This is a genomic window from Bacillus cereus group sp. N24 (assembly GCF_016483345.1).
GTDB lineage: Bacteria > Bacillota > Bacilli > Bacillales > Bacillaceae_G > Bacillus_A > Bacillus_A toyonensis.
The window spans coordinates 1-57,671 of the sequence record NZ_JAEHCA010000002.1; the positions used below are offsets into that span (position 1 = coordinate 1).

Below are 57,671 nucleotides of genomic sequence, written 5' to 3' on the forward strand. Positions count from 1 at the left end.
GGCCCCCCCGGTCCTCCCGGTGCGACGGGCACGCCCGGCGCTACCGGTGCTCCAGGTAATCCAGGTCACACGGGGGCTACCGGACCTCAAGGTGCTCAAGGTAATACAGGCGCTACCGGGCCTCAAGGTATTCAAGGTAACACGGGGGCTACTGGTGCCACTGGACCTCAAGGCGCTCAAGGTAACACAGGCGCTACTGGCGCTACCGGACCTCAAGGCGTTCAAGGTAACACGGGGGCTACTGGTGCTACCGGACCTCAAGGCGTTCAAGGTAACACAGGTGCTACTGGTGCTACCGGTGCCACGGGACCTCAAGGTGTTCAAGGTATCCAAGGACCAACGGGTGCCACTGGCGCTACTGGTATAGGAGTTACTGGACCAACCGGACCTTCTGGCGGACCTACTGGACCTACTGGACCTACTGGACCTAGCTTCCCTGTAGCAACAATTGTTGTAACAAATAACATTCAACAAACAGTACTGCAATTTAATAACTTTATTTTTAGTACTGCAATTAACGTAAACAATATGATCTTTAACGGCACAAATACAGTTACTGTTATTAACGCTGGCATTTATGTAATTAGCGTATCCATCGCTACAACTGCGCCAGGATGTGCTCCACTTGGAGTAGGAATTTCAATTAATGGAGCAGTCGCAACTGACAACTTCTCTTCAAATTTAATAGGCGACTCACTTTCATTTACTACAATTGAAACGTTAGCCGCTGGTGCAAACATCTCTGTCCAATCTACTCTTAACGAGATTACGATCCCCACAACAGGAAATACTAACATTCGCCTTACTGTATTTAGAATCGCTTAAATATCACTATGTATTTGTTTAGGACAAATAAAAAAAGAGCGAGAAACTCGCTCTTTTTTTGTTATGTACAATAATTCATTACTACTCTAATTCAATCGAAACATTTTTTTGTGGTACGAATGTAGAAATTGCATGTTTATAAATAAGCTGTTGCTTACCTTCTGTTTCCAGTAGGACTGTAAAATTATCAAATCCTTTAATTAATCCACGAAGCTGGAAACCATTTAATAAGTACAGCGTAACAAACGTATTTTCTTTACGGAGTTGATTTAAAAACTGATCTTGAATATTGATTGATTGCTTCATGTCGAATCCTCCTCTTTTTCTCTACTTACTATTATTCGACTTTAGTTGTAACTTTCCTTCTATGTATCGTAAAATTTCTGACGTTTTTTCACCATCTGTAACATCAAACCATGTGACATCCATTTTATTACGGAACCACGTTAATTGACGTTTTGCATAACGACGTGAATTCGTCTTTAATTGTGATACCGCTTCTTCTAAAGAGACACGATTCTCAAAATAATCATATACCTCTTTATACCCAATCGCTTGAATAGATTGACAATCTCTTATCCCACGATTATACAGCCCTTCTACTTCCTCTAATAAACCTTGTTCCATCATTAAATCCACTCGTAAGTTAATGCGATCGTATAGCATTTCTCGATCCATTGTCAAGCCAATTAATGAAACATCATATAATAACTCGTTTTCTTGTTTTTCGAGTTGATCACTCATTTTTTCGCCCGTCGTGTGGAAAATTTCTAACGCCCGAATGACACGACGCACATTATTAGCATGAATACGCTCCGCGCTTTCTGGATCTACTTCTTGCAATTTTTCATGTACATATTCCACACCACGTTCTTGAGCTAGCTTTTCCATTTGCTCTCGGTATATAGCATCACCAGCATCATCTGTAAACTGATAATCGAATAAAACAGATTGTATATAAAGACCGGTTCCACCAACAATAATCGGTAATTTACCCCGCTCTGTAATTTCTCGAATATGTTTACGAACACGTTCTTGAAATTCTGCGACGGAAAATGAATCTTCCGGATCTTTTATATCGACCATATAATGTGGAATTCCGTCCATCTCTTCTTTTGTCACCTTTGCGGTTCCAATATCCATCGTGCGATAAATCTGCATGGAATCTCCACTTATAATTTCGCCATTCAACGCTTTGGCAAGGTCAATACTTAACTTCGTCTTTCCAACAGCAGTTGGTCCAATGATGACAGCAACCTTTTCGCGTTGCATTTCTCCCATATCATTCAACTCTCTTTATGTAATATACTCCATCTATTGATTATATCCAATCTTAACAATTTTAACGGTACGATTGCAAGTTCTTTCATCATGGTACATGAAATTTCACATAAAAAAAGAACATAGTTTGTCCAATTCTGCATACACATGATAAAAAATAGCTTTGAGAGGATGAGTTGACTATGAAACAATCCACCATCAATTTTTCATCTTTAACAAAAGACCTCATTTTAGCCACTGCTACAAAAGAACAAAACTGTTCACAAGAAGAATTATACTTCGCTCTAAATTGTTTGCTACGTTCTTTTCATTCTACGCTCCAAGAAACAACATTACATCCAGAAAATAAAAATACAGAGTATATGCAGACTCAATTTTGCAGTGCATATAAAATTCTTACAGGTAAAACTATTTATCCCTTTCAATAATCCATAAAAAGCGGTTGCTTACATATTTTCAAGCAACCGCTTTTTAAATTAATACATATACACTATTGTATAATTTTCACTTTTACAGACTTACGGCCCCAGCTATTAGCACTACCATCTGAGCCCACTAATACATCAATACGATTTCCTTTAATCGCACCACCAGTATCTCCAGCAATCGCTTCTCCATATCCTTCTACCCATACTTTCGATCCAAGTGGAATTACCTTTGGATCAACAGCAATTACTTTCATATTTGGATTCGCTGTTAAATCATGCCCCATTGCAGTTAATACACGACCACCATACGTACCATTCTCACTCGGATTTGCTGTATACGCCGTCGCTTCTACTGTTATTTCACGACCGCCAGCAGGTGCATTGGTTTCAGCAGATTTCTTAACTGGTTTCGCAGCTGGCTTTTCTTTTGCTACAGGCTTACTTGATTCTACATTTTTAACAGACTCTTTGCTCTTAACTGCCGTATTATTTTTAACCGACGGATTTACTCTAGCCGGTTCTTCTTGAGTTACGACTTCTTTCTTTTCAATCACAGGTGCTTCTCCTGTTAAAAATGGTACGTGAACATATGCAACTTTTCCATTGTAGTCGAATTGTAACCATTCATTTTGAACTTGATTTGTCGTTTCAATCAAATCATTTTTATTAAATTTACCAAGAATTTCAGAATCAGTATTCGCTCCAGCACGAACATTTAATACGTTCGCCGTTACATAATACGTACTTTTAGTAAATTCAGCACTTACAAATGCTTCTTTACCGTCTAATTTAATTTTCGACCATCCGTTTTCTGTATTTATAACATCTAATTTATTTCCACTTAACATTTTACCTACAAGCTTTGACTCTACATTTGGGTTTTCTCTCACATTTAATACGTCTGTTGTTACAATCGTTTCTGCGTTCGCAGAACCTGCAAAAATCCCAAGACCAAAAACTGCCGCTGTTGCTATACCTAATAATTTTTTCATGAATAGCCTCCATTTGCTTTGTTTTCGTATTTTCATTATAGCAACAGATTTTTTAGTTTTTTAGAAATCACACAATTACAAAGCATTCGTAATATACGATTAACGAGTTGTAACATAAATTTCCATATTAATAAAATGCATTTTCAATAGAAACTCCAATATTTTTCATATATTTTCCACATACAAGCATGAAAATTTTTTTCCAAAAAAAATTACAGTATTACTTTTTTGTTACAAAAAAATCATATTCCATTACATCTTTTACCATAAAACATCATTCTCCAATTATTAATCTCTTTTTTTGTAATAAAAAGGAGTAGCTTATAGCAGCTACTCCTTTTTCATTTGTTATTTAACTTTCTTTTTCCAAATTCCCATCATAAGAGCAGAAATAACTGTCCCTACTAATATAGAGAAAATATATAGCAATGGTTTATTTACTAATGCTATAACAAATAACCCACCATGTGGTGCCGGTAATGTAATTTGGAATAACATAGATAACGCACCTGCAATACTTGAACCAACAACACAACTTACAATTACTCGAATCGGATCTGCAGCTGCAAATGGAATTGCACCTTCTGTAATAAACGATGCTCCCATAATATAATTTGTTAAACCAGATTTACGTTCCGCTTCTGTAAACTTCGTTTTAAAGAATGTAGTTGCAAATGCAATTGCAAGTGGCGGTACCATACCACCAGCCATAACAGCAGAGTGAACTCCAAAGTTCTGCGCTTCTATTGCAGCAATACCAAATGTAAATGCCGCTTTATTAATTGGACCACCCATATCAATTGCCATCATACCACCTAAAATAAGACCTAGTAATATAGCATTTGTACCGTTCAAACCATTTAACCATCCTGTTAACATTTCATTTAATGCTACTACAGGTGGATTTACTACTTTTTGCATTACAACTCCTGTAATTAACAACCCAAAGACTGGATATAACAAAACAGGTTTAATTCCTTCTAACTGCGCTGGTAATCCTGAAAATAATTTTTTCAATCCTAAAACAACATATCCAGCTAAGAAACCAGCAATTAATCCACCTAAAAATCCAGCATTCGCATGTGCCGCTAAAAATCCTCCGACAACACCAGGCATAAAACCAGGACGATCAGCAATAGAACTCGCAATAAATCCAGCTAAAATTGGTACAAGGAATAAAAACGCCCCTGTTTTTCCTCCACCAATAGACATGAACAATTCAGCTAATGGACCTTCCGCCTTTATACCACCAAACGAAAACGCTAGCGCTATTAAAATTCCACCACCAACAACGAACGGAAGCATATTACTTACACCGTTCATTAAATGTTTATAAATCCCAAACCCTTTTTCTTTCTCAACACTTTCTACCTTCTCGTTCTCTTTGACACCTTTAAAGATTGGTGCATCTTGTTTGACAGCTCGATTAAGAAGCTTTTCCGTTTTTCTAATCCCATCAGCTACTGGCACTTGAATGACATGTTTTCCAGCAAAACGATTCATTTCTACTTGTTTATCTGCCGCAACGATAATGGCCGTTGCACGTTCAATATCCTCTTTCGTTAAACCGTTTTTTATACCTGTTGATCCGTTCGTTTCAACTTTAATCGCAATCCCTAACTCTGCCGCTTTCGCTTTCAAACTATCAGCAGCCATATATGTGTGAGCGATTCCAGTCGGACAGGCTGTAACAGCTAATACGTATGGTTCATCCCCTTCTGGTTTCGCTACTTCAACTTCTTCTTCTTTTTCATTCTCTTTTTCATCAAATAAGCGAAGAAGTTCCTCTTCATCCTTTGCTTCTAATAATTGCTTGCGAAAGCCTTCATCCATTAATAATGTAGAAAGACGGGACAACGTTTCTAAATGTGTATTATTTGCTCCTTCACTTGCAGCAATCATAAAGAATAAATGTGCAGGCTGTCCGTCAAGCGATTCATAATTGATACCGCTTACACTTCTACCGAAACAAATCGCCGGTTGCTTAACAGCCTTCGTCTTCGCATGAGGTATGGCAATGCCTTCCCCAATTCCAGTCGTACTTTGGGACTCCCGCTTTAAAATAGCTTCTTTAAATTCCGTTTTACTATTTAAACGATTTGCCACACTTAATTTCTCAACTAATTCATCTATGACAGCTTCTTTATTTGAAGCTGTCAAATTCATAATGACTGTATCCCTTTTTAATAGTTCTGTAATTTTCATATGTTACTTCCCCCTATCGCTTAACTACAATTACTTGCGACAATAATTCTTCTACTCTTTCCTTTTTACATAAATCTGCCGAAAATGCTGTTGCACTCCCTGTTGCAACGCCATATTGGAATGCCTTTTCAATATCTTTTGTCTGTTCGTATTTACCTACAAATCCAGCAACGAGAGAATCTCCTGCCCCAACTGAATTAATAACAACACCTTTTGGAACAGTTGCTTCATATATACCTTCTGCCGTAAATAATAAAGCTCCATCTCCGGCCATTGATACAATAACGTTCTCTACACCTTGTTCGACTAATTTTCTTCCATACGGTAAAATCTCTTCTACTGTTGAAAGCTCCACTCCAAATAACTCACCAAGTTCATGATGATTTGGCTTTATTAAAAATGGCTTATTTTTAATTACATGTTGCAGTGCACTTCCACTTGCATCTACTACTACACGAATACTTTTTTCAGCTCCAAACGCAGCAATTGATTCATAAAAAGTATTTGGAATAGAAGCCGGTACACTTCCAGCAAGTACAACACAATCTCCACGTTGCATACTTTCAATTTTGTTCATTAACTGTCTGAACTGCTCTTTTGTCACAATAGGACCTTGTCCATTTAATTCTGTTTCTTCTTCCCCTTTTATCTTTACATTAATTCTAGTATCTTCATCTACTTGGACGAAATTTGTTGTTACACCTTCATCATGTAATACCTCTTGAATAAACTGACCAGTAAATCCACCAGTAAATCCAAGTGCAACATTTCCAACACCTAAACGATGAAGAACGCGAGAAACATTAATCCCTTTTCCACCAGGAAACTTCATATCTTTCTCTGCTCGATTTACTGTTCCTAAATCGAAAGAATTAACTTGTACTACATAATCAATAGATGGGTTTAAAGTAACTGTATAGATCATTGTTTATCAGCCTCAATTACATTGGTTTGTCTTTTATATTTTTCTAAATCAATTTCTAAATGGTTTGTAATAATATTTGTATCTTCAACATTAGCAATTTTCGCAAACGCAACTTCTGAAAACTTACTTTCATCAATTAAGAAATACCCTTCGTTCGCTAATGTTAATGCCATTTGTTTTAAAAGCGCTTCTTCTGGATCTGGTGTTGTAAAACCAAACTGTTCATGTACGCCATTCGCTCCTAAAAAACATTTATCAAAGCGATACTTCTGCATACTTTCCTGTGCCATCGCACCAATTAAAGCCTTCGTCCTACTCTTCATCATTCCGCCTAGTAAATACGCACGAATATTATTTTCAACTAAAGCTTCAATATGCATAAGTCCATTCGTCACGACAGTAACATCTTTATTTATTAGAAATGGAATCATTTCAAATGTTGTACTTCCTGCATCTAAATAAATACAATCACCTTGTTCCACAATAGTAGCTGCATACTTAGCAATTTGATGTTTTATTTGAATGTTTTTGGATGATTTTTCAACCATCGTTGGCTCCTGTCCTTTTCCTGTTAAAACAGAGGCACCACCATGAACTCTTTTTAATAACCTTTGTTTTTCCAATTGCGCTAAATCACGACGAATTGTTGATTCAGAGCTTTCTGTTCTTTCAACTAATTGCTGTAATTTAACTACTTTCTGTTCTTTTACAAGTTGCAATATCATTTGATGACGTTCAGGAGTTAACATTTTACTCACCTCTTCTTTGATTACAGTATAATGAAAACGATCGCAAAAATCAACCACAAACACTCAAAAATAATCATCAACAACCAAAAACGATTATAAATAACAAAAAGAAACCTATTTGATACAATAATCAAATAGGTTTCTTCTCTCGATTCACTTATAAAGAAGCTTTATATATGCTTAAAACATCATCTTTATTTAATTTTTTAAAGTTGCCAAATTCACCATAAGCCATCGCTTTATCCGCCATTAAATCAATTTCATTTTCTCCAATAGTATAATCAGATAATGTTACTGGTGCCTCAATTGAAGTCCAAAATTGACGCAGTGCCTCAATTCCTTCTAACGCCACTTCTTTATCTGTTTTGCCATCTGTTTCTATATCAAATACACGAATAGCGAACTGCTTAAAACGACTTACATTTTCATCTATAACATGCTTCATCCAATTTGGGAATAGAATTGCAAGGCCGCCGCCGTGCGGTATGTCATGAACAGCAGAAACTGCATGCTCAATATTATGAGTTGCCCAGTCTCCTTTTACTCCCATTGCTAAAATGCCGTTTAACGCCATAGTACCGCAATATAAAATTGTTTCCCTATGCTCATAATTTTCTAGATCACTTAAAAGCTTAGGAGCTGTTTCAATTACTGTTCTTAAAACAGATTCACAATAACGATCTTGTAGTTCTGTATTTGTTCCATGATGGAAATATTGCTCTAATACGTGTGACATAATATCTACCATACCGTAAATTGTTTGATCTTTCGGTACAGACGCAGTATGAACTGGATCTAAGATTGAAAACTGCGGGAAAGTAACCGGACTACCCCAGCCGTATTTTTCATTCGTTTCCCAGTTTGTAATTACAGATCCTGCATTCATTTCAGATCCTGTTGCTGCAAGAGTAAGTACAGTACCAAATGGTAATGCCTCGCTAGCAAATGCTTTTTTCGTTACAATATCCCATACATCTCCATCGTACTTACTACCAGCGGCAATCGCTTTCGTACAGTCGATTACACTTCCTCCACCAACTGCTAAAATAAATTCGACACCATTTTCTTTACAAATTTGAATCCCTTTTTTTACTGTTGATACACGAGGATTCGGTTCAACACCAGTCAATTCAAATACTTCCGCATTTATATCTTTTAAAATAGAAATTACATTATCATATATACCGTTTCTTTTAATGCTACCTCCTCCATATACGAGAAGAACTTTTTTACCGAACTGTGGAATTTCAGTTTTTAACTGCTCTAATTGTCCTTTACCGAAAATAAGTTTTGTCGGATTACGAAATACAAAATTTTGCATATCTTTTTACCATCCCTTCTATTTAAAAAGCAACTATACTTTTGTATACCATATTTTTTTCATTTCACAAAAATATTTGCTTAATAAAAAATCCCAGCCTTTAGGGCTGAGATTTTTTATTGATAATAAGGTGAGATCATTAAGTAAACAATAACACCAGATAGACTTACATATAGCCAAATTGGCATCGTCCATCGTACAATTTTACGGTGACGTGTTAATTGATTCGTAAAACCAAATACAAGTGCGAACAATGCAAGTGGTACAATAATTGCCGCAAGGATAATATGTGTAATTAAAATGATGAAGTACACATATTTAATAAATCCTTCCCCGCCAAAATGTGTTGCTGGCGCCAAGTAATGATACGATAAATACGAAACACAGAATAGCAAAGTCGTCGTGAATGCCGCAAGAATGAAACCACGGTGCATTTTCACATTCTTTTTAATAATAGAGTATAAAGCTGCTAATAAGAATACGAACGTAAAGCTATTAAAAATTGCATTTAACATTGGTAAAATCGTTACATCAAAATGTACTTCTCCTTCATAGCCAACAGGTCCAAAGAACAAAAATAAAATAATCGCATTTACAATTACAGAAAGCGTTATCACAATAGGAGCATAGCTTTTCTGATTTGTTGATTGATCCACCAAAATGGTCACTCCCTCTTCCTTCAAATATGTATACGTAACCTCACTATTTTAACATATTATTCACAGTGTAAATGTGACAATAGTTTGACACAGTAAGACAAGACAAAGAAAAAAATCCTTCTTAATAAAACTTCTTAAGAAGGATTTTATCGCTTTATTATTCAAATAGCAATGCAATTAGTTTTTGTTAAAAAACGTATTGCTATATGCTTGAAAAATTTCAGATACTTGATATCCCATTAATGAAATTGCTGTTAATGAAAAGAAACCAATCATAAGAAATCGAAACCACATATAAATCTCCTCCTTGTATTTAGCTTAAAAAACGTTAGCTATATTACAAGTTACGTGGCACTCTTCATCATCACTTTCTTTCTTCTTTACAATTGCTGTTATAAATCGAATCATAAAGAATAGAACAAAAGGAATTTGTTCGTAATTCACCTTGGCATAGTTCAGCAACGGCTCGCGCTGCACATCGAACGGGGATGAGAAGGAATAGAACATACCTTGCTCTTCCATATATACAATTACAATTTTCATGCAAAATACTATTCCTAGAAACGAAACAATATCTTGCCATTCTGTCGTATATAACAGGTTATACAGCTCTAATACGTACTCTTCCATCATCATCCCCCCTTCCTTTTTTACCATTTTGCTCGCCTTCGTATAAAAAGTCAAGAAAAAAGTTTATATTCACTATGACAATAGTAATTACTCGTTTCTATGTTTATATATGATTCTTTTATAGCAATGATTGGGTGTAACTCTCTTCAAAAACAATAAATTAGAATCGAACGGATTCTTCATTTTTACTCTTAGGATTCAACACTGTACTATTTTTGTTTCTATTGAAAATAAAATAAGAAATTATTATAAGAACAGTAACTAGCATCGTTAATAGTGCCTGTGAACGTAAAGATTCAATTGCAAGCATTGCAACTAAAACTGCTATAATAGCAGCAATTGTAACATACGTTACATATGGGAAAAGCCACATTTTCACTTTCAAATTTCTTTGCTCTACTTTTCCCATTTTTTTACGCATCTTTAAATGCGAAACTGCAATAACGAGATAAACGAGTAACGCGATCCCACCAGATGCATTCACTAAAAATAAAAATACTTTATCTGGAGATATGTAACTAAAAACAACTCCAATATAAGCGAAGAAAGTTCCAAATAAAACTGCTCGAACTGGAACACCACTACTGTTCAATTTTAAAAATACCTTTGGAGCATCTCCTCTTTCTGCCATCGAAAAAAGCATTCTTGAGTTTGTATATAAGCCCGAATTTAAACAAGAGAGTACAGCTGTTAAAACGATAAAATTCATAATTTGTGCTGCCGCTGGTATTCCTATATGTTCAAGTACTGCTACAAATGGACTTTTTAGTATGTTTGCTGAATTCCATGGAAGGAGTGTAACGACTATAGCAATAGATCCAATGAAAAATACGAGAATACGCCAAATTACACTATTTGTTGCTGTTTTTACTGCTTTTACAGGTTCAGCAGACTCACCAGCCGCTACCGCTACAATCTCTGACCCCATAAATGAAAATATAACGACGGTAATTCCAAGCAGCACCGAACTTATCCCATTTGGCATAAATCCCCCTTGTCCTACTAAATTTGAAGTGCCAGGTGCTTCCGTTCCTGGTACAAATCCTAAAATAACAGCAAGTCCAAGACAAAGGAATAAGACGATACTTATTACTTTAATAAAAGAAAACCAATATTCAAACTCTCCAAATGATTTCACTGAAAAAACATTCGTCAACGTTAATAAAATCGTTAATATTAGGCTTAATAACCAGAGTGGGATGTCTGGAATCCAGTATTGAATAATGCCAGCACCTGCTGTGGCTTCTATTGCAATAACAATTACCCAGAAAAACCAATATAGCCACCCAATTGTATACCCCGCCCATGGGCCAATAGCTTCTCGTGCATATGTTGCAAATGAACCACTTGTCGGGTTAATAGCTGCCATTTCGCCCAACATTCTCATGACGAAAATGACTAGAAGTCCTGCTAATGCATATGAAACGATAGAACCTGGCCCGGCCGAATGTACAACTGCACCACTTCCAACAAACAAACCAGCCCCTATTACGCCACCAATTGAGATCATCGTAATGTGGCGTATTTTTAGGTCTTTCTTAAGATTTTTATCCACCTCTTGTACATCCCCTTCCAAACTTGATTTTGAAATTTATGTAAGAGTATTATGCAAAAAACCTTGTCTTACACTTCTAAAAATATCAAAATATTCTGAATTTTAAAAATGCACATCCACCTCCTTCATAAATTATTACATTAGGTTTAATAATTTTCCATACACAATTGTTGAGAAAATTATTAAACCTAACAAAAGATAGAATTTTCAGATATTATCAAAGAAACAAGATTATACATCTAGACAACTTTTTGTATAGGAGTGTTGATATGTTAAACAAGTTCAAATTTATTTGTTGTATGTTAGTAATTTTCTTACTGCTACCGCTAGCTCCCTTCCAAACAAAAGCAGCAAACAATTTAGGATCAAAATTACTCGTTGGATATTGGCATAACTTTGATAACGGTACTGGCATTATTAAATTAAAAGATGTTTCACCAAAATGGGATGTAATAAATGTATCTTTCGGTGAAACTGGTGGTGATCGTTCCACTGTTGAAATTTCCCCTGTGTATGGTACAGATGCAGAGTTCAAATCTGATATTTCCTATTTAAAAAGTAAAGGAAAAAAAGTAGTTCTTTCAATAGGTGGACAAAATGGAGTCGTTTTACTTCCTGACAATGCTGCTAAACAACGTTTTATTAATTCCATTCAATCTCTAATCGATAAATACGGTTTTGATGGAATAGATATTGACCTTGAATCAGGTATTTACTTAAACGGCAATGACACTAATTTTAAAAACCCAACAACTCCTCAAATCGTGAATCTTATCTCAGCAATTCGAACGATTTCAGACCATTACGGCCCAGATTTCCTACTAAGCATGGCCCCTGAAACAGCTTATGTTCAAGGCGGGTATAGCGCATATGGAAGCATATGGGGTGCATATTTACCAATTATTTACGGAGTGAAAGACAAACTAACTTATATTCACGTTCAACACTATAATGCTGGTAGCGGCATTGGGATGGACGGTAATAATTATAATCAAGGAACCGCAGACTACGAGGTCGCGATGGCAGATATGCTCTTACATGGCTTTCCTGTAGGCGGTAATCCAAATAATATTTTCCCAGCTCTTCGTTCAGATCAAGTAATGATTGGACTTCCGGCGGCACCAGCAGCAGCTCCAAGTGGCGGGTATATTTCTCCAACTGAAATGAAAAAAGCTTTAGATTATATCATTAAAGGCGTTCCTTTCGGAGGAAAGTATAAGCTTTCTAACCAGAATAGCTACCCTGCATTTCGTGGTCTAATGTCTTGGTCCATTAATTGGGATGCAAAAACAACTTTGAATTTTCCGATAACTACAGGACATATTTTGATGCTATTCCTTTGCAAAAATAATAAAAAACAGCAATAGGTTATATAACCTATTGCTGTTTTTTATTTATGTAAATTACTTTTTCACATCCATATCTACAGTACGAAGAGATTCATCTCCATTTCGTAAATAGCTATTTACGAGACTTAAAAGTAACTTCCCACCAACTAACATTGCACGTTCATCAAAATCAAATTGAGGATGATGATGCGGATATGTTGCTCCTATTTCTTCATTACCCGCACCTGTGAAGAAAAATGCTCCTGGAACATGCTCTAAGTAGTATGCAAAATCTTCACCACCCATAATCGGCGGCACTTCAATGACCCTTTCTCTTCCAAGATCACGTTCTGCAATCTCTATAAAATGACTCGTTTCCTCTACATGATTTATTAATATTGGATAGCCACGTTTATATTGAATATTAACTTCAGCCTGAAGAGACTGACAAATCCCCTCAACAACTCGTCTAAATTCCTTCTCCATATATTCTCTTACTTCAGGATCTAACGTTCGAATGGTTCCTGTAAACGTAGCAGTATCCGCAATAATATTATCCGCCTGACCAGCATGGAATGTACCAACTGTTAAAACTACGGATTGCAGTGGATCGACTTTTCTACTAACTAACAGTTGCAACTGGTTAATAATTTGTGTTGCAACAATAATAGCATCTACAGTATGATGCGGCATACCTCCGTGACCACCTCGCCCTTGAACCTTCACCTCAAAAGAATCAGCTGCCGCCATCATTGCTCCTGCTTTCGCACCAACAATTCCTACAGGCATTTGAGAAGATAAATGCGTACCAAAAACAACATCTACTCCTTCTAAACAACCATCCTCAATCATAGCGATAGCCCCGCCAGGCTCTTTCTCTTCTGCATGTTGGTGTATAAGAACTATTTTTCCAGAAATCTGGTCTCTATGATCACTTAATATTTTTGCAACTCCTAAAAGTGTTGCTGTATGTCCATCATGGCCACAAGCGTGCATTACGCCCGGAACCTTTGATTTATATAAAACTTTCTTTTCATCTTGAATAGGTAGTGCATCAAAATCAGCACGCAACGCGATTGTCTTCCCAGATTTCCCACCTTCAATTACGCCGATGATTCCTCTTCCCCCGACATCTGTTTTCACATCAATATGAAAACTTTTTAAGATTGCAGCTATTTTTTTTGGTGTTTCTATTTCTTGAAACGATAGCTCTGGGTAGTGATGAAAATCTCTTCGCCACGAAACCATTTGGTTATACAAACTTTCCAACTCTTTATGCCATGTTTCTATCATAGAAATTCCCCTTTCTTTTTTAACACTTTAAATTTAATTTACATAACATTCTGTATTTAATCAATAAAAAGGAGAACTTTCTCTGAAAGTCCTCCTACTATTCTAGAATCGTCTAATTACTATTTTGCTTCAACACAAATACTGACAGTTCAGGTACACTCCAAAATCTAACTGGCATTCGAGTTGTCCCAATACCTCGATTTACGTATAAATGTAACGGCTTATTCTTCCCTTCTAATTCATACATACCTTCAACATAGCTCTCAGCTAATTTTGTAGTAATTAATGGACCTATAAAAGGAATTTGAACTTGTCCTCCGTGACTATGCCCTGACAGTTGAAAATCAACTGGGTAACGAGCTACTTTGTCTACAACATCCGGCTCATGTACTAATAGCATATTGAAATCTTGTTGCCTTACATGTTTTAAAGTCGCGTCTATTTGCGGCTTCCCTAATAAGAAATCATCCAAACCTGATATTGTAATATATTTGCCGTTTCCCACTTTAATTTTCTGCACTTCATTTACTAATACAGAAAAACCAGCTTCCTCCATATACTTTTTATAAAACACACTACCACCCCCGCCCCTATCATGATTCCCAAACACAGCATATTTCCCTAAGGGAGCATTAATTTTCTGCAAAATAACCTTCGCTTCATCTTTTTCCGCACTATAAGATCCAAACTTATCTATTAAATCTCCTGTGAAAACTACTATATCTGGATGTAATTCATTCATCTTCTCCACCAAATTTTCTAGTTGTTTCAATGTAAACTCTGGTCCTAAATGTACATCTGAGAATTGCAATATTTTTTTATTATTAAACTCTTTAGGAATCGTCGGGGCTTCTATTTCATTCCACGTAACTGTTATTAGTTTTCGTTCTATTTCTGTCGCATAGAAATACAAGCTTACTGGAATCATTACTATACTTATGAAACTTATAATAAGTTTCTTTAAGATTGATTTTTTTTGTTCTTTTTTTACATGATGCGTATTCATGTTTTCACCTCTAGATGTAGTTTAGAATCCTTTTGTTACATTGATGTGACAACATGAAAAAAATTGGGGTTTCAACACGTTGTAGCAAATATGTTTGTTATCCCAGCTGCAATTTTTACCGGTCATTTAACTTGGATTGAATATTTCCCAAACTTCTTGTTTTCTTTGGGAATTTAGTAGGCGGTATGTATTTTGTAGAACTACCTTATTTCATATCTTATAATAAGAAACTACCTACAAATAAAGAGAAGACTGAAATACAGAACAAATCTATATCCGCTTAAATGGAATGGTTATAAAGTAGGCCTAAAAAATATTACAAATTTCATTTTTTTCGTGAATATATCTACGTACACTTGTTCTCGAATGTTTTATACGTTATAATAACAACTTAAATAGCATTATTTACATATGAGGTGAAAAACATGAATAAAACAGAATTAATTAAAAACGTAGCACAAAATGCTGAGATTTCTCAAAAAGAAGCTACTGTAGTTGTACAAACTGTAGTAGAATCAATCACTAACGCTTTAGCTGCTGGTGAAAAAGTACAACTTATCGGATTCGGTACATTCGAAGTTCGTGAAAGAGCTGCTCGTACAGGCCGTAACCCACAAACTGGTGAAGAAATGCAAATCGCAGCTTCTAAAGTACCTGCTTTCAAAGCTGGTAAAGAACTAAAAGAAGCTGTAAAATAATGAAAAAATAGCCTTCTCGTTTATGAGAAGGCTATTTTTTCATAACATAATTAATAAAAATCTGACCATTGTGCTGTTTTTTTTGTTCCTTTATGCAAATAAAACCTTTCCTTTCAAAGAAAGATTTTGCTGTAATACTCGCCTCTGTATATATATCCCCGTGCCCTAAGTTCACTGCTTCTTTTTCTAACTTCTGTAATATGTATGAAGCTACCCCTTTTCCTTGATAATCTTTATGCGTAAATAAGCGATCTATGTAATGCTCATCATTATAATCCCCAAACCCCACTATCACACCTCTATACTCAGCAACGTAACAAATATTCTTTTCTAAAGACTGTAGCCATCTTTCTCTATCTAGTCGCTTTGGCGCCCATGCCTGTAGCTGTAACTCGTTATAATCTCTTGCATTCACCGTATGAACTGTTTCATAGAACAATTGTAATACTGGTTCTAAATCCTCTTTCTGGAATGTCCTAATTATAATATCCGTTAACATATATGAGTCTCCTTACTAAACTAACACTCGGCTTTCTACTATAATAAGATTCAATATTGCTGCTTCATTATACCTTTTTTCTTTTTATACAAACAAAAAAACAACACTTATTCAAAGTATTGTTTTTTTGTATAAAAGCATTTTCAATTACTCTATAAATTAAAATTTTTATTATTTTAATTTCACTCTTTGCAATCTTAATGCATTTAATACGACTGATACCGAGCTAAATGCCATCGCCGCTCCTGCAACCCAAGGTGCTAAGAAACCTAATGCTGCAATTGGGATCCCTAAGCCATTATAAGCTAACGCCCAGAATAGATTTTGCTTAATATTTCTAATCGTCATTTTACTCATAAAAATTGCATCGGCAATACTATTTAAATCACCACGGATTAACGTAATATCCGCCGCTTCCATCGCTACATCCGTTCCTGTTCCAATTGCCATACCAATGTCTGCTGTAGCAAGAGCAGGAGCATCATTTATTCCATCTCCAACCATCGCTACTTTCTTACCTTGCGCTTGCAGTTTTTTCACTTCTTCTGCTTTTCCTTCTGGCAATACTTCTGCAATTACGTGATCAATACCAACTTGCCCTGCAATTGCCTGAGCAGTTTGTGTATTATCCCCTGTAATCATAACAACGTCTAGACCCATTTTCTTAAGTCGTGCGATAGCTGCTTTTGAAGTATCTTTTACAGTATCCGCAACAGCAACTATTCCAGCATACTCCTTATCTATCGCTATTAACATTGCTGTTTTTCCTTCTCGCTCTAGCTCTTCCATCGATTTAGAAACTTCTTCAATATCAATATTAAACTTCGTCATTAATCGACGTGTACCAATTAATAATTGTTTCCCTTCAACAATCGATTCAATACCGAACCCAGGAATTGCTTCAAATGTTTCCGAACTTGGTATATCAATTTTCTTTTCTTTAATTCCTTCTACTATCGCTTCTGCAAGTGGGTGTTCAGAATTTTTTTCTGCCGCTCCTACTAAACGTAGTATTTCTTCTTCATGGAATCCATCTGCTACAATTATATCTGTTAATACTGGCTTCCCATTTGTCACAGTACCCGTTTTGTCTAAAATAACCGTATCTAATCGGTGCGTTGCTTCTAAATGCTCTCCACCTTTAAATAAAATACCATACTCAGCTGATCTTCCTGATCCAGCCATAATAGATGTAGGTGTCGCAAGACCTAACGCACATGGGCAGGCGATAACAAGTACTGCTATCATTTTCTCAAGCGCTCCGCCAAAATCACCAGGTGTAACAAATATCATCCACACTGCAAATGTAATAATAGCAATCACAACTACAACCGGTACGAAAATACCAGAAATTTGATCAGCTACCCGTTGAATAGGCGCTTTCGATCCTTGCGCTTCTTCTACTACTTTAATAATTTGAGCTAATGCCGTATCTCTACCTACCTTAGTTGCTTTAACTTTTAAAAATCCATTTTTATTTATTGTAGAACCAATTACTACATCTCCAATTGTTTTATCAACTGGAATACTTTCACCCGTTAACATCGATTCATCAATCGCAGATTTTCCTTCTACAATTTCTCCATCAACTGGTATTTTTTCACCAGGTTTTACATAAACGATATCACCAGCTACCACTTCTTCGATTAAAATCTTCATTTCTGTTCCATCTCGCACAACTGTAGCTGTTTTCGCTTGTAATCCCATTAACTTTTTAATTGCTTCTGATGAACGTCCCTTTGCCTTTGCTTCAAATAATTTACCTAAAATAATTAATGTAATAAGTACCGCACTCGTTTCAAAATATAAATCTGTCATATGTTCCGAAGAACCAATAGATTGAATACTTAAATATACACTATAGAAATAAGCGGCCGACGTTCCAAGTGCCACGAGAACATCCATATTCGCACTTTTATTACGTAATGCTTTATAAGCTCCAATATAAAACTGTCCACCAATGATAAATTGAACAGGAGTTGCAAGAGCTAGCTGTACCCAAGGGTTCATTAGCATATCAGGTAAATAAATAAACGATGTAAATGAGAAATGACTCACCATTGCCCACAATAACGGGAATGATAAAATAAACGAAATAATAAATTTTTTCTTTTGTCGTTCAATTTCTTGTAAGCGATGATCTGTTGATCCATCTCGCTCATCTGATTTCACTTCTAATTTATATCCTAACTTTGTAATCGTACTCTTCATTTCATTTACACTGACTTCATCAGGATTAAAGTCTACCGTTGCCGACTCTAAAGCGAAATTAACCGTCGCTTTGTTCACACCATCTAACTTATTTAAACGCTTTTCAACTCTATTCGCACATGCTGCACATGTCATTCCTGAAACAGTAAATTCAGCTTTATCACTTACAATTCCATATCCTAACGATTCAACTTTTTCTTTAAAGTGTTGCGGAGTTGTTTTAGTTGGATCGTACATTATTTTTGTTTTTTCAAGTGCAAAATTTACATTTGCATCATGAACACCTTCTACTTTTTTCAAACCTTTTTCAATTCTATTGGCACATGCTGCACATGTCATTCCTGATATTTGAAGATTGGCCTCTTTTTGTTCATTCATGTCTCTCACCTCTATATACCCTTGTGAGGTATAATTATTAGCAAAATAAATCGTACTTCGTTTAAAGTACGATTTATTTCCATATCTAAAAATAATTATTGAACATCGTATCCTTGATCTTCAATTACAGCAACGATATCTTTTAATGTTATAGCAGACGAGTCGATAGTAACTTCAACAGTTCCTTCTGCTAATTGAACCTTCACTTTTTCAACACCGTTTAGCTCTTTCACACTGCTTTCGATAGAGTTTACACAATGTCCACAAGACATACCTTCAACTTTTAATGTTAACTGTTCCATTTAAAATCCTCCTCTTGTTTCTTCATTGTTTGTTAATCACAACTACATCTTACCATACCCCCCTAAGGTAATCAATGGTTTTGTATCATGATTTTTCAATTATTTTCTAAACGTTTATTTTACACACACTTTTTCACTACAATACACCTAAATCCAATATACGGGTAAACAAAAAAACAAGCCAGTTACATACTAGCTTGTTTTTACGCTTTTGAAAAACGTTCAAATACTGTCATTAATTCTTCAATTGCTTCGTCACCATTTCCATTTTTAATAGCTCCTGAAACACAATGACTCGTATGATTTTTTAAGACACCCATTCCTACTTTTTTCATCGCTGCATTAATCGCTGAAATTTGCACTAAAATATCAACGCAATAACGATCATTTTCAATCATATTTTGAATACCACGAACTTGTCCTTCGATTCTCTTCAATCTATTTATAATTTGCTCTTTTTCTTTTTCTGATCTATGTGTTACTGATTCATGCTCTTTATGATCCATATTATCACCTTCTTAAAATTTCTCTTCATCCAATAAAACAATTGCTTTTATGAGTATACCAATTATAGCATTAAATATCTATGTATGATACCCCATATGAGTATATTTCCACTTTATGATTATTCTTAACACATTATTAGCTTCTCAGTCTCAATTTTTATTATACCCTTTCCTTTTTGTAAAAAAATCATTATATCTCCAATCAAAATCCAATAAAGTGAAATTTTAATTAGCCCTCACCAATCGAGCTTTTATGGGCAGCCCGACCTCCACCTACCTTCTTTGCTTTCGCTGAATTTTGAGGTGGGGGTCTTACTGCCTGGCAAATAGTGGGATAAATTGAAACAATAATAAGCGGGGATTGTCCATCCCCGCTTATTATTCGCCTACAAATATAAAAGCCTCAATCTTCACACGTTTAAATTGAGACTTTTTTCTTCCTATATATAGTTATTGCTGATCACATACTTTTGTATCATTCACTACTGAAGTTCCTTCAACGGTCACCGTATGAAAACAATCATTCACTCGAACTGTCACAACATTATCTTGCCGATCAATGATATGATATTCATTAAAATTTTTATTCAGAGCACTGCGAATTTGTTCTCCTTCATAAATTGGGATGCCATGTGATAGAACCCAAATCAGTCCAGCGATAGCAAGAATAGTTTTCATACGATCTACCTCCTTGAGAATATAGTGAACTTTTAATCCGCGCTTTTTCAGCTCTATTCCTCTTGATTTGAATGAATCAAGCCTTTTTGGAAATAAGTTCATTTCGTCTATTTTATGTTTATGCTAATTGTGACGGAAATGTGACAACTTTTTGTCTCTTTAGACGAAAAGTTGAAACAAAACTTTCAAAAAGGACAATTCTACTTATGAAAAAAGGTTATGGAATGTTTCATCCATAACCTTTTTTCAGCCCTATTTTACAACTCATCCACCGTACTTCATGTGGTTTTAGTAGACTTGTTTTATTTTTATTTATCAACATCAAAGCAAAATTTCGAAAAAACCTCCCACACAAGTTCATTTCTACTACTTACCCCAGTCTTTTCAAAAATGGATTTTAAATGATCTTGTACTGTGTATATAGATATACACAGTTCTTGGGCTAATTCCTTTGTCGACATACCTGTAAGAATTTTACGTACTACTTGCTTCTCACGTGTTGTAAAACTATAAACTTCCATAATAAGCGGAAAGATTTCTTCTGGTCTTGCTCTTTCGAAAAGAACAACATAACCAGCCTGAAAACTACTTGTACATTCTAACTTACTGGCCCGAATGATTAGAAAATGTCCATAGGCTAAAGGTATACAAATTTTTTCTTCTCTCCGTATGCAATCTACATTATATTCGTTAGCCTTTACTTTCGAACAAACTGCTCGTATTGGTCTTGGTATTTCTTTTATATTTAACTGTTCATACTTTCTAAGATTTGAGAGCCAATCGCTGCCATCTTGATTCCAATATAATAAATTAAAATCCTCACTTAATATAATCGTGCCTGTCCCTATCACCTTCTCTTCTGAAAAAGGTATAGGAAATGCCTTTTTTAAAGCCTCTCCAGCAATTGGGACTATCGTTGCTAAGTACTTACAATCATCGATATGAAAAACGGGACTGGTACTCCCTCGAAATAAACTAAGATGCCCAAAACATTTCCCCTTACTTATACAAACGCCCCTTAATTCATCTCCAAAACTTGCTGGTTTTAAAATATTTCGGTATCTAGAACTTTTCTTTTGCTCACCATTTGTCGCCATACTAAGAGCAGCAACATGAGGTGAGTGTTCTGATAAATATTTAAATTTATTAAAATCATCTTCTAGAAATTCATTCATAAACAATTGTGGATGAATCTTTTCAACACTTGCATCCGTAAATGCCCCAGTAGATAAAAAAGAAATTGGGTCTATAATTGTAAAACAAGCGGCTTCAAAATCAATAACTTTACGAATCAAGTGGAGAAATGACTCTTGAAATGTCCTTATAGAACTTATACGATTCGCTAGCATTGTAATTTCTTTCGTTGTTTTTTCATACATCCTCTTCCCCCCAGATTTATGGGATTGTTCACCTTCATACATTTATTTCATAATAGAGCTATAGTACATATACTTAGGAGGTCAAAAATGACTTGGAATGATAATACCGTAAGTTCATATGAACAAAGAATTCCATTAAAAATCCCAAGCTATTACACCCTATACGACATGATAAATCATTTCTTGTTTACTACACTCCCTAAAGAACATATCAATCCGAATTTACTAGTTATAGGTGCTGGAGGTGGACAAGAGATCCTCTCAATAGGTAAAGAAAATAGCAATTTATCTTTTACAGGTGTTGATCCATCTGAAAGCATGCTACAGTTAGCTAAAAAAAGAATTGAAAACGAAGGCGTACAGAACCAAATTCACTTCGTACATGGAACTGTCCATTCATTATTACCAAATTCGTTATTTGACACCGCTACCTGTATGCTTGTTCTTCATTTCATCCCAACTATTGAGGAGAAAAAAGAGCTTCTTCATGAAATTAGTAGGCGCTTAAAACCTGACGCTCCATTCTTTCTCTCTACAATAAATGGTGTACCCCATACAAGTATGTTTTCTGCGCAATTGAATGCTTGGCAAAACTACATGATACAAAATCAAATTCCATTAGAAGATTGGGACCGGTTTGAAAATTCTTTTGAAACAGACATATTTCCTATTTCCGAAAATAATCTACTTGCTATTATGGAGGAATGTGGATTTACTCAAATCAATCGCTTTTTCACTAGCTTTTTAATTGATGGATACGTAGCAATAAAACAATAATGAAAAAAGGTAAGCAATCGCTTACCTTTTTTCATATACGTCTTCTATACTTGACTAATAAATCGCAATCCTTTACTTAAAGACGTTGGGACAACAGATGCGTGATTCTCCCCTTCCGCTTCATAAAACTTAAAATTAAGTTTATCATGTGTTACTTGGAGAAGTCGCTCTGATAATTCATTTGCACCTACAACCATATGCTCTCGTTCTAGTGACCCAACTGTAAGGAATACCCCTGTTTCAAACTTAGCATTGTTTAATTCATTTATAAGGTTCTCTTCTTTTTCAAGTACAGATCGGTTATTCCACCAAATAGATGGACTACTAATAAAATAATTTTGAAAGGCATTTACGTTTGTAAATAGTATGTGTAAAGCAAATAGGCCACCTAGCGAATGCCCAAATAACGTTTGTTTTCCTTTATCAATCGCAAAGCTTTTTTCAATTTGCGGTTTAACTTCTTCTTCAATAAAAGTAAAGAAGTTATGTGCTCCTCCTGTTTTAGGCCACGGTTTACCGTCTGGTTTTAAAGGAGCATCTTTTGAAATTACGCTAGGTGTAAAATCATAGCATCTTTCTTCTCCTGAAAATGCTCCCTCAATTGGATAACCGATACCTACTATAACGGCTGGTGAAACACCTGTTTTTTCAGCCCTTACTGATTGTATTTTAACCGCTTCATGAAATGTTTGAAAAAAGGCATTGCCATCTAATACGTATATGACAGGGTATCCTGAATCCGGTGCTGGTTGCCTCGGCTTTGAAATATGAATTTGATATTCCTTCCCCTCTACTTTTGAATACATTTTCCACTGTTCTGTATTAGATGTAATAATCTGCTGTCTTTCAATAGTAGTATTCACCCTATCTCCCCCTTTTAGCTCGTTACATATATTTCTACTTTTTCTTCTTGAGATACAACACTATCATAACCGAAACAAACAGGAGCCCCATTATACGGGTCAATCATGACACGCGCATCAATATGAAATACTTCTTTTAATACCTCATTTGTAATAATTTCTTCTGGACTACCAGTTGTAACAATTTCCCCCTCTTTCATTGCAATAATTTCATCGGAAAACCTTGCTGCGTGGTTAATATCATGCAATACCATTACAATCGTACAATTATGTTCTCTATTTAACTTTTCTACAATTTGCAATACATCTAATTGGTGAGACATATCAAGATATGTAGTCGGTTCATCTAATAGCAACACTTCTGTCTCTTGTGCTAAAGCCATCGCTAGCCATACCTTTTGTCGTTGACCACCTGATAAATTTGCAATTTGTCTCGTTCGAAATGCAGATGTTTTCGTTATCTCTAATGCCCAATCAATCATTTCTTTATCTTTTGAGGTTAACTTGTTTACGTTATTTCGATGTGGATAGCGTCCATAAGAAATTAATTCTTCTACTTTAAGCTCTCCTGGTGCAATCGGCGTTTGCGGAAGTAAAGCTAACAGCTTGGCAATTTCTTTCGTTGGAATTGTATTTAAATCCTGTCCTTGCAAATACACTTTACCGCTTTTTTGCTTTAAAATTCGTCCCATCGTTTTTAATAGTGTTGATTTACCGCACCCGTTTGGCCCTATAATTGTCGTTACTTTTCCTTCTTGTATTTCCACATTTAAACCGCGAAACACTGTAAGTTTTTCATAACTTGTTTCTAAATTTTTTGCACTTAAAATACTCACTTTTATTCCTCCTCTTACGCTTTCGCCTTATAAAGTAAATATAAGAAATACGGTACACCGACAATAGAAATAACGATTCCAACTGGTAACTCTACAGGTGTGAAAACTGTTTTTGCAATAAAGTCTGAAGCAATTACAAGAAACATTCCGATTACTCCGCACGTAGGAATGATATGCTTATGCTGAATACCAACAAGTCTTTTCGCTATATGCGGTGCCATTAGTCCGATGAAACCAATACTTCCTGAAACAGCAACACATGCGCTCACAAGTCCGATACTACTTAATAGTAAAATTGATTTCTCTCTTTCTACTGAAACACCTAAACTCGTAATACTCGTTTCTTCCAATTGAAATAAATCTAATAAATAAGCTTTCTTCTGTATAAGTGGAATTAAAATGATAAGCCACGGTAACATAGCAACAATATACTTCCAGTTTGCACTATATATGCTTCCAGACACCCAAACTGCAGCCATCTCAAAATCAGTCGATTTCATTTTGAGTGATAAATACATAGAGAATGCGCCAAACCCTGAACCGATTGCAATCCCTGTTAACAAAAGTCGCTGCGAATCTAACTTACCGTTTTTCCAAGAAAACAGATAGATTATAATGGCTGCACCTAATCCACCAACTAGGCCAAACATCGGCATCATCATTATAGAAATCCAGTCTGTGCTCTTTAATGGTCCTTGAAAGAAAAACATAAAAATGACGATAGCTGTACCTGCTCCGGCATTTACTCCTAAAATACCTGGGTCCGCCAAACCATTTCTCGTAATCCCTTGAATTACAGCACCCGCAACGCCTAATCCTAATCCTACTAATCCAGCAATTACAATGCGCGGAAGACGAAACTCAAAAATAACTAAATCATGCTCTGGTAACGGATCTATTCTAAAAAGTGTTTTAAATACATCTGTAATCGTAATATCAAACGTTCCATTCGTTAAACTAATATAAATGGCACATAGTATTAAAAATATAATAATCCCCATCGTCATTCCAAAACGTTGACTTGAACTTTTAAGCATGTCTCTCTCCTCCTCTTGTACGGATTAAATAAAGGAAGAAAGGAATCCCAATTAAAGATGTAACGACTCCAATTGGCGTTTCAAATGGATAGTTTACAAATCTACTTAATACATCACATAATGCTAAGAAAACTCCACCAATAACACCCGCACATGGTAAAATCCACTTATAATCTACCCCAATAATAAAGCGAGTAATGTGTGGAATAATTAAGCCTACAAAACCAACTTTTCCTACTAAAGCAACTGCTGTTCCTGTTAAAAAAATTACTGATAAAATTGCCATCGCTTTAACTAGTTTTGTACGCTGCCCTAGATTAATAGAAACTTCTTCTCCTAAAGAAAGAATGGTAATAGATTTCGCTATTAACAGCGCTAAAACTATCCCAATTATCCCAAAAGGTATCGTGATTTTAATTATATTAGGATCCACTTGGTCTAACTTTGCATTAAACCAAAAACTAACATTTTGAGAGATTTGGAAATATGAAGCCATCGCAGCTGATACGCTGCTTAAAAATGTTCCAATAACTGTCCCTATAATTGCTAACCTAACAGGAGATAAGCCATTTTGAAGAAGTGAGCCAAAACCAAACACGATACCGGCCCCTAGTGCAGAACCAATCATTGAACATAAAACCATACCGATCGATGACATTCCTGGAAGAAAAATCATACATAGTGTAATAACAAAGGCTGCACCATCCGTCACACCCATAATAGAAGGGGATGCAAGATAGTTTCTTGTCATCCCCTGCATAAGTGCTCCTGATATGGCTAGAAATGCTCCGACTAAAAGAGCTGCAACTACCCTTGGTAAACGTGAAGTAATAATAATATTATGATTTACATCGCTTGAATCAAAATGAAATAATGCGTTCCACACTGTTTCAGCATCAATACTTTTCGCACCATACAAAATAGAAAGTATAACTGTAGTTAAGATGAGTATGGGTGCTATACATAATATGGTTACTGGTACTGCATTTGTTTTCTGCATATCATTCAACGCACCTTACTTATTGTATTATTTAGATAAATTTTTCACTGCTTCTTTTAAGAATGCTGTTTTACTCCAAGCTGTACCACCTTGTGCCATTGGATCCACAACGTTTACAAATACTTTCTTTTCTTTCGCAGCATTCATACTTTGCCAAATTGGATTGCTTTCAATTTCTTCTAGCACTTTCGGGTTTTTATTTTCACTTGCCTCGTATTGTAAGAAAATATAATCCGGGTTAAGTTCAGCAAGTTTTTCAAATGAAATTTTCTCTTGTGCTTTTACAGTTTTCAATTGCTCTGGAGCAGTTAGTCCAAGATCTTTATAAATAACAGGGTTAAAGTATACGCCTTCAGGATATAGGAATAATTCGTTTGCTCTTAGTCTAACGACAAGTACTTTTTTGTCTTTTAACTTATCTCCTAGTTTTGCTTTTGCTTTTTCAGCGTCCGCATTGTAATCTTTAATAATCTTTTCTGCCTTATCTTTTTTACCAGTTAATTCTCCCATTAACTTTAAGTTATCTTCCCAATTTGTTGAAACGTGTGATACTGGGAACGTCGGAGCTACTTTCGTAAACTTTTCAGCTGTTTCTGCTGGGAATTTCGTACTTGATGTAATAACATCTGGTTTTAATTGAAGTAATGTTTCAAAATTCGGTTGCATTTTCTCACCAACAGATTTTGCACCCTCTAAATCTTTTTCAAGATACTTTGGTAATTTACCACCTACAGTAATCGCACCAACTGGTTTAATTCCAAGTACGGCCGCATCTTCCATTGACTCTAAACTAGCTGTCGCAATTTTATCTACTTTTGCTGGCACTGTATATTCTTTACCTAAATATGTGATTTTTCGCTTTTCGTCTTTTTTCGTTTCCGTAGCTTTTGTCTGTTGCTTTTGCTCCCCTGAAGTTTTATCCGCACTATTACATGCCGCTAACCCTACACTTAAAACTGTAACCATCCCTAATGTAAATAACTTCTTGTTCATCTTTATATATCTCCTCTCGAAACCTGTAAATAGATTATTTTTATATAAAAACTTAACTACATGAAACTTGTTCCATGCATATAATTCATTAAATTAATAATTTTATCCGGAACTCATTCTCGTTCACTTCCCCTAAACTATAATTCTTTCACACTTCATCCATTGATAACCCTTTTCACTGATAATGATTATCGTTACTAAGTATATATTTAATATGCAATTATTTCAAGAATGATTTGAAAAATTTTAACAAACTGAATTAAAAAGAAGTATCCGCCTATTATTAGCGAGATACTTCTTTTTTTAGAAATTTATATGTAATTCAACTGGGCAATGGTCTGATCCCATTATTTCACTGTTAATTTTGGCATCTGTTATTTGCCCTTTTATTCTTTCAGAGACAACAAAATAATCTAAACGCCATCCGATATTTTTCGCTCTTGCTCCCATACGATAGGACCACCAAGAGTATGCGCCTTCCTGATTAGGATAAAGGTGACGATACGTATCAACAAATCCTTCTTCTAAAATACGTGTAAACTTCTCCCTTTCCTCATCAGAAAATCCAGGGTTTTTACGGTTACTTTTTGGATTTTTTAAATCTATTTCTTTATGAGCAACATTTAAATCTCCACAGAAAACAACTGGTTTCTTTTCATCTAATTGCTTTATATAAGTCCTGAAATCATCTTCCCATTCCATTCTGTAATCTAAACGCTCTAATCCTCGTTTTGAGTTTGGCGTGTATAACGTTATCATGTAAAAATCTTCGAATTCTAAAGTAATGACTCTTCCTTCTTGATCATGCTCTTCAATGCCTAAACCGTACGTAACAGAAAGCGGTTCTTTTTTCGTAAAAATTGCCGTTCCTGAATAGCCTTTTTTCACAGCATAATTCCAATATGTATAATATCCCTCTGGATTTAAATCAATTTGTCCACTCTGTAATTTAATTTCTTGTAGACAAAATATATCTGCATTAGATTCCTCAAGGTATTCTAAAAACCCACCTTTTGCGATAACTGCACGTAAACCATTTACATTCCATGAAATTAACTTCACTTATAATCCTCCTCTTGCTGTTCACTTTCAAAGTTCATGCTATCACAAAATAGAAAAACAATCATATTTTCATCTTTGTAATCTTGCTCTTACATTTTTGAATACGTACATACGCACTATATTCAGGTTATACTAATTTCAGAGGTGATGTTCTTTGCACAATGGAGGATTTATGTTAACAAGTGTGTATTGGCAAGCAATTATTCATAATGATTCTTCCTATGACAACAAATTCTTTTATGCTGTGAAATCAACTGGTATCTTTTGCCGACCATCGTGTAAATCAAGAATACCAAATCAAAACAATGTACGAATTTTTCTTCATGCAGAGCAGGCATTGCAGGAAAACTTTCGTCCATGCAAACGTTGTAAACCAAATGGGATCACTTTACCAAATGAAGAGTGGGTAGAACAAATTAAAGAGTATATTGAAAAGCATTTTGACGAAGCATTAACTCTCGACATACTGGCGGAAATGTGCCACGGTAGCCCCTTTCATTTACAACGCACTTTCAAAAGAATAACAGGAATTAGCCCGATGGAATATATACAGCAATTCAGGATTGTAAAAGCGACAGAATATCTTTCACATACAAAGCAATCCGTTAAGGAAATTAGTACTGCTGTCGGGATAGAAAACCAAGAGTATTTCGCAACTTTATTTAAAAAGAAAACTGGATTTACTCCTACTGAATATCGAAAAAAGAACGTAATGAAAGAGAGAGACAATAATGAATTCCTACAAAAATAAATTTATATATTGGACGCTACTTACACATAAAAATTGGTGCTTTCATATTGCTGCAACTGAAAATGGAATTTGTTTTATTGGATCACAAGACGCAAACTTTGAAGAACTAAATATATGGGCTAGAAAAAAACAGCCCCAACATATATTGACTTGCAATCCAGATTACATGCAAACATATACGAAAGAAATTATCGAGTATTTAGAAAACAAGCGTGAAACTTTTACTTTCCCTATCGATACTTATGGAACTGCTTTTCAATTATCCGTTTGGAATACGGTACGTGAAATTCCTTACGGGAAGACCTATTCTTATTCAGAAATTGCTGAAAGAATTCAAAAACCTACAGCTGTGCGTGCCGTTGCTTCTGCTATTGCCGCCAACCCTCTTCTCATTACGATTCCTTGCCATCGCGTTATAGGAAAAGATGGAAAACTAACTGGTTTTAGAGGCGGATTAGAAATGAAAAAAGAATTGCTCACATTAGAAAAATTACAGGTGGAATTCATATGACAGCAGAATATAATAACGCATTGACTTTAGCAGCTCCAAAAGAATTTAATTTCCAAGAAAACTTACGCTATCTATCACGTTCTAACAATGAATGTATGTTTCACATTGAAGATAACAAAATTTATAAAGTCATTCCTGTTGAACATGTAAATCCTTTAGTTGAAATTAGTATAAATACTGACGGAAATATTCAAATACGTTTTTTAGGAGAATCCTATAACTCTGAAAAATGGGTATGTGATGCTGTAGCTAACTATGTAATAGAGTGGTTTGATTTCACTACCGATTTAGCTCCTTTTTATACATTAGCTAAACATGATCCACTCCTTCAAGGCCCTATTCAAGATTATTATGGGCTTCGCACATTAGGTATTCCAGATTTATTTGAAGCACTTTCCTGGGGAATTATCGGTCAACAAATTAACCTCGCATATGCTTATACGCTAAAAAGAAGATTAGTTGAACAATTTGGAAGTTACGTAGAATGGCACGATAGAAAACATAGGATATTCCCATCACCTGAAACAATTGCAAATTTACATGTAGAGGATCTTAAAAAATTAAAAATGACGACTAGAAAATGTGAATATTTAATCGGTATTGCGAAGCTTATTACAGAAGGGAAACTATCAAAAGAATCGTTACTACAAACACAAGATGTAAAAATTGCTGAAAAACAATTAACCGCTATCCATGGTATAGGACCGTGGACTGCCCACTATGTTTTAATGCGCTGTTTACGCTTCCCTTCAGCCTTTCCAATTGATGATGTTGGTCTGCATAATGCAATTAAATTTATTACAGGTTCCCAAAATAAACCGACTAAAAATGAAATAAAAGACTTTGCGGCAAACTGGACAAATTGGGAATCTTATGCAACTTTTTATTTGTGGCGAGTGCTATATTAAAAAGAACCAAGTAGCACATTCGTACTACTTGGTTCTTTTCTAAGCTTGTTCTTCAAATCGTCTTGCGATTTCTACAATAACTTGAACAGCTTTTTCCATAGTATCTACCGAAACATACTCAAATTTACCATGGTAGTTTTCACCACCAGTGAAAATATTTGGCGTCGGTAATCCCATATATGATAATTGTGATCCATCTGTTCCACCGCGAATCGGGTGAATGTTCGGTTCGATATTTAAACTTTTCATCGCTTCATATGCAATATCAACAATTTCTCTTACCGGTTCAATTTTTTCAAGCATGTTATAATATTGATCATTCATTTCTAAAACGACCGCATCTTGCCCATACTTCTCTTGCATTTGCTTCACAATATTTTCAACGTTATTTTTACGTGTCTCAAAATTTTCACGATCAAAATCTCGAATAATGTAATACGCCTTACTTTGCTCAACATCACCATTTAAAGAAAGTAAATGATAGAACCCTTCATAACCTTCCGTATATTCTGGTGCATCTTCTACCGGTAGATGCCCATTAAACTCCATAGCAAGTTTAGTTGCGTTACGCATTTTATTTTTCGCTGTTCCAGGATGTGTATTCGTTCCGTTAAACGTTAACTTAGCACCTGCAGCATTAAAACTTTCATACTCTAAACCACCTAATGGACCTCCATCCATCGTGTAAGCAAATGATGCACCAAACGCTTCTACATCAAAATGCGCTGGCCCACGACCAATTTCTTCATCCGGTGTAAATGCTACTCTTATTTTCCCGTTCTTAATTTGCGGATTATGTATTAAATAGTTCATTGCAACCATAATTTCTGTAAGACCAGCTTTATCATCTGCTCCTAGAAGTGTTGTACCATCAGTTGTAATAATCGTATGACCTTTATATGATGGTAATTCCGGGAACTGCTCTGGTGTTAATACAACATTTAACTCTTCATTTAACGTAATTGCATTACCATCAAAATTTTCATGAATTTGTGGTTTTACGTTTTTCCCTGTAAAGTCTGTTGCCGTATCTAAATGGGCTAAAAATCCGATTACAGGCACATCCTTGTCCGTATTAGCGGGAAGTGTTGCCATCACATAACCATTGTCATCCATCGTTACTTCTGTTAACCCAATTTCTTTTAACTCTTCAACTAATAACTTACCAAATTCAATTTGTCCGGGTGTTGTTGGTACTGTATGGCTTTCTTCATTTGATTGGGTATCAATTTTTACATATCTCGTAAATCTTTCAATAAGTTCTTGTTTCAAGTTCGTTCACTCCCTTTTCTGTTTCTTTCTCCATTATAATCCTTAAAACGAAATATTTTAACTTTTTTGACTGTGAAGATGTATATTTCATTTACATTGTTAACAATTTTAAACGAATGATAAAAAGACATAATATTTGTACATTAAAACCGTAACAGGTAACATACATAATTATAAAATATGGGAGGTTTTAAAGATGAGGCTAACTCTCTTTCGCTATTTTCTTTTTTTCTTAGGATTAATTTTCTTTGGCCTTGGAAACGCTCTTGCAGTCAAAGTTAAATTTCTCGGTTTGCATCCGTGGGAAGTTTTAAATATGGCCCTCTACCAAAGATTTGGATGGACCATTGGTACGTGGAGTGTCATATGTGGATTATGTCTCGTTCTCATTTCTTTACTAGTAGATCGAAAATATATAAACGTGGGCACATTTTTAAATGCACTACTTATCGGTCCTATTATGGACTTTTTCTTACAATCAAATATCCTTCCAAACGCTACTCATTATTTATGGATAAACTTACTCATCTTATTTTCCGGTATTGCAATCACAGGTATTGGGGGAGGTATGTATGTTGCGGCTGGAATTGGCGCTGGACCTCGCGATGGATTCATGCTTACTATTTCCGACAAAACGGGACTGTCTATTAGTCGTGCTAGGATCATAGTAGAATGCGTTGTATTAGTTATTGGATATATGCTAGGAGGTCCTGTTTTCATCGTAACGTTTCTATACACTTTTATTCAAAGTCCAATCTTTCAGCAATCATTTACAGTATTTCAAACACTTTTACATACTTTACATAACAAAAATAAAGAGCAAATTAATGAAAATATATAAAATACAACTGAATACCTATTGCTCTTTTCATTAACTTTCTAACAAATAATTCACCCTATTTACGATTCCCACCGCAAATAGGGTGTTTCTTTTTTTATCTCACAATATAAAAATATATACTACTCACTCACAGTAAAAGTATAGATATCGTCATAAACACAACCATTTACCCTAATCACATACTCGCCAGGTTTACTAAAACTAATTGTATATTTATTTAGCTGAATTGCTTCTTTATCTCCCGAAAGAACATCAATACTTCTACCACTCAATAAATAATGCTCACTTTGATTCATCTTTACATGAATCGCATTAACATTCTCCTCTTGCACTTGCGATGTTTCTGCAGCACTTATACTCGGTTCTAAAAAAAGTAGTCCGCTTAATCCAATTGTCCCCGCTAAAGCTACTCCCGCAAATTTTTTCATCTTTTTCATCACAATGACCTCCTTCTAAATTTAGCGTAAAGGCGATGTCTCCCCCTTACACCACAAAGCCTATATGTAACGGAATAAAAAGTAAACACGTACAACAAGACAAAATTCTACATCTTTTTCTCCTAATGCATATAAATCCAACGTTTGGAGTTTTGACACATTTAAAATTGTTTCCCTAAACCAATTCCCCCATAATTTATTCAAACACTGAATAATTACTTATTGATGTAACATTCTAAAAATAGTTGATAAAGATGCTTTCTATTCAAATAAAAAAGATTTTGCTATAAAAGTAACTTTTACAGCAAAATCCATGCAACCAATTTTATTCAGCTTTCCATAATCTCTCTACATTCATTAATTGTTCTTCTTTAAATTCCATCTTATATATATCCGGTTTTGCTGTATTCATTAAAAATTCAAGCCCATATTGCTTATCAAAATAGTTCATCATCAATGTCATGACAAGCCCATGTGTACCAATTACAATTTTGCGCCCTTGAAAACCCATTAAGATTTCTTTTAATACTTTCACTACTCTTCTCTGGCAATCCGCATATGACTCTCCTTCCGTTCGTGCAAAGTCCGGATTAGAGAACATCTTCTTTACAAGTGGATACACCTCTTTGTCTAATATAATCTGATCCTCACTTGCAAATCGACACTCTTTAAGATTTTCATATACTACTATTTCTTTTTCATAGAAATTAGCTGCCTCTTCTATCGTTAACATAGCTCTCTTATACGGACTTGAAATGAAAGTATCAATTCCCTCTGTTTTTAATATCTCAGTTACTCTATGAGTATCTAAATTTCCTTTCTCAGTTAATCCACGTGTTCTTTCATTCCCCTCTATTTTAAGTGATTCACCATGTCTAACCATGTAAATAAATGTACTCATAATTCCTCCTTAAGATTGTTTATACATCACGTTAATCTGTCCCATCCAAAAACTTAGGCGTAATCGCAATATTAATTTATTCTCCTTTAATATACTTTATATACTTTGCTAAGTTGTTCTTCTAATCCACTCTCCTACTAAACTCTCAAATAGTTCAGGCTGTTCAATTTGCAAATTATGTCCTGCCGTGTCTAACACAGCTAATGTCGCTCTTGGATAATTTTCAATCATTCCTATAATATCTTGATACCCTACTGTTATATCTTGTCTTCCAGCTAATAAAAGAACGGGTTTCTCATATTTCTTACGGTGAAAATCTATAGTAAGAGGGTAATTCTTTTGCAACCTTTCAATAAATTCATAATTAGCAACATCTAATCCTGGCTTAATTTCTTCTTTGAATCGTGTATATGTATATTCATTTGCTACCACTGCCAAATCGCAAAATTCTTCTCTTTCGATAGAAGTGAGCGTATTTAAAAACTCCTCGTCTCGTACAAGTACCTGTTTATCCGGTAAAAGTCTTTCTTTTGGTTGTGCTACAACAACAGGACATACTAACAATAATCCATTCACCTTCTCAGACATCTTTGAGAGTATCCCTCTAGCCAAATATCCTCCGTACGATTCTCCTACCAATAAGAATTTTTCAGTAGAAATAATCTCCTCAATAAATGCAATAAGTACTTCTAATATATGGTCTGAACTATTTATCCAATCTGGAGCGTTCGATTTTCCCATGCCAGGTAAATCAATATAAATTTTTTGATATCCTTCATATTTCTGAAATACTGATTCCATACATCTTTGCATTAACCTATGATCAGGGGCACACCCATGTATAATAAGGACTGGTTTCCCCTCTCCAACAATTTCGTAGTATATTTCTGCATCTTTAATTCGACATAACATTAAAAGTTCACCCTCTTTTTATAGTTTTAATGGCAACACTATCAAACCCACAAAATCATACTTTCTTATCATATTACTTCCCGGAACTTATTTTCAATTATAAATTTTCAGATTTCAAAACAGGAAGTCTTCCCTTTCGTTTTATAACTTAGAAGGAAGTCCCTTGTCATTTTATATGTAATGTTGCATCTCTGCTTGCAAATCACTAAAAAACCTTTAAAATCTAAAGGATGACTAAATATACAAATTCTATCTATATTCCTTATAAACTAAAAATTATTGAACGCAATACTTTTTCAATTTTAAGAAGTATTACACTCTTCAATTCTTTTCTTATTAGCATGCTTTTTATATGGAAATCTGATACAATCCTTAAGTAATATTATTATGTATAGATATTACAAATATGGTGCGTAATTAAAGAAGGTGATTTTATTGAAATTAAATAAAAATTTACAACTATGCATATTAATTACAACATTAGTATGCTATTCAATCTATTTTATGTTTTTCTTTCTGTTCCCTACTCATTTTTCAAATTTCAATGTACGCTTCGCTTCACTCATCATTGAAGCCATTACATTTGTATCACTAATTTACTCTATATATTCTAAAAAAGTTAGTTCAAATCCTTTTTGGATATGTATCACAATAGCAATTGGTAGTTTTTTATTAGGAAAAATAGTATATACGTATCAAGATAAGTTTTTTGAGATTCCAATACATCGTTTTACTGTTTCTGATGTATTTTACATGTTTTTTCTAGTCTTCTGCCTTATCGCTTTCTGCTATAAAATCTTAAAAGAATGCAACAAATGGGAAAAGGCATTCTTTATTTGTGATCTATGCATAGTACTCATTTCCGTATTCACATTAGAATGGTATTTATTTAATCAGCCAGATTTAAATATATTTTCCCTTTCACTGGGAGATATTTTTCTTTCCTTTCTATATCCAATTGCAGACCTATTATTTCTTCTACTAAGTGTTAGTCTCTTTTTCCGCCCAACTGTTTTTAATTCCAAACGGAAAATTTATATTTTTATTTTTGTATTAATAAGTTCTGCAACTTTTAACTATATTTACTTCTACCTATATAGCCATTTAGCAAATGATACTATAACGCTATTACGTCTTTTATATAGAGTACCTATATTACTTATCGCAATAGCTGGTTCCATTTCAGACGATTATAATAGCAATAAAAATTATTTTACTGTACACCCTAAATTAGGGAAAAAAGTTTTAGTCGTATTCCCCTACCTTGCCGTCGCAATACTAATCGGGTTTACGTTAAAAGAACAAACATCATCTTCCACTCTCATTACAGGAAATTGTATCGCTTTTGTTTTTGTACTTATTCGACATTCTATTGTGGGTATGCAAAATGCTACTCTAACAAAACGTCTACAAGCATTTAATGCTCAACTTGAAGATAAAGTTACTTTAAGGACTTCTGATTTAGTCCATAAGTCAGAGGCTCTATCTGAGAAACAGCAAAAATTCGAATCATTATATGAATATCACCCTGACCCTATTTTTACAATTGATTTAAATGGAGTATTCTTAAATGTAAATAAGGCAGGAAGCGTCCTACTCGGAGCACCAACAAACGAGTTACTCGGTGAGACATGTTTCTCGATCATTTTAGATGAAGATAAACACAAACTGTTAACTGCATTAGAAAAAGTTAAACAACAAAAATCGGCATGCTTACAACTTAGTTCTCAATATAAAGATGGTTTTATTTATTTTTTATACGTTACCATCGTCCCTATTATGATAGATGGACAAATTTCAGGAAGCTATATTATGGTAAAGGATATTACCGCACAAAAAAAACAACAAGAAGAAATAAAATATTTAGCATTCCACGATGCTGTAACGAAAATTGGGAATCGAGCCTATTTCCATAAGAAATTAAGAAAAGTTATAAAGAATGCTCAAACAATAAATAGTGAGTTCGCATTATTATATTTAGATTTAGACCGCTTTAAAGCAATTAACGATACACTTGGGCATTCGTCAGGTGATCACATATTAGAAGAAGTGGCACAGCGATTCCAATCATGTCTTCCATCACATACTTATGTATCAAGAATCGGTGGCGATGAATTCACAATCTTAATTGAAAACTATACTGACCATGATTCCTTATTCCAGTTATGTAACGAATTATTTGAAAGTATGAAAAAACCATTTGTCATACATGAACAAAAATTAAATGTATCACTTAGTATTGGTATCGCTATTTATCCACATTCTGGAATCGATGCCTCTACACTTTTGAAAAATGCTAATGTCGCAATGTATGATGCGAAAGAAAAAGAGCTTAATTCAGTCTCTATTTATGACGATGTAATCGCTAAAAAAATTGAAAGACGATTACGATTAGAGAAAGATTTACCAAATGCACTTCAAAATGAAGAATTATTCCTTTTATATCAACCTCAAGTTGACAGTGAATCTAACAAAATTATCGGTGCTGAAGCTTTGATCAGATGGAACCATCCCGAATTAGGTGTTATTTCTCCATACGAATTTATTCCTATTGCTGAAGAAACACTACAAATTATTCCAATAGGAAAATGGACATTACAACAAGCTTGTGAGCAAATGAAACGTTGGCATGTACTCGGGTATTCTCATTTAAAAATAGGAGTAAATTTATCTGCTAAAGAATTTGAACAAGAAGATTTTGTAAAGTCTATTTCATTTACTTTAGCAACTACAGGCTTACCAGCAAGTTCTCTCGATCTTGAATTAACAGAACGAATTGCAATGATGGATGAAAGAGAAACATTAATAAAACTGCGTACACTAAAAAATTTAGGAATTCACATTTCAATCGACGACTTTGGTACAGGCTATTCTTCGCTTGCTTACTTACCTTTATATCCAATCGATACTTTAAAAATCCCGAGGGAATTTATGACAATGTCTGAAACGTGTGAAGATGGAATGGAAATCATTAAAACAATCATCACATTAGCACATACATTAGAGATGTCGGTTATCGCTGAAGGTGTAGAAACGAAAGAACACGTGAATTTCCTTCAAAAAAATAAATGTCAGTTTATTCAAGGTTACTATTACAGTAAACCTATTTATTCTAATGCATTTACTAAGCTGTTAAAAAACGGTATTCGTCTATAGTATATAGCTCTATACAGAATATAATAGGCTACATAATAATGAATTTGAAAAACAAAAGGAAAGAAGATACCTTCTTTCCTTTTGTTTTTCTATTTAACTTTCTATTATTTCACCACTTCATTTATTAAATCTATTAATTGATGAATCCCCTCATCATTTGTTTTCTTATATCCATTCATGTTTTGAACATATCTCTCCTTATTTGCATATAGCCGGTTTACTGCATGTGTAAATGCACTATTACTTGCTCTGTCTTGAAGTAAAACTTCCGCATACCCTTGCCTAGAAAAATAGTCAGCATTTAAAACTTGATCCCCTCTACTGGAACCGTTAGTTAACGGGATAAGCAACATCGGTTTCTTCAAAAATAACAATTCAGAAATAGCAGTAGAACCCGCTCTGGAAACGACAACACTTGCCATATTCAATATATGCGGCAATTCTTCCCCTATATATTCAAATTGCATATAACCTTCCATGCCAATAGATGAATCTACCTTTCCTTTACCGCACATATGAACAATATTAAAACTTAATAATAATGTATCTAAACTTTTCCTTACCATATCATTTATCCACTTAGCCCCTTGACTCCCACCCATAATTAACAATACTGGCTTATCTTGCTGAAATTCACAATAACTTCTTCCTCGTAATACGCTACCTCTCTCAATTTCTTCCCTTACAATTGGTCCTACATAAACTTTTTTCTCGTTACTTACATTCTCCCCTGTATGAGGAAATGTTGTGCATAGTTTTGTAGCAAAAGGCAATGCTATTTTATTTGCTAACCCTAACGTACTGTCTGGCTCACGTATTACGATTGGTACATGATTTAACCATGCCCCTATAACTACAGGAACTGAAACAAATCCTCCTGCCGAAAAGATAACGTCTGGCTTCACTTTCTTAATTAATTTATAACTTTGTAAGCAGCCTTTTATAATTTTAAAAGGATCTTTAAAGTTCTCCCAATCCCAATATCTCCGAAGCTTCCCCGTTGAAATACTATTGTACTTAACATTTTGAACTAATAACTTTTCAATTCCATTTTGAGATCCAATATACTCAACTCCCCATCCTTTTTCCATAAATTTAGGAATCAATACCATATTAATCATAACGTGTCCTGCTGTACCGCCCCCAGTAAAGAGAATCTTTTTATTCATAACTTATATCCACCTTTATCATTAAAAATCTTGCTTTATATCAATCTATTACATGTAAGTAAACTTACTATTATTTATATAAATATTTAACTCAAATCCTATATCTTGCAAAAGATCTTTGATGAGTTCATAAAAATCATTTCCATACTCACTACATTCACACTGAGTAAAGACTTGGATTACAGGCCTAATTCCCGTCTCTACTGCTGGATTTTTCCGATTAACCTTTTCCACGTATGCTCGACATTTATTTATCGCCTCATAGATGTGCAAAACATGCGCTTCTTCATCTTTCCAATCCAGCGTATCGACAATCGAAAGAAATAGTGTATTTTGATTATTTATTGCTTCATAACCATTCACATTCATATACTTCTTACACCCTTTTTTATTTTTCATTGCATGCAGATGTCACTGCACTTCGCATATTCAAGTACATCTTTTAATGATTGATGAAATTGAATTTCTGGGATCCAACCTAACTTTTTTATATCCTCTATTACTAAGCTCTCATTTGAGCTGCTTCCACTATTCTCTGTTTCTTTTATAGTAAAATGGAGCTGTGTTAATCTTTTATATTGTTCTAGTACATCTAATAAAGATCGTCTCACTCCTGATCCAATATTATATTGTTTCCCATTTATACCATTACGTAATAACACATGATACGCTTTAACCGCATCACGTACATCTAGAAAATCCCTACTATCTTTCAAACTGCTTACTTCAATAATCGCTTTACTCCTATCCGATTCTATATCTATCATTTTTTTTGCGAGAATCGAACAAATGCCATTCGATTCTCCTGGACCAATTAAGTTTGAGGGCTTTGCAATGATAATATTTGAATCCATTAATCCGCCCCAAGCCTCTGCAATAATGACTTGCATCGTTTTACTTAAACTATATGGATTTGAAACTTTTATGTTATTCATACTATCTGCTTGCAATGCAGATCCTATAACTAATGTTTTACAATGCGAAGCTTCTTGCTTAATCGCTTCTAATAAATACAAAGTCCCTATTACATTAACCTCCATGTATTCAAGAGAAGCTGTCCAAGACTCTATAACTGAATTTCTTCCTGCTAAATGCAATACATAGTCTGGTTTTATTTGTTTCATTACCTTCATTACTTCGCTCTTATTAGTTAAATCACAAGTAATACTATTTCCGATGTTTTCTCTATGTGGACGGTTTTGAAACATAGGAATTACATGAAAGCCCTGCTCTAAAAAATATTGGCAAGCATGTCGACCTGTGAAACCATTTGCACCAGTTATTAAAAGGCTTGCATTTTTTTTCATCGTAGAAATCCTCCTTTTAATAGCATTTGTTTCACCTCATCTTTTGCAAGTAAGTCTTGTTGAGAACTAAAACTCTTCACATCCACAAGCGGATAACTAGCATAATATTCTTGAAGTCCCTCTATAGGAATAGTCGGTAGTACCACAAAATAATTTTGATCAAAACTTATACTTGTTTTACTCTCTACTTCAGATAAAAGCATTTCACTTAATTTTTCACCAGGCCTTATCCCTACTTCTTTTATCTTCACATTTTCTTTTTTCGAATCTTCGATTAACACCTTTGCTAAATCTGTGATTTTACATGCCGGCATTTTCATGACAAAGATCTCCCCTCCTCTTCCGTCAAATGCTGCTTTAAATAACAACCGAACAGCATCTTCAATCGTTAAGAAAAATCTAGTCATATTTACATCTGTAATTCCTATTTGTGAAGACTTCTTAATTTGCTTTTTAAAAAGCGGCACTACACTTCCGCTCGTCCCTAAAACATTTCCTCCACGAACACAAATGAATTTTGTTTTCTTCGTTTGCACATTCGCATTAACCATTAATTTTTCACCAATTGCTTTTGTCATCCCATACGTATTTGATGGATCCGCTGCTTTATCTGTTGAAACATATATAACTTTCTCAACTTGCATCTGGATAGATGCTTCAATTACATTTTGCGTACCATGTATATTTGTTTTTATAGCTTCATAAGGATAATACTCACATACTGGAACATGTTTTAATGCTGCAAGATGGAATACATAATGTACATCTTGGCAAGCATAAACGAGTTGGTCTTTATCACGAATATCTCCAATGATAAATTTTAATCTAGTTTCATTTATAAACTGTTGCTGCATTTCAAACTGAACCGTTTCATTCCTTGAAAAAATTCTAATTTCTTTCGGTGATTTTTCTAATAATTGTTTTATAAGTTCATGTCCCCACGAACCTGTACCACCAGTAATTAAAATTATTTTATTAAGCATTTCTTTTCCTCCTGCTGTACATTTCATAAAAATTGTATTTATTAAAAGCTATTGAATTATTTTCAATTGATTCAAATCATAATTGTCATTTGTTACATTAAATTGACAAAATAAAAAAACAGAAACTATTAAGCATAGTTTCTGTTTTTCTTTTCGCTTCATAACGGTAAGATTTTTTATACTATTTGCATGATAAATAAATTCCTTGTAAAAAAACACCGCTCATTTATTTCTTATACTTGTAATAAAATAAAGTGAAACTTTATTTAGTGGGGGGGGGTTCATCCCCCACTGATTATCAGCCCTCACCAATCGGGCTTTTACGGGCAGCCCGACCTCCACTGAATTTTGAGGTGGGGATCTTACTGCCCCGGGATAAATAGAATGATTCATAGCCAATAATCACGTTTAAACTTATGAAAAAGGGAGGTAACGGAATGGACCGAAGCAATTCAAATCATACATATAACGGACCTTCCAAAGCACTGCCTCTCTCCCTATTCGATGTAAAAAATGAATTGAAACAAAAAAGCAAACTCATTCATTCTGACACCATGTATACATTAACGAAAGAAGAACAATTCATCATCAACAATATAAAAATACAGACAGAACAACTAAATAAAAATAATGTTACGAGAACACGCGCATACTACCAATTTTACATTCGATATCCAGAAATACATTGGGCACTACTTGGGCATATGGTATCACGTAACGGTGGTTGGAATATGACTGATTTAAAAGGAGACTTATATACGAAACTTTTATCAGAGAAAGATCAAATTACATTTTTTTCTTTTTTAGAAAGAGGGAATTGGCTCATTTTTCAAGATGTATATCCTCAATTTTTACTTTATGAACAAAGTGTTAAAAAAGCGAAAAAGCTATTTCATCTTCTCCCTCACCTAAATGTTTCTACATTTATGGAAACGATGTGGAACGATTTTTGGAAAACTGGGAACAAAAAAACATTAGCAATCGCAACTATTATTAATGAGCAAAACTACTTAGAAAAAAGAGTGATTCAAAATGCACACTTTCAAAAGACCGTACTCAATAGTATCGGATTTAAACTCTTTGATTTCTTTCAGTTTAATCATATCCTTTTCCCTTTCTACGAAAATAATACAAATCAAAAAACTTTATTAATTGGCGATACAATGAAACATTTTACTTCCTTGCATGAACGAATCTTAATTGGAAAAAGGTTGTATTCATTATTATTTCGAGATACACATATTTTATCTCAAATCATATATTGGGCCGAGCATCATCCACATACAGGCTCAAGGAAAGATTACTGGCCTCATTTATTTTCAAGTGTAAATGAATCTTTTTCCCGTGAGTTTTATAAACGCCGAATAAAGAAATGCCAGTTGCGTAGTGGCGCATATCGTATATACAGCCCTGCACTCATCTATGCATGGCGAGATATGAAGCATGAAGAAGTTGAAAGTGAAGATTGGTTTACGGACTGGCAAGTTGTAAATTACTTAGTGGATAAGGAGGAAAATATGAATGGACAAATTACAGAAGACTACTGCAAAACACTCGAAAAAATTGAACTGGCAATTCTCGCAAAGAAAAATGTCCTCCTTCGAGAAGAAGAATAATTTTCTAGCATTAGCAGTTACAATCTTACTCTCTTCAATTATCGGAACTTACTTAGATGCTTTCTTTGTCCATAAGCACATATATTTCTTTCCAGTTAGGCCCTTCCCATCCATATTCTCAGTTAACATTGGCTTTACGTTGTTTGTACTACCGATTTTAACAATCATTTTCATACAAATTTCAAAAACATTATCTGCCGTTTCTAGAACTATATTTATTATTTCCATAGGTATTTGTGCTAGCATTTTTGAACAAGTTGCTGAAGGTTTAGGTTTATTTATACATAGTGCAGACTGGAACCATACATATTCTTTATTTGGTTATATGGTGTTCCTTTCTTTTATTTGGAAAGTATATAATTGGATACAAAAATAAAGAGACCATTATAGGTCTCTTCTTAAGCATACTCTTCAGTTACTGCTAATGGTGCAAACGTTTGAAGACTTTTAGAACGTAAACGATAGGCAACAACTTTCTTCTTATATTGCCTTATTACATCAACATGTTCTTCATAACTATATATCGATAACGTAATTACTCTTTTTCCTTTTTTCGTTTCAATGATTATCGGCGTGCCTTCACCTTGTGGCGGAAAATAATGTTTATCTAAAAATAAAGCCTCGTTAAAATCATTTATAACTTGCAGTTTCATTTCGCCCTCTATATTCTTTCCATCTAGCGATACAGTCGTATGTTCTTCATCAAGTTTTTGATGTAATTCAAATCTACTAATAATGGATTCTACAACAGAAGTTGGCATACTAGAAACTAGAACTTTAATGGCACCAAAAATAAATAATGTAACTATAAACCATGTTGTCACTTTTATCATCTCCATACATTTTAAAATAAGTAGCATTATACTTCTTATTACAACTTTTAAAATATAAATTTCGTTCCATAAGGTATTAATATACTAATGAGTATTCCTGTTACAATCATCGTTACTGAACCGATAGTCGCTTCTTTCTCGCCTTCCTTCACGAGTCGACTCACACCGATAATATGTGATGCGCAGCCCATCCCCACTCCTTTTCCAATCGTACTTGTTATCCGGAAAAACTTAAGTACTGTCGGTCCGATAATAGCACCTGTTATTCCTGCAACAACTACAAAACTAGAAGTCATAGTTGGAATACCACCAATTTGATCCGCTAATGAAATGGCAATTGGCATTGTCGCTAATTGCGGAAGAGTTGTTAGTATAAATTCCTTATCTATATTCAAAATCCCACCAATCACTACATTCATACTCGTTAAAGCCACTATACCTATCAATACGCCAATAAGTATCGATAAAAAGTTTTTCATAAGTATCTTTCGTTCTTTAAATAGAGGTATGGCTAACGCTACAATTGCAGGACTCAAAAAGCCTGAAAGAACGTCCCCACCATTTTCCTTATACTTATGATGAGAAATGCCAAACATCAGAAATAAGCAAATCATAATTGCTGTAACTGTTAATACTGGTAACATAAATGGAAACGTATATTTTTTATACAGCTTTGTCGCAAATAAATATATGACTACAGTAATAAGTATTAAGACCATTTGAATCGTGCACCTTGTCGATTTTATTTTTTGAATGTTACTAATAATTGACTTACATACCCTGAAACAATCAATGTTACTACCGTACTTGCAACAACTAAAAGGAATATAATACTTCCCTTACTTAAAAGAAAAGATCCATATTCCATTAATCCTGTTGTCGAAGGAATTAGAAATAACGGTAAAAATAAGATTAACTTTTCTGCTCCTAACTCAAACCACTTTAATGGTAAAATACGAGTAGAAAGGAGTAGGAACAGCATTAACATTCCTATTAAACTTCCTGGCATCGATAGATGGAATATTCCCTGAATCCACGTACCAGCTAAGCTAAACATATATAGCACGCCTACTTGAAGTAAAAGTGTTACGTACTTCATTTCTTCCCCTCATTCCAATATTACGCATCACTATTATGAAATTTCGTTTAGCGTTTCCGCAAACCTCGTAATTCCAAGTTGGATTTGTTCTACATTTACTCTCCCAAAAGTAAAACGAATATATTCACTTTTAGAACCTAAAACACTTCCAGGGACAAATGCTACACCATTCCGTATAGATTCACCTAATAAATGATATTCATCAAACGTTCCTTGTACTTTGCACCATACATGTATTCCACCCTCTGGAACAAAAAATTCAACGCGGTCCCCTAATATTTCTTCAAGCTTTCTAATTAACTCATCTCTTCTTTGTTTCAATTGTCCACGAAGCATTGTAATATGCGTATGAAAATCTTCTGATTCTAAAAATTGATTTGCTACCCACTGTGTAAATACACTATGACCAAAATCAACTTGTTGCTTCGCATCTGCTAAACGTTCTATTACGCGCGTAGGACCAATTACCCAGCCAATACGTAATCCTGACGCAACAATTTTTGATAATGAACTTATATAAAGAACATTCCCATTCTGATCCATTGATTTTAATGTTGGATTCACTTCTCCATTAAAAGAAGTTAAACTATATGGATCATCCTCTACAATCGGTATACCGAATTCAGAAGACAGTTCTAAAATCTTTTTACGCCTCGCTAATGAAAGCACAGTACCGGTCGGATTTTGATAATCCGGATTCAAAAACACCATACGAATACGATGCTTTTTGTGCAAATCGATTAAGTCATCTGGATTCATTCCATGCTCATCAACAGGTAAATGGAATATATTTAAACCGGCCGATTTAAACATGGGAAGCGAGAAACAATACGAAGGATCTTCAATTGCAATGGCATCGCCCGGTTTTAATAAGCATTGAACGATAAGATTAAGTGCCTGTTGTGCTCCAGATGTAATCAGAATCGAGCTTGATTCTGATTCAATTTGTTTGTATTGCTGAACATGTACTGCAATTGTTTTTCTCAACATCTCATTTCCAAGTGGATGGTCATAACCGAGGTTTTCCATAAATGTTTTCTCCGACAAAATCGTTCGAAATCTATCGCTCGGAATTAATTCTGGTGACAATTCTCCACTCGCTAAATTAATTAAGTCATCTTTTTGTGTTTCCGTTCGAATTTGTTGAACAAGTGGTACGTTAGGTAAGAACGATCCATCCTCAACGTACCTCCCCCAGTTCGGTATTCGTTTATGTGACACACCCCATATGTCTGTATTCACCCGAGTTCCGCTTCCTTTTTGCCGTTCTACTACTCCAAGTGATTTTAACTCTTCATATGCAGCTACTATTGTGCTCCGGTTCACTTGTAATTCCTTTGCTAGCATACGCTCAGAAGGTAACTTGCTATCAGAAGGAAATTCACCTGAAGAAATACCCCTTTCAATATAATCAGCAATTTGTTTATATACAGGTGTCTTATCTGCACGATTTGGTTTCCATTCCATCTAGTTCCCTCCTCTCAAAACGAACTATCCTTTACTTATTAATAACAGTATTCACTGTAACAATCGTATTAATTAAGCACATGATTTAAAAATGTTTCTACCGTCATATTAAAGCTAGTTGGCTACTCTAAATAAGGTAAATGTCCACTATTTTCAAACTCAATGAAAGTCGTATTTTTTAAATGTATTTCAAACTCTCTTACATATTTCTCAGGGACAAAATCATCATTTCCCCCTCTTATTATTAAAACAGGACATGAAATATTTGCAAGAAACGGTCTCTGATCATAATCAACTAATTCAGCAAATAATCTTTGAATATGCAATGGGTTAATAGACTGTAAAGATTGATAAAATCCCCGGACAATCCCTTCATTATCTGCTACTCCCATCGCCTTCAATAATGTATCCGCCCATGTTTTTCCGTTATCCTGTAAGCTAAGTAAATCATATACTTCAAGTCGCTCTTTACGATCCTTTAGTTCCAAATAAGGAAATGCATTTACAACAATTAAGCTAGAAACAAAGCTTGGATATTGTATAGCAAAACCAATTCCTACTCTAGCCCCTTTTGAAAGACCACAAATGACTACTTTTTGTAGCTTTAAATAATTGCATAACTCATACAAAACATTTGCGTATTCTTTAAAGCTAATTTCTAGTCCTTCAGATTTCCCATGCCCAGGTAAATCTATTGAAATCACTGTCCAATTCCCCTTGAAATATCGCCTTTGATATAACCAATTATTTGCGTTTCCTCCAAGACCGTGTAAAAACAATATGACGGGACCCGATCCTTCTATATTATAAAAAACCTTTCGATTCTTATATTCAAAATACATATTCATCACCTTCAGCTATAGCATCACTTATTTTTATCTTTGAACGGGTATATCCAAAACGGTTCTCTCTCTAACCACTCGACTGTTTCCGGAACACCATCTTCATACTCTCTTTTCAGTTCCGCTACCTTAGTCGCAAATTGTGATGCATGTGCTTACAATGCGTCCAACTTTTTTGGAACATATTCTTTTACTCCATTTTTAAAACTTGGTGGCCCTATTTCTGCTTCATGATTATTTGAAAAAGCTACAGCATAAAATGTTGGCCTCTTATTTTCCGGAATATTAGCTAACGCCCTGGCTACTGCTTCTCCTGTTGCATTATGATCTGGATGAACTGCATATCCCGGATAAAAAGAAATGACTAACGAAGGATTCAATTCTTCCACACGATTTTGTATTACACTTCTTAATTCTCCAGGAGTTTCAAATTCAAGCGTCTTATCACGATATCCCATCATACGTAAATCTTTAATCCCTAAAATATTAGTTGCGCTCTTTAGTTCTTTCTCTCTTATAGCATATAATGATTCACGTGTTGCAAAAGGAGGGTTTCCCATCGCTCTCCCCATTTCGCCAAGCGTTAAACAAACATACGTAAGAGGAACATTCTGCTGAGCATAAGCTAAAATTGTTCCAGCCACGCAATATGATTCATCATCTGGATGCGGAAAAACAATTAAAACGTGGCGCTCATTTTTTATCAAAGTACTACTCCTCCATCATACACAATATGAATGTGTTCCTTTAAAAAGTTATTAAATCACTACCGCATACCACGTTACCCCAACAAGTAGAACGAAAAGAAGGATAATATAGATAGTCGATAAGTTTTTCACATTTCTCTTTGTAGACTTGCCGTAATTCTCCTCCACATTTCGTGCAACTAGTACGGTCCCAAACAGCGATACAATTACAATAATAACTACTAGTGAAATTGCAAAACTCATTGTATTTTCACCTCTCTAAGGCTAGTCTATTTTATTTAAGAACTTCAATAAAAAACTTCCTCTTTAAAGCATCAAAAAAATACTACCTTTCTTCTCTTATCATAATGGATGTTTGTAAAAAACGGACCAACCACTTTTATGTTTTTTTGCTCATCCACTTCAAAATAAAAAGCAACTAATCACCTAGATCAGTCGCTTTTTCAAAAGGTTATTTGTATTCATTTTTCACTTGAAATGAATTCGATTTAAAAGTTTCGTCTTTTCATAATGAAACATTGATTGCGATAGCTCGAAAATTGTTCCATTTACAAGAAAAACTGTCTTTTCAATTAAGAAGCGACGTATTTCACCGCTTCTTACTATGACCATAATTACTATTTTACAAGTGACTTATTCGCTCTTATAACTTCTTGATAAAGTAATGGTGACCATTTTTCATTTATATAATCTTGTATTATCCAGCCCACTCTCGTAGGATTCTTTTGCTTCATATAATTTGCAATTTCAGGATTTATGTAGGACGCATAATAATATGGACTATTCCATGCTGTACCACCAGAAGACAAGCTTGTAAAATTAATATATAGATGATTAACATCTTCACTATTGTTAATCGTTTCATTTAATGTATCTTTAATAGCGTTTACTTTCTCATCATAACTCACTTTATATTTATCTTGTACTGTTACATTTACATTTTGATTTATAGTTGAGGTAAACGTCTCATTGTCTGGCCAATAGAAATTATTATATCCCCCAGATTCATTACTACCGCTATATCTTTTTAGTAATACAATTTTCCCACGAGCATCTCCAAGCTTTATATTCCCTTCTGTTTTTAAAAAGATTGGATCACGAAAATAATTTTTCTCAAACGTACTACTAAATGAGCTTTCCGCCCCTTTCATATCCTCATACTCTTTTTTTAAAGACATAATAATCGTTTCACTTGGATTATCTTTTAAAAATTGTTTCGCTTCGTTTATAAATTCGTGCAGTGTTACATAAAGATATAATGGCCCATGATGAAGAACTATCGTATTATCATCTGTTAAACGCCCTCTTATATCAAAAATTCTAGCTCCATGATCCATTTGATAACGAAAATCATATTCTTGCGTCATTCCCCACACTTGCTTTATCGGATTTTGCAACTTGAACGTTCCACTATCATGTGTTCCTGGAATTGAAATTCGTGCTAACGGTATGTCATCATTTATAGGTTTCATCCATCTAGACCAATTTTCAAGCTCATTAATAGAGCTAGCTGCAACGGTTTTCTTATCATTGAAAGCAAATACAAAGGCGCTAAGTACCATACTACATATGAATAACTTCAAAATAAACTTCTTATTGTTCATTATTATTCCTCCCTTTTCTGTTTTACATCAAACTTATTGAATATAATATAATCTGGTGAGTAAAAAATAAATGACATTTCATAAATATGAAATATTGCATAGAAGTAACGTTTAACTAATCGGACGAATACGAGGCGGAATTCTTACTGCCGACAAATTGCGAGATAAAGTAAAAAAACATTCACGTATCCTGAATTAAAATAATCGAAAGGAACTTCATCTGAAGTTCCTTTCGATTATTTTATATTTAATACATATGAACCATCTTTATTCTCATACTTATAGACATATAAATAATATTTACCTGGCTTTGCATTATAGGTTCCTTTAACTACATTTCCCTCTTTTTCACCATATGCTACATAGTTATTTACATCCGATTCATGATGAAGTACCCATGTCATTCCAATATTTTTTTCATTTAGTAGAGAGATATTAATAGTTTCTGGCGAGTCAATTTGGAAAGTAAATACATCTACGTTATCACGATTATGTAGTGTCCCTTTCATTGGTGTATGAAAGTTAATTTTATTTGCCTGTTTAGGTTCATTATTTGGTTCATTTTCTGTTACTTGTAACTCATTCCCACCGTTTAGTTCTCTTCGTTCATACCCTAAATTTACTAGGATAGACTTCAAATCCGGTAAAACACCAATCTTATCTGAATATGGATCTTTAGACTTCGTTCCAGTGTTATGGTTACTTAATATCGTTCTCAATTCACTTGGTCTATATGGTTGTCCTACATTTTCTTTAGCAATACTTTGTACTAAAGTCGCTGCTCCAGCAATAATAGGCGAAGCACTAGACGTACCACTAAAGCTGGATGTATAAAGATTTACAGCAATTCTACTTTGCTCAGCTGTAGTTGTATCTACGTTTTCTCCCCAGCCATACACATCAATACGGCTTCCATAATTCGAAAACCACATACGTTCATGAGGGAAAGATGAAGAGCCCGCTCCTACCATAATTGCACCCGAATCTTTAAAATCTTTACTATTACGATTTAAAATTTGTTTACCATTTCTATCTTTAAATTGATCTAGATCATTCCAACCATTTGCTCCAGCCTCTATAATTACAACACCCTTATCTGTACCCGCACGAATTGCATCAAAGATATCTGGTTGTACTTCAACAGGTAAATATTTATCACCATATCCATCAAAAGAAGCTTGTGCCTCTAATAATAAAACATCCCCAGCTTCTAAATGATTTACAGCACTTAATATTGCATCAGCTGTATTATACTGTCCGTTATCTCTTATTTGAGAAATCACTTTTGCTTTCGCTTTTGGTGCAATCCCAATATTCCCTACTTCATTATCTTCAGATGATACAATTCCTAGTACAGACGTCCCATGACCGACATGTTGATCTATATTTCTTCCAGACATCAATTCAATATTTCGATGTACTAAATCCTCATGATTTAATAACCAACCATATTCCATATCAACAAAGGTTACATCATTTCCATTACCGCCTTGAACGCCCCAGGCGAAGGGTGCATTAATACCGTATGGTGCTGCTTCAAGATAACCTTGTTTATTAAATCTAGGATTATTATTAGGAGTAAGAGATACACTTAATTGTTTCACTTCAGGCGGTATTATTTTTTCTTGTTTCTTCATATACACATCTTCTATTAAAGAAGATGCTTTTAACTTATCTACTAGTGTTTCTTCACGCCCATCATTTTTGGTTTGAAGAATATAGTAGTTTAATAAGCTTGTAGATACATTATTAGGTGCTTTCACTTCAAGATTTTGTATTTCTTCCGGACTTACAGATGTGAATAGACGAGTAAATGTTACATCTGGATATTCTGCAAAAAAATCTTCTAATACTTTATCGTTCGTTTCAGATTGTATCTGTTTTTCAATACCATCTTCATATGGTAATTTCAAATCTGCACTGAATTTTACAATGATTTGTTTATCTGTTTCTTGTTCTATCCCTAATTTACTCTGCTGTTCTATAGAATCAGCAGTTACAATATTAACATTGTCCCCTATTCCTAAAAATGCTGAGACGATCACAGCTGAAACACCTATTCTTTGAAACATTTTCATTACATAAATCCTCCTAATTCATAACAATTAATAATCACTATATTAATCTATAATGATTTTATTTCTATAACATATTACCTTTCTACTAAATAGATTATAGTAAGCAGCAATATGAACTTCAATGTATTTTCATATGCAATATTTCATATTTGAATCCTATATGGATGTAAATAAAAAACTTATAATGATTATTTATTTTATATGTGCTAATATACTTACATTAAAATATTTATATTTTCATATTCTGAATTACATTACGCAACAGTTATACCTTACTTTTTTAGGAGGATTTACAATGAAATTATTAAAACTAAAACATATAATTCCTTTATCTGCAGTAGCACTTACATTCGTATGTAATCAAAGTACAGCTGAAGCTTCCACCATTCATACAGTAAAAAAGAATGATACACTTTGGGGCATTAGTAAACAATATGGAGTTTCCATACAAGCCATTAAACAAGCGAATAATAAAGGAAACGATCAAGCTTTTATTGGAGAACAGTTACATATTCCAGGATCTATGAAATCAAATGCGGTTACAGTTCATCAAAACGAAAAAACTACGAACACTTCTGGACAAATTATTTACCAAGTACAACCGGGAGATTCATTAGAAACGATAGCAAAGCGCTACAACGTAACCGTTCAATCTATAAAACAAATTAACAACACAATCGGTAACAAGCTTTATACAGGGCAACATTTGAAAATTAATTTCAGTATTTCCGAAAAAGAAAAAGACTTAATGGCACGCTTAGTTACCGCTGAAGCTGGTGGCGAATCATATAAAGGAAAAGTAGCTGTAGCAAAAGTTATCCTAAATCGAGTAAATGCAAAAGGATTTCCAAATACAATAACAGGCGTTATTTATGAACCTATTAAATACGGATATGCATTTACTCCTGTTACAGATGGAAGAATTAATCAGCCTGCAAGCGCTGAAGCAAAAATGGCTGTAGAAGAGGCTATCTCCACAAAGGGAATACATTCTGATTGGCTTTATTTCTACAACCCAAAAACATCAACAGACAAATGGATTACGACACGTCAAACAGTAGCAGTAATCGGTAACCATACCTTCGCTAAATAAAACTATACTTCCTTTCTAATTTATGCACTTAACAACCTTTTCAAATGATGAACAGACCTTTTTACTGAAAAGGTCTGTTCTTTTTATATGTAGACTTTTATGAATCATATGAAAAAGTGATTATTTAAAACGATATCTCCGTTCAAATAAAAACATTTATACTTCATCCACCACTTAGAGAAATTGAAAAAGTATAAAGTTCAAAAACTTTCTCTTTATTCATAAAAGCTATTTCTTAACTTCATAAAAGTGTTATACACTAGGGAAATAGTAAACAAACTATTCGTTAGCAGGTGAAAGAATATGTATGATGTTACAATTATCGGCGCTGGAGTAAGTAGCATTTTTATGGCTTATTCATTAGCCAAAAGTAACAAAAACATTTTAATTCTTGATAAAGGTAAACCGCTAGAACATCGAAATTGTCCTTTAGATCAAGGAAAAACGTGTGACTGTAACATATGTGATAGATATTTCGGTTTTGGTGGCTTAGGAAAGTCTGAAGGAAAATTTAATTATACAAATGGATTTGGAGGAGAACTCGAACAAAAAGTAGGTAAAGAAGGTTTTATGCGACTCATGGCTGAAGTAGATGAAATTCTATGTCAGTTTGGCGGAAATTCAGTTTCAAAATATTCTACAGAAAATGTAAATCTCACTAAGAAAGCTGCAACTTGTGGTTTACAAATGTTAACAACAGAAGTAAGACATCTTGGTACTACACTTTCCAGTACCATTTTTCAGCAACTCTATGAATTTTTACTTACGAAAATAAATATCCAATTTCATATAGATGTAGAGCATATTATGAAACAGAAAGATCATTTTAATATAACTACAAATCAAGGAACAGTTCAATCTAAGCAACTCGTATTTGCAACGGGGCGCTCTGGGGCAGATTGGTTAAAAGAAATGTGCACTTCTCTAAATATTTCTCAGGAACAAACACGTGTAGACTTAGGGATTAGAGTAGAAATGAAAGAACATCAATTGCGTTCTATATTAAAAGATACTTTTGAAACGAAACTTTCTTATCAAAGTGAAAATTTCACAGCAACTACTTACTGTATGAATCCAAAAGGACGCATTATTCGAAAGTACGAAGAAGGTTTAGTTATGCCTGACGGTCAAAATTTTCGAGAGCAAGGAACTGGCACTCCTAACTTAAATTTCACTTTGTTTATCCCGCGCTATTTCCCAACTCTTAAAGAAGCCAATATATATGCAAACTCAATTATTAAAGGCATTAACCAAGGACGAGATCGGATTGTTATACAGCGCTTAGAGGACTTATTAAAGAAACAACCTACAATGGAAAAAGATATGAAACATAATCGTATACACCCTACACTATACGGAGATTATGGAGATTTGCATAAAGAAATTCCTCCATTATATATTGACGGACTCAAAGAATTTTTATTACGCTTAGAACATTTTATCCAAGAACCTATCGATAAAGATACTTTATTATATGGAATAGATGGAAAGTTCTATGCCCCTACGATAAAAATCAATAACCATTTTGAAACAAGTATGAATGGGCTATTTTTAGTTGGAGATTGTTCAGGTGTTACTCATTCATTATCTCAAGCAGCTGCAAGTGGTCTATATGTTGGAAAATATTTATCTGATATGTGAACTCTTTCATTACACTACCAGTCAAACGTTTTACGTTTCACCACCACTTTACTTAATGAAATGATTATCCTACAAAGAAGCATGATTTTACGGGATATATGAAAAACTACATTCTATGTAGAATGTAGTTTTCTACTCATTGAATGTCAATAGTTTAAAAAGCGTCTATTCCTTTTCACTTTCATTTGTTCGATATTTTGTAACACCATCATAGTGTTTAATATGTTAGGATGTCTATAAGTCACTTTCACTACAAATATGACTTTTTCTGCTTCGCATTTAAATTCCCCATTGTATGTATAGGAACACTGTAAATCATTACCATTAGAAAACATCATTTAAATGGTTCACCCTACTATAATAGTTATAAAAATATAACATATAACCTTAGTTAAATAAATTTTATAAAGAAGGTGTAAAAATGAAGAATAAAATAAATTTACAAATGCAAAATATAAGCTTTGTTATCATAATTGCTTTAGCAGTATGGTTAAAAACATATCTTATTACGCGATTCAGTTTTGATTTAAAAATTGAGTCTTCTACACAAGAGCTTATTTTGTTTATTAGTCCTCTCGCTGCATCGTTAGCATTTGTTGGATTAGCATTATTTGCAACTGGTGAAAAGCGCAATTATATAGCGCTATGTATTAATTTCTTATTAACGATCGTACTTGTCGGAAATGTAATGTTCTATGATTTTTATAGTGATTTCGTTACGTTACCAGTACTCGGACAAACATCAAACTTTGGCCAATTAGGCGGTAGTATTATAGAAATATTGAACTACAAAATTATACTCGCATTCGTAGACATTATTTTCTTCTTTATTTTATTAAAAAAGAAGACATTGGTCTTTAAAACAGAACGTGTAACACATTCTACACGCTTACTATATTTCGTCTTAACAATTGCTGTATTTTCTGCAAATCTGCATCTTGCAGAAAAAGAACGCCCTGAATTATTAACGAGATCCTTCGACCGAGTAATGCTTGTCAAAAATTTAGGACTATACACTCACCAAATATATGATTTAACGCTGCAAGTAAAAGCAGGATCACAAAAGGCACTTGCTGATAGTAGTAAATTACAAGAAACTGAAAACTACGTAAAAGCAACCCAAAGTGAACCAAATCCTAATATGTTTGGCGCAGCGAAAGGAAAAAATGTAATTGTCGTTACTCTTGAATCCTTGCAAACCTTTTTAATAGGAGCATCCGTCAATGGTCAAGAAGTTACACCTTTCTTGAATGAGTTCATAAATGAAAGCTATTACTTTGATAACTTTTTCCACCAAACTGGACAAGGAAAAACATCCGATTCTGAATTTCTAATAGATACATCGTTGTATCCATTAAACCGTGGAGCTGTATTCTTCACACACGGAAACAATGATTATACTGCAACTCCAGAAATTTTACGTGAACAAGGTTATTTCACTTCTGTATTCCATGCGAATAACGCAACATTTTGGAATCGTAACATTATGTACTCAGCTCTTGGTTATGATCGTTACTATAATGAACTTGATTACAAAATCACGCCCGAAACAAATTTAAATTGGGGATTAAAAGATATAGAATACTTTGATCAATCAGTAGATATATTAAAAACGATTGATCAACCATTTTACGCTCGTTTCCTTACTTTAACAAACCATTATCCATTTACGTATGATGAAGACACAAAATTCATTGAACCATATAACTCTGGTAATGGCGTATTTGATCGTTACATCGTAACGTCACGTTACTTAGACGAATCCATTAAAAACTTTATTGAGCGTTTAAAGGCCGAGGGGCTTTATGATGATTCTATTATTGTATTATACGGTGATCATTATGGCATTTCTGAAAAACATAACCGCGCAATGGCGCAGTTTTTAGAAAAAGATCAAATAACAGAATTTGATACTTTACATTTACAACGTACACCTTTATATATTCATATCCCTGGACAAACAAAAGGTCAAACGATTTCAAAGCCTACGGGACAAATCGATGTGAAACCTACTATTCTAAATTTATTAGGGATTGATACTACGAACGATATTCGTTTTGGTCACGATATGTTTTCAGATGAATATACGGGATTTGTTGTTTTACGTGATGGTAGCTTCGTTACAGACAAATATGCATACAAAAACAACACTTTTTATGACCGCATAACAGGTGAAATTGTAGATTTACCAAAAAAAGAAGCTCAAGCACTCATTAACCGTGCACAAAATGAATTACGTATGTCTGACAAAATTATTGAAGGCGATTTATTACGTTTCTCAGAAAGTAATAAAATTAAAACTGGCGAAGTAAAAACTAAAATTAAAGAAACTGAAAAATAATCTATATATGCGAAGGGAGCAACTCATTACGGTTGCTCCCTTTTTCCCCTCTTATAACAACGGATATAAACAAAAAAACAACTCCAAAATCCACTTTTGGAGTTGTTTTACGTTTATTCTATGCTTGTTTCTAAATTTAAATCTGTATAGGCATTATACTCACCTATATTTAAGATTACTTCACATTGACGTAATCTCAATTCAAAGAGCGTTATAGAATCATGATACACTTCAGGATTTGATTTCATTTTATGTAATACCTCTTGTTTTTCTTGTATTTCTAACTGCGTATTTTCTACAGCTTGTTTCAAGGAGTTAAATGGATTTCTAAAGAACATATTAATATCCCGCTCTTGTGTATTTTCAAATAGCTCAAATTGCAAGAAAAATTTCTTCATAATATAAGCCGTTACTTCTGTATAATCTTCATTTTCTATATACTGTTTATATTTGTTATATAGCATAGATCTATTCTTTGGAAGAACCCCAAATAATTTACCGGCACTTTTCAGTAAAAATTGCGCTGGCGTAAATCGGCGTAAAATATTTACTTCTTCCATTTGTATTCTAGTCGTCATTCTATCAGTATCTCTGCGCCAGTCATCAAGCACTTTAAAGTCACATTCTAATTGTATTCGATTTTCTCCAAATAAAGAATTAAGTCCTTCACTGAGTTCTTCTAAGTGCGATTGACTTTGAAGTAACTCATTATTAGAAGTTTCAATCCAATTTTGCATAGAACGAGCAAAGTTAGGTAATACAGTTTGTTCTAAATATTTGTGTACT

Annotated in this window: 55 protein-coding genes and 4 pseudogenes (1 of these 59 running past the window's edge); 16 read left to right on the forward strand and 43 right to left on the reverse strand. The window is 34.3% G+C overall.

What is annotated here, in order from left to right; translation table 11 throughout:
* The coding region (locus tag JDS95_RS03000) for a Gly-Xaa-Xaa repeat protein (RefSeq protein WP_199690277.1) at positions 1-825 on the forward strand (825 nt) is incomplete at its 5' end.
* An 81-nt stretch (positions 826-906) separates the two neighbouring features.
* On the opposite strand, the gene hfq is transcribed toward JDS95_RS03000, so the two are convergent.
* Entirely contained in the window at positions 907-1,131 is a 225-nt protein-coding gene (gene hfq, locus JDS95_RS03005) for an RNA chaperone Hfq (protein ID WP_000813896.1), read from the reverse strand.
* A gap of 21 nt (positions 1,132-1,152) precedes the next feature.
* On the reverse strand, positions 1,153-2,106 hold the full coding sequence (miaA, locus tag JDS95_RS03010; protein WP_000504365.1) for a tRNA (adenosine(37)-N6)-dimethylallyltransferase MiaA: 954 nt from the start codon (positions 2,104-2,106) through the stop codon (positions 1,153-1,155).
* A gap of 182 nt (positions 2,107-2,288) precedes the next feature.
* Here miaA and JDS95_RS03015 point away from each other — a divergent pair, with 182 nt between their 5' ends.
* Entirely contained in the window at positions 2,289-2,534 is a 246-nt protein-coding gene (locus tag JDS95_RS03015; protein ID WP_000814420.1) for a hypothetical protein, read from the forward strand.
* A gap of 62 nt (positions 2,535-2,596) precedes the next feature.
* Here JDS95_RS03015 and entD read toward each other — a convergent pair whose 3' ends face one another.
* The 8 genes from entD to gabP all read right to left on the reverse strand — a co-directional run bounded on the left by entD (position 2,597) and on the right by gabP (position 11,570).
* On the reverse strand, positions 2,597-3,526 hold the full coding sequence (gene entD, locus JDS95_RS03020) for a cell wall-binding protein EntD (protein ID WP_000734635.1): 930 nt from the start codon (positions 3,524-3,526) through the stop codon (positions 2,597-2,599).
* 348 nt (positions 3,527-3,874) lie between these two features.
* On the reverse strand, positions 3,875-5,731 hold the full coding sequence (locus JDS95_RS03025) for a PTS fructose transporter subunit IIABC (RefSeq protein ID WP_000704652.1): 1,857 nt from the start codon (positions 5,729-5,731) through the stop codon (positions 3,875-3,877).
* Between the two features lie 13 nt (positions 5,732-5,744).
* The gene (pfkB, locus tag JDS95_RS03030; protein WP_199690278.1) at positions 5,745-6,656 is read right to left on the reverse strand and encodes a 1-phosphofructokinase; all 912 of its coding nucleotides are present in this window, start codon (positions 6,654-6,656) and stop codon (positions 5,745-5,747) included.
* Positions 6,653-7,405: a DeoR/GlpR family DNA-binding transcription regulator gene (locus JDS95_RS03035; RefSeq protein WP_000957295.1), complete on the reverse strand. Its 753-nt coding sequence runs from the start codon at positions 7,403-7,405 to the stop codon at positions 6,653-6,655. Before JDS95_RS03035 ends, pfkB begins: the two co-directional genes overlap by 4 nt.
* 157 nt (positions 7,406-7,562) lie before the next feature.
* Positions 7,563-8,726 (reverse strand): iron-containing alcohol dehydrogenase, encoded by a 1,164-nt coding sequence (locus JDS95_RS03040; RefSeq protein WP_001179086.1) that lies wholly within the window; start codon positions 8,724-8,726, stop codon positions 7,563-7,565.
* Positions 8,727-8,842: 116 nt separating this feature from the next.
* Positions 8,843-9,385, reverse strand: coding sequence for a DUF420 domain-containing protein (locus JDS95_RS03045; protein ID WP_000228316.1), 543 nt, complete (start codon positions 9,383-9,385; stop codon positions 8,843-8,845).
* Positions 9,386-9,703: 318 nt separating this feature from the next.
* Positions 9,704-10,042 carry a hypothetical protein gene (locus tag JDS95_RS03050; protein ID WP_002039366.1) on the reverse strand — a complete coding sequence of 113 codons (339 nt, stop codon included), beginning with the start codon at positions 10,040-10,042 and terminating at the stop codon, positions 9,704-9,706.
* Positions 10,043-10,175: 133 nt separating this feature from the next.
* The gene (gabP, locus tag JDS95_RS03055; protein ID WP_000360094.1) at positions 10,176-11,570 is read right to left on the reverse strand and encodes a GABA permease; all 1,395 of its coding nucleotides are present in this window, start codon (positions 11,568-11,570) and stop codon (positions 10,176-10,178) included.
* Positions 11,571-11,839: 269 nt separating this feature from the next.
* Between gabP and JDS95_RS03060 the strand changes: the two are divergent.
* Positions 11,840-12,921: pseudogene (locus tag JDS95_RS03060) on the forward strand (chitinase).
* Positions 12,922-12,973: 52 nt separating this feature from the next.
* Here the strand turns inward: JDS95_RS03060 and JDS95_RS03065 are convergent.
* Positions 12,974-14,191, reverse strand: a complete 1,218-nt coding sequence (locus JDS95_RS03065) for a M20 metallopeptidase family protein (RefSeq protein WP_000573499.1) — start codon at positions 14,189-14,191, stop codon at positions 12,974-12,976.
* Positions 14,192-14,303: 112 nt separating this feature from the next.
* Entirely contained in the window at positions 14,304-15,197 is an 894-nt protein-coding gene (locus JDS95_RS03070) for a metallophosphoesterase (RefSeq protein WP_001091711.1), read from the reverse strand.
* A gap of 63 nt (positions 15,198-15,260) precedes the next feature.
* Between JDS95_RS03070 and JDS95_RS03075 the strand changes: the two are divergent.
* Positions 15,261-15,481, forward strand: a pseudogene (locus tag JDS95_RS03075) (formate/nitrite transporter family protein); the annotation flags it as partial.
* Positions 15,482-15,622: 141 nt separating this feature from the next.
* Positions 15,623-15,895: an HU family DNA-binding protein gene (locus tag JDS95_RS03080; protein ID WP_001043903.1), complete on the forward strand. Its 273-nt coding sequence runs from the start codon at positions 15,623-15,625 to the stop codon at positions 15,893-15,895.
* 31 nt (positions 15,896-15,926) lie between these two features.
* Here JDS95_RS03080 and JDS95_RS03085 read toward each other — a convergent pair whose 3' ends face one another.
* The 6 genes from JDS95_RS03085 to JDS95_RS03110 all read right to left on the reverse strand — a co-directional run bounded on the left by JDS95_RS03085 (position 15,927) and on the right by JDS95_RS03110 (position 21,848).
* Positions 15,927-16,394 (reverse strand): GNAT family N-acetyltransferase, encoded by a 468-nt coding sequence (locus JDS95_RS03085; protein WP_085450607.1) that lies wholly within the window; start codon positions 16,392-16,394, stop codon positions 15,927-15,929.
* 171 nt (positions 16,395-16,565) lie between these two features.
* Positions 16,566-18,983, reverse strand: a complete 2,418-nt coding sequence (locus tag JDS95_RS03090; RefSeq protein WP_001005318.1) for a heavy metal translocating P-type ATPase — start codon at positions 18,981-18,983, stop codon at positions 16,566-16,568.
* A 95-nt stretch (positions 18,984-19,078) separates the two neighbouring features.
* A complete protein-coding gene (copZ, locus tag JDS95_RS03095) occupies positions 19,079-19,285 on the reverse strand; it encodes a copper chaperone CopZ (RefSeq protein WP_000436967.1) in 207 nt (68 codons plus the stop codon).
* A gap of 203 nt (positions 19,286-19,488) precedes the next feature.
* On the reverse strand, positions 19,489-19,791 hold the full coding sequence (locus JDS95_RS03100) for a metal-sensing transcriptional repressor (protein WP_000349642.1): 303 nt from the start codon (positions 19,789-19,791) through the stop codon (positions 19,489-19,491).
* A 450-nt stretch (positions 19,792-20,241) separates the two neighbouring features.
* Positions 20,242-20,469 carry a hypothetical protein gene (locus tag JDS95_RS03105; protein ID WP_000849103.1) on the reverse strand — a complete coding sequence of 76 codons (228 nt, stop codon included), beginning with the start codon at positions 20,467-20,469 and terminating at the stop codon, positions 20,242-20,244.
* A gap of 308 nt (positions 20,470-20,777) precedes the next feature.
* A complete protein-coding gene (locus JDS95_RS03110; RefSeq protein WP_000273064.1) occupies positions 20,778-21,848 on the reverse strand; it encodes a helix-turn-helix transcriptional regulator in 1,071 nt (356 codons plus the stop codon).
* Positions 21,849-21,935: 87 nt separating this feature from the next.
* On the opposite strand from JDS95_RS03110, the gene JDS95_RS03115 reads away from it, so the two are divergent.
* On the forward strand, positions 21,936-22,625 hold the full coding sequence (locus JDS95_RS03115; RefSeq protein ID WP_000220093.1) for a class I SAM-dependent methyltransferase: 690 nt from the start codon (positions 21,936-21,938) through the stop codon (positions 22,623-22,625).
* Between the two features lie 44 nt (positions 22,626-22,669).
* On the opposite strand, the gene JDS95_RS03120 is transcribed toward JDS95_RS03115, so the two are convergent.
* The 6 genes from JDS95_RS03120 to JDS95_RS03145 form a co-directional block, all read right to left on the reverse strand.
* A complete protein-coding gene (locus JDS95_RS03120) occupies positions 22,670-23,488 on the reverse strand; it encodes an alpha/beta hydrolase (RefSeq protein WP_001098348.1) in 819 nt (272 codons plus the stop codon).
* A gap of 14 nt (positions 23,489-23,502) precedes the next feature.
* The gene (locus JDS95_RS03125) at positions 23,503-24,324 is read right to left on the reverse strand and encodes an ABC transporter ATP-binding protein (RefSeq protein ID WP_000025782.1); all 822 of its coding nucleotides are present in this window, start codon (positions 24,322-24,324) and stop codon (positions 23,503-23,505) included.
* A 14-nt stretch (positions 24,325-24,338) separates the two neighbouring features.
* Entirely contained in the window at positions 24,339-25,361 is a 1,023-nt protein-coding gene (locus JDS95_RS03130; protein ID WP_000920442.1) for a FecCD family ABC transporter permease, read from the reverse strand.
* Entirely contained in the window at positions 25,354-26,361 is a 1,008-nt protein-coding gene (locus JDS95_RS03135) for a FecCD family ABC transporter permease (RefSeq protein WP_199690279.1), read from the reverse strand. Before JDS95_RS03135 ends, JDS95_RS03130 begins: the two co-directional genes overlap by 8 nt.
* Positions 26,362-26,388: 27 nt before the next feature.
* Positions 26,389-27,354 (reverse strand): iron-hydroxamate ABC transporter substrate-binding protein, encoded by a 966-nt coding sequence (locus JDS95_RS03140; RefSeq protein WP_001035500.1) that lies wholly within the window; start codon positions 27,352-27,354, stop codon positions 26,389-26,391.
* Positions 27,355-27,657: 303 nt separating this feature from the next.
* Positions 27,658-28,416: an exodeoxyribonuclease III gene (locus JDS95_RS03145; RefSeq protein ID WP_000767610.1), complete on the reverse strand. Its 759-nt coding sequence runs from the start codon at positions 28,414-28,416 to the stop codon at positions 27,658-27,660.
* A gap of 154 nt (positions 28,417-28,570) precedes the next feature.
* On the opposite strand from JDS95_RS03145, the gene JDS95_RS03150 reads away from it, so the two are divergent.
* Genes JDS95_RS03150 through JDS95_RS03160 form a run of 3 tightly spaced genes read left to right on the forward strand, consistent with a single transcriptional unit; the run spans position 28,571 to position 30,586 of the window.
* Positions 28,571-29,167, forward strand: a complete 597-nt coding sequence (locus JDS95_RS03150; RefSeq protein ID WP_033660749.1) for a bifunctional transcriptional activator/DNA repair enzyme AdaA — start codon at positions 28,571-28,573, stop codon at positions 29,165-29,167.
* Complete coding sequence (locus tag JDS95_RS03155) at positions 29,148-29,678, forward strand: methylated-DNA--[protein]-cysteine S-methyltransferase (protein ID WP_001089817.1); 531 nt, start codon at positions 29,148-29,150, stop codon at positions 29,676-29,678. The genes JDS95_RS03150 and JDS95_RS03155 overlap by 20 nt, the downstream gene beginning before the upstream one ends.
* Positions 29,675-30,586 carry a DNA-3-methyladenine glycosylase 2 gene (locus JDS95_RS03160; RefSeq protein ID WP_000123490.1) on the forward strand — a complete coding sequence of 304 codons (912 nt, stop codon included), beginning with the start codon at positions 29,675-29,677 and terminating at the stop codon, positions 30,584-30,586. Before JDS95_RS03155 ends, JDS95_RS03160 begins: the two co-directional genes overlap by 4 nt.
* Before the next feature lie 39 nt (positions 30,587-30,625).
* Here JDS95_RS03160 and pepT read toward each other — a convergent pair whose 3' ends face one another.
* Positions 30,626-31,858, reverse strand: coding sequence for a peptidase T (pepT, locus tag JDS95_RS03165; RefSeq protein ID WP_199690281.1), 1,233 nt, complete (start codon positions 31,856-31,858; stop codon positions 30,626-30,628).
* A 196-nt stretch (positions 31,859-32,054) separates the two neighbouring features.
* Between pepT and JDS95_RS03170 the strand changes: the two genes are divergently transcribed.
* Positions 32,055-32,699: a YczE/YyaS/YitT family protein gene (locus JDS95_RS03170; protein ID WP_001241268.1), complete on the forward strand. Its 645-nt coding sequence runs from the start codon at positions 32,055-32,057 to the stop codon at positions 32,697-32,699.
* A gap of 119 nt (positions 32,700-32,818) precedes the next feature.
* Here the strand turns inward: JDS95_RS03170 and JDS95_RS03175 are convergent, their stop codons facing one another.
* From JDS95_RS03175 to JDS95_RS03185, 3 genes are all read right to left on the reverse strand, one after another.
* Positions 32,819-33,136 (reverse strand): hypothetical protein, encoded by a 318-nt coding sequence (locus JDS95_RS03175; protein WP_000738320.1) that lies wholly within the window; start codon positions 33,134-33,136, stop codon positions 32,819-32,821.
* Positions 33,137-33,461: 325 nt separating this feature from the next.
* The gene (locus JDS95_RS03180; protein ID WP_000102868.1) at positions 33,462-34,037 is read right to left on the reverse strand and encodes a histidine phosphatase family protein; all 576 of its coding nucleotides are present in this window, start codon (positions 34,035-34,037) and stop codon (positions 33,462-33,464) included.
* Between the two features lie 108 nt (positions 34,038-34,145).
* Positions 34,146-34,949, reverse strand: coding sequence for an alpha/beta fold hydrolase (locus JDS95_RS03185; RefSeq protein ID WP_000882567.1), 804 nt, complete (start codon positions 34,947-34,949; stop codon positions 34,146-34,148).
* Between the two features lie 435 nt (positions 34,950-35,384).
* Here JDS95_RS03185 and JDS95_RS03190 point away from each other — a divergent pair, with 435 nt between their 5' ends.
* On the forward strand, positions 35,385-38,105 hold the full coding sequence (locus tag JDS95_RS03190) for a sensor domain-containing protein (protein ID WP_199690283.1): 2,721 nt from the start codon (positions 35,385-35,387) through the stop codon (positions 38,103-38,105).
* A gap of 104 nt (positions 38,106-38,209) precedes the next feature.
* On the opposite strand, the gene JDS95_RS03195 is transcribed toward JDS95_RS03190, so the two are convergent.
* Genes JDS95_RS03195 through JDS95_RS03210 form a run of 4 tightly spaced genes read right to left on the reverse strand, consistent with a single transcriptional unit; the run spans position 38,210 to position 41,564 of the window.
* The gene (locus JDS95_RS03195) at positions 38,210-39,274 is read right to left on the reverse strand and encodes an undecaprenyldiphospho-muramoylpentapeptide beta-N-acetylglucosaminyltransferase (RefSeq protein ID WP_001035077.1); all 1,065 of its coding nucleotides are present in this window, start codon (positions 39,272-39,274) and stop codon (positions 38,210-38,212) included.
* 48 nt (positions 39,275-39,322) lie between these two features.
* Positions 39,323-39,673: a DUF6572 domain-containing protein gene (locus JDS95_RS03200; protein ID WP_002093408.1), complete on the reverse strand. Its 351-nt coding sequence runs from the start codon at positions 39,671-39,673 to the stop codon at positions 39,323-39,325.
* On the reverse strand, positions 39,670-40,581 hold the full coding sequence (locus tag JDS95_RS03205) for an SDR family oxidoreductase (protein ID WP_000739101.1): 912 nt from the start codon (positions 40,579-40,581) through the stop codon (positions 39,670-39,672). The genes JDS95_RS03200 and JDS95_RS03205 overlap by 4 nt, the downstream gene beginning before the upstream one ends.
* Positions 40,578-41,564 (reverse strand): UDP-N-acetylglucosamine 4,6-dehydratase family protein, encoded by a 987-nt coding sequence (locus tag JDS95_RS03210; protein ID WP_000932594.1) that lies wholly within the window; start codon positions 41,562-41,564, stop codon positions 40,578-40,580. Before JDS95_RS03210 ends, JDS95_RS03205 begins: the two co-directional genes overlap by 4 nt.
* A gap of 437 nt (positions 41,565-42,001) precedes the next feature.
* Here JDS95_RS03210 and JDS95_RS03215 point away from each other — a divergent pair, with 437 nt between their 5' ends.
* Positions 42,002-43,180 (forward strand): DUF2515 domain-containing protein, encoded by a 1,179-nt coding sequence (locus JDS95_RS03215; RefSeq protein WP_000376156.1) that lies wholly within the window; start codon positions 42,002-42,004, stop codon positions 43,178-43,180.
* Positions 43,155-43,556, forward strand: a complete 402-nt coding sequence (locus tag JDS95_RS03220; protein WP_131202366.1) for a CBO0543 family protein — start codon at positions 43,155-43,157, stop codon at positions 43,554-43,556. Before JDS95_RS03215 ends, JDS95_RS03220 begins: the two co-directional genes overlap by 26 nt.
* 22 nt (positions 43,557-43,578) lie before the next feature.
* Here the strand turns inward: JDS95_RS03220 and JDS95_RS03225 are convergent, their stop codons facing one another.
* The 10 genes and pseudogenes from JDS95_RS03225 to JDS95_RS03270 all read right to left on the reverse strand — a co-directional run bounded on the left by JDS95_RS03225 (position 43,579) and on the right by JDS95_RS03270 (position 51,810).
* Entirely contained in the window at positions 43,579-44,004 is a 426-nt protein-coding gene (locus JDS95_RS03225) for a YfmQ family protein (RefSeq protein ID WP_000214609.1), read from the reverse strand.
* A gap of 56 nt (positions 44,005-44,060) precedes the next feature.
* Positions 44,061-44,732 (reverse strand): LrgB family protein, encoded by a 672-nt coding sequence (locus tag JDS95_RS03230; RefSeq protein WP_000242989.1) that lies wholly within the window; start codon positions 44,730-44,732, stop codon positions 44,061-44,063.
* A 23-nt stretch (positions 44,733-44,755) separates the two neighbouring features.
* The gene (locus tag JDS95_RS03235; protein WP_000878478.1) at positions 44,756-45,112 is read right to left on the reverse strand and encodes a CidA/LrgA family holin-like protein; all 357 of its coding nucleotides are present in this window, start codon (positions 45,110-45,112) and stop codon (positions 44,756-44,758) included.
* Between the two features lie 33 nt (positions 45,113-45,145).
* A complete protein-coding gene (gene pdxR / locus JDS95_RS03240; RefSeq protein WP_000454969.1) occupies positions 45,146-46,579 on the reverse strand; it encodes a MocR-like pyridoxine biosynthesis transcription factor PdxR in 1,434 nt (477 codons plus the stop codon).
* Between the two features lie 122 nt (positions 46,580-46,701).
* The gene (locus tag JDS95_RS03245) at positions 46,702-47,421 is read right to left on the reverse strand and encodes an alpha/beta fold hydrolase (RefSeq protein WP_085450611.1); all 720 of its coding nucleotides are present in this window, start codon (positions 47,419-47,421) and stop codon (positions 46,702-46,704) included.
* Between the two features lie 23 nt (positions 47,422-47,444).
* A pseudogene (bshB2, locus tag JDS95_RS03250) lies at positions 47,445-48,125 on the reverse strand (bacillithiol biosynthesis deacetylase BshB2).
* A gap of 54 nt (positions 48,126-48,179) precedes the next feature.
* Positions 48,180-48,371 (reverse strand): hypothetical protein, encoded by a 192-nt coding sequence (locus JDS95_RS03255; RefSeq protein WP_000006467.1) that lies wholly within the window; start codon positions 48,369-48,371, stop codon positions 48,180-48,182.
* Positions 48,372-48,596: 225 nt separating this feature from the next.
* A pseudogene (locus JDS95_RS03260) lies at positions 48,597-48,704 on the reverse strand (GntR family transcriptional regulator); the annotation flags it as partial.
* 41 nt (positions 48,705-48,745) lie between these two features.
* Complete coding sequence (locus JDS95_RS03265) at positions 48,746-49,732, reverse strand: phosphatidylinositol-specific phospholipase C (RefSeq protein ID WP_001060370.1); 987 nt, start codon at positions 49,730-49,732, stop codon at positions 48,746-48,748.
* Between the two features lie 236 nt (positions 49,733-49,968).
* A complete protein-coding gene (locus JDS95_RS03270; protein ID WP_085450612.1) occupies positions 49,969-51,810 on the reverse strand; it encodes a S8 family peptidase in 1,842 nt (613 codons plus the stop codon).
* Positions 51,811-52,105: 295 nt separating this feature from the next.
* On the opposite strand from JDS95_RS03270, the gene JDS95_RS03275 reads away from it, so the two are divergent.
* The 3 genes from JDS95_RS03275 to JDS95_RS03285 all read left to right on the forward strand — a co-directional run bounded on the left by JDS95_RS03275 (position 52,106) and on the right by JDS95_RS03285 (position 56,885).
* Complete coding sequence (locus JDS95_RS03275; protein ID WP_000771178.1) at positions 52,106-52,903, forward strand: cell wall hydrolase; 798 nt, start codon at positions 52,106-52,108, stop codon at positions 52,901-52,903.
* A 303-nt stretch (positions 52,904-53,206) separates the two neighbouring features.
* Positions 53,207-54,544 (forward strand): NAD(FAD)-utilizing dehydrogenase, encoded by a 1,338-nt coding sequence (locus tag JDS95_RS03280; RefSeq protein WP_085450613.1) that lies wholly within the window; start codon positions 53,207-53,209, stop codon positions 54,542-54,544.
* A 421-nt stretch (positions 54,545-54,965) separates the two neighbouring features.
* Positions 54,966-56,885, forward strand: a complete 1,920-nt coding sequence (locus tag JDS95_RS03285) for an LTA synthase family protein (protein ID WP_000791018.1) — start codon at positions 54,966-54,968, stop codon at positions 56,883-56,885.
* Positions 56,886-56,998: 113 nt separating this feature from the next.
* Here the strand turns inward: JDS95_RS03285 and JDS95_RS03290 are convergent, their stop codons facing one another.
* Positions 56,999-57,671: the end of a dynamin family protein gene (locus tag JDS95_RS03290; protein ID WP_199690285.1), read on the reverse strand. Its footprint extends 2,111 nt past the window's final position; 673 of the gene's 2,784 nt are visible here — the last part of the coding sequence; the start codon falls outside the window, past its right edge; its stop codon occupies positions 56,999-57,001.

Coding starts and splice junctions, on each gene's coding strand:
- hfq (WP_000813896.1), bottom strand. CDS start 1,131: ATGAAGCAATCAATCAATATTCAAGATCAGTTTTTAAATCAACTCCGT.
- miaA (WP_000504365.1), bottom strand. CDS start 2,106: ATGGGAGAAATGCAACGCGAAAAGGTTGCTGTCATCATTGGACCAACT.
- JDS95_RS03015 (WP_000814420.1), top strand. CDS start 2,289: ATGAAACAATCCACCATCAATTTTTCATCTTTAACAAAAGACCTCATT.
- entD (WP_000734635.1), bottom strand. CDS start 3,526: ATGAAAAAATTATTAGGTATAGCAACAGCGGCAGTTTTTGGTCTTGGG.
- JDS95_RS03025 (WP_000704652.1), bottom strand. CDS start 5,731: ATGAAAATTACAGAACTATTAAAAAGGGATACAGTCATTATGAATTTG.
- pfkB (WP_199690278.1), bottom strand. CDS start 6,656: ATGATCTATACAGTTACTTTAAACCCATCTATTGATTATGTAGTACAA.
- JDS95_RS03035 (WP_000957295.1), bottom strand. CDS start 7,405: ATGTTAACTCCTGAACGTCATCAAATGATATTGCAACTTGTAAAAGAA.
- JDS95_RS03040 (WP_001179086.1), bottom strand. CDS start 8,726: ATGCAAAATTTTGTATTTCGTAATCCGACAAAACTTATTTTCGGTAAA.
- JDS95_RS03050 (WP_002039366.1), bottom strand. CDS start 10,042: ATGGTAAAAAAGGAAGGGGGGATGATGATGGAAGAGTACGTATTAGAG.
- JDS95_RS03065 (WP_000573499.1), bottom strand. CDS start 14,191: ATGATAGAAACATGGCATAAAGAGTTGGAAAGTTTGTATAACCAAATG.
- JDS95_RS03070 (WP_001091711.1), bottom strand. CDS start 15,197: ATGAATACGCATCATGTAAAAAAAGAACAAAAAAAATCAATCTTAAAG.
- JDS95_RS03080 (WP_001043903.1), top strand. CDS start 15,623: ATGAATAAAACAGAATTAATTAAAAACGTAGCACAAAATGCTGAGATT.
- JDS95_RS03085 (WP_085450607.1), bottom strand. CDS start 16,394: ATGTTAACGGATATTATAATTAGGACATTCCAGAAAGAGGATTTAGAA.
- JDS95_RS03090 (WP_001005318.1), bottom strand. CDS start 18,983: ATGAATGAACAAAAAGAGGCCAATCTTCAAATATCAGGAATGACATGT.
- copZ (WP_000436967.1), bottom strand. CDS start 19,285: ATGGAACAGTTAACATTAAAAGTTGAAGGTATGTCTTGTGGACATTGT.
- JDS95_RS03100 (WP_000349642.1), bottom strand. CDS start 19,791: ATGGATCATAAAGAGCATGAATCAGTAACACATAGATCAGAAAAAGAA.
- JDS95_RS03105 (WP_000849103.1), bottom strand. CDS start 20,469: ATGAAAACTATTCTTGCTATCGCTGGACTGATTTGGGTTCTATCACAT.
- JDS95_RS03110 (WP_000273064.1), bottom strand. CDS start 21,848: ATGTATGAAAAAACAACGAAAGAAATTACAATGCTAGCGAATCGTATA.
- JDS95_RS03115 (WP_000220093.1), top strand. CDS start 21,936: ATGACTTGGAATGATAATACCGTAAGTTCATATGAACAAAGAATTCCA.
- JDS95_RS03130 (WP_000920442.1), bottom strand. CDS start 25,361: ATGCTTAAAAGTTCAAGTCAACGTTTTGGAATGACGATGGGGATTATT.
- JDS95_RS03135 (WP_199690279.1), bottom strand. CDS start 26,361: ATGCAGAAAACAAATGCAGTACCAGTAACCATATTATGTATAGCACCC.
- JDS95_RS03140 (WP_001035500.1), bottom strand. CDS start 27,354: ATGAACAAGAAGTTATTTACATTAGGGATGGTTACAGTTTTAAGTGTA.
- JDS95_RS03155 (WP_001089817.1), top strand. CDS start 29,148: ATGAATTCCTACAAAAATAAATTTATATATTGGACGCTACTTACACAT.
- JDS95_RS03160 (WP_000123490.1), top strand. CDS start 29,675: ATGACAGCAGAATATAATAACGCATTGACTTTAGCAGCTCCAAAAGAA.
- JDS95_RS03170 (WP_001241268.1), top strand. CDS start 32,055: ATGAGGCTAACTCTCTTTCGCTATTTTCTTTTTTTCTTAGGATTAATT.
- JDS95_RS03175 (WP_000738320.1), bottom strand. CDS start 33,136: ATGAAAAAGATGAAAAAATTTGCGGGAGTAGCTTTAGCGGGGACAATT.
- JDS95_RS03180 (WP_000102868.1), bottom strand. CDS start 34,037: ATGAGTACATTTATTTACATGGTTAGACATGGTGAATCACTTAAAATA.
- JDS95_RS03185 (WP_000882567.1), bottom strand. CDS start 34,949: ATGTTATGTCGAATTAAAGATGCAGAAATATACTACGAAATTGTTGGA.
- JDS95_RS03195 (WP_001035077.1), bottom strand. CDS start 39,274: ATGAATAAAAAGATTCTCTTTACTGGGGGCGGTACAGCAGGACACGTT.
- JDS95_RS03200 (WP_002093408.1), bottom strand. CDS start 39,673: ATGAAAAATAAAAAAGGGTGTAAGAAGTATATGAATGTGAATGGTTAT.
- JDS95_RS03205 (WP_000739101.1), bottom strand. CDS start 40,581: ATGAAAAAAAATGCAAGCCTTTTAATAACTGGTGCAAATGGTTTCACA.
- JDS95_RS03210 (WP_000932594.1), bottom strand. CDS start 41,564: ATGCTTAATAAAATAATTTTAATTACTGGTGGTACAGGTTCGTGGGGA.
- JDS95_RS03215 (WP_000376156.1), top strand. CDS start 42,002: ATGGACCGAAGCAATTCAAATCATACATATAACGGACCTTCCAAAGCA.
- JDS95_RS03220 (WP_131202366.1), top strand. CDS start 43,155: ATGTCCTCCTTCGAGAAGAAGAATAATTTTCTAGCATTAGCAGTTACA.
- JDS95_RS03230 (WP_000242989.1), bottom strand. CDS start 44,732: ATGGTCTTAATACTTATTACTGTAGTCATATATTTATTTGCGACAAAG.
- JDS95_RS03235 (WP_000878478.1), bottom strand. CDS start 45,112: ATGAAGTACGTAACACTTTTACTTCAAGTAGGCGTGCTATATATGTTT.
- pdxR (WP_000454969.1), bottom strand. CDS start 46,579: ATGGAATGGAAACCAAATCGTGCAGATAAGACACCTGTATATAAACAA.
- JDS95_RS03245 (WP_085450611.1), bottom strand. CDS start 47,421: ATGTATTTTGAATATAAGAATCGAAAGGTTTTTTATAATATAGAAGGA.
- JDS95_RS03255 (WP_000006467.1), bottom strand. CDS start 48,371: ATGAGTTTTGCAATTTCACTAGTAGTTATTATTGTAATTGTATCGCTG.
- JDS95_RS03265 (WP_001060370.1), bottom strand. CDS start 49,732: ATGAACAATAAGAAGTTTATTTTGAAGTTATTCATATGTAGTATGGTA.
- JDS95_RS03270 (WP_085450612.1), bottom strand. CDS start 51,810: ATGAAAATGTTTCAAAGAATAGGTGTTTCAGCTGTGATCGTCTCAGCA.
- JDS95_RS03275 (WP_000771178.1), top strand. CDS start 52,106: ATGAAATTATTAAAACTAAAACATATAATTCCTTTATCTGCAGTAGCA.
- JDS95_RS03280 (WP_085450613.1), top strand. CDS start 53,207: ATGTATGATGTTACAATTATCGGCGCTGGAGTAAGTAGCATTTTTATG.
- JDS95_RS03285 (WP_000791018.1), top strand. CDS start 54,966: ATGAAGAATAAAATAAATTTACAAATGCAAAATATAAGCTTTGTTATC.